This window comes from Natrinema pallidum DSM 3751, from assembly GCF_000337615.1.
Lineage (GTDB): Archaea > Halobacteriota > Halobacteria > Halobacteriales > Natrialbaceae > Natrinema > Natrinema pallidum.
In genome coordinates, this window is the sequence record NZ_AOII01000095.1 from 1 (window position 1) to 55,568 (window position 55,568).

Below are 55,568 nucleotides of genomic sequence, written 5' to 3' on the forward strand. Positions count from 1 at the left end.
AATTAGCCCTTGCTGAGGGTGCATATCTCCCCGATTGGCCGCCTGCTACGAGACAGTGGCGAAATTTACTGGGGCTAAACACGTACAGAAATACCAAATCGATCCGCTGGAAGTGTGATGAATTGGTTTGAGGGATACTGCTTGATGAGGGGAGAACACTCAATTATTCATGGTATCTATTACCATACGGAATGGCGGCATTCTACCGAGGCGGCGAGGAACGGGTCAACGTCTTTGAGGTCGATGAGAGGTATCTGTTCAAGCATTATTTTGACAACGAGGAGGTGTTCGATCGCCTCAAGCACTACTACAACAACCAGCATTATCGCTTCGAAGTCCCTCCGGACGAATTTACCCAGCTCCGATCGTTCCTCAGTGATCAAGGATACGGGCTAGTCATCATCGATACGATCGAAGAATTCGTCGTCGTGGTGCAAAAATACACGACCCATCCCGACAACATTTTTAAACAGTCCGTGATCCAGCGCAGCGTCAGTAACTACAATTGTTTCTTGCTCACAGACCAAGCAGCGGTCGAACAGGCAACCCGTGACCACGCGACTCGGCTCATTGACACCGACCTAGCCAATCCATTCTAAACGAGAAACAACAGAATCACAGCGTTCGAGGATCCGGCTCAACGATACTGGCAAACGCAACGTTCTGTTGCACCTGTTCGATCTCGACAGTCGGTACCTCACCGGGCTGAGCCTCCGGAACAATCACGACGTACCCACGGTCCACCTTCGCGATGCCATCCCCCTGGTCGCCAACCGCCTCAACCGACACGTCTCGAATTTCACCCTCCTCAACGGGTGGCTCAGGAGAACCGTGTTCACCGACAGCTGAGGAAGATCCTGACGGCGAATCTGAAAGCTGGGACTCGGATCGGGCTGTTGTACCCTCGGCTTCGAGAACGGCGATTCGATACGTCTCACCGGGCTGGATAGCGTCGTGACGCACCTCACTCGTGGGAACCTCGAATGTGTAGCTCTCGTCGTCGGACTCAATAGTCGCAGTGAATACCGAGCGAAGGGTGTCAGGGATATCGACCATCAAGAGAAGATTCAGCATCCGACGCAAATAGTCGTTCCTCACGCCGTCAGTCGGGCGCGTAGGCATCCTCAATATAGTCACGAAGGTCCTCGGGCGTCGTCCACGTGTACGCACGGTCCACCCGCTCCATCGAGAGGAGATAGTGTGCGAACATCCCGTCGTAGGCCGCGTACTGTTCCCTCTCGGTCTCGTAGGTTCGATAAAACGCTCGCGTTCGCTCCCGATAGGTCGGCTGATCGATGTAACCCGCTTCCCACGCGTGCCCGCCCTGGGAGTGTTCGTACACCCCCACGATATGATCCGCGTAGCTGACCAGCAGCTTGAATTTCGAAGTGAAGAACTCCGAGATGTCCAGAATATCGTCCATCAGGAACGCGTCGACCCCGTCATCGGAGTTCGAGGCTGCGGCATCACTCGCGAGTTGGTCGCGAACAGCCTCCAATCGTGTCCGCTCCTCCTCACCGTAGGAACCGAGTACGAAGTAGGACGTGTTGTTGATGAACTGTCCGAGATCCTCGTGCATCGCGGTCTGAATCGCCTCGACCCGTTCGGGTGTGAGCGTCTCGCCCGGCTGGTCACCCAATTTGTCGATGATTGCACGGGTAGCGTCGTCGTTGGTCATACTGGGCACCAGTCACCACCGCCACCTAACGGTACGGAAATCCGACTGGACGTGGAATACGCAAGCACTCTGACCACCACTTCGGAATTCACCGAAATGGTTATCCGACCGGGGGACAAATACTGATACACAATGTCCCGGCCTGACGCCACCCCGCTCACGCCAGCCGAGAACGCGGCTGGCCTCGATCCGATCGCAGCGTTGAGTGTCCTCGACGACACGACCCGCGCGAATATCATCGGGACGATTGTCGGTCACCCGAAAGGCGCGCCCTCGAAGAAGGAACTCGAATACTACAATCCGAGTATCGCAGCGTCAACGCTCACCGACCACCTCATCCGGCTGGAGGAAGTGGGACTGATCGAGGCCATCGAACGAGATCGTGAAGGGCTCGAACGGGGCCAGCCGTACCGGTTCTTTCAGCTCACCGACGCCGCACGCGAGCTGTTCGACCGGAACAACCTCTTCGATCCCGACGCATACCGAGAACTGTTCGCTGAAGTCGAGAAAACAGACGAAATCAAGGGCGCCGAGGGCGTCGAGCGGCCGAACGGCCGGAATTGAAACCACCTTCGGAGCGCACGTATTGCCGGACGGAAAGCTCGACATCCGGAATACTTTGAAAGCGTGATTGGAGCAAAGCCGCCAAGAGAAATTAGTCTCGATTTTGATTCAGGACAAATGAATCGTAACAGAAGGCATGCATCAATTCCATCCTCCGAGGCTGTGTTGAGTTGAGTAAAGAGGATCTCCGAACGTTCAGAGTTAATTATTCGCCAGTCGAACTTCTTCTCGCAGGTTCCAAAGAATCTCGGTCAAATCGGTCGCGTCGTCACGCATCGCTTCGAGGTCGTTATCGGAGACTCCAATTCGGACGGAGTGGGCCTGTGAATTCCCTTGCTCCCTGAATTCTTCAATCCGGTTGACGAGGTCATTGTCTAGCTGTCTTGAGTAGTGATTCAGATTGGAAATCTCGCCCCGAAAATTGCTGCAGAGCCTGCCCAACCCGTGAAACCGTCTGTGACTCGTGTTATAGTACAGGTTAATCCTTACACCGCCGAACTCGGTCCGCAGAACGTCGATAATCAAGTTTTCAAACAGCTTCCTAGTCAGGACGAGGGTACCATCGTTGATGGCGTTCCGGTAGGATCTGTTGATGTTGGTGACGAGTAGTTCATAGTCTTCGTTGTCCACTCGGTCGGTGTCGATGAATCGTCCACCACGGACTCCGTATTGCCCCCACTCTCCTGCTATCCGGCCGAACGTTCGGAAACCTGCGCGGCTGAGAAAGTAGAGGGTGTGCAGCGATTCTTGTGAGACTGTTGTGATGAGTCCCTCTTCATGTAATTCTGCGAAATGTGCTGCTACAGTTGTCTCACTCATTGGGAGCTCGTTGATACTGAACAAGTCCTGTATGTCCTGTACCGCTACGGTGTCTTCTTCACAGTAGGAATGCAGATAGTAGATCGCTAGGCCGACGATATCCCTGTTTGAATCGGCGTTTGTACCGTCGAGAAATTGGCTGAATGAGTACATAGTTCGCTAATATGGGTGTTAGTATCTTGAATCTGTGTAAACGCCGAGAATGGCCGTTTTAGCTGGAGCGCCAACTGAATCCTAAAATCCCTTTCGGGAATCTGCTACTAGTCAATCTGTCTATAAGGGAAATTATTTCTCACCTCGATAGTTACCCACAATCAGTTCAGTAATGACGGGAGAAAGTATCCTTGGACGTCTTATTCCCCAGTTCTGGAGCAGTATCGGGTTCCGTAACAGCATCCGGAACGAGTACAAGCAGATGCGATCCTCTCTCCGCCACGACAATACAATCCAAGTTCCATTCGATTTTCCGGACAGAGGCCATAGGTTAGGCGATAAAGCCGAGGACGTGCACTTGGAGGTTATCCGGGCAATTGAGAAAGCGTCGAGCGATAGTGAGGAAATTTTAGGGAGAACGCAGTCAGTAGAGCATACGATTCCAGAGAACAGGACTGAAGATGTTCAGGCCGAGATTGCGCGAGCGATCAGGGCCATCGATCGACAAAATTGGAAGTCTCGCGGATGGTGGGCCCTGTTCGTTCTTATCCTGTTACTGGTGGTGAGCGCGACGATTATACTGCCCCAGCTGCTCGCCTAAATCCGCCAAAGGTTCATTGCTGGTTCGCTAAGTTAACGCAGCCTTCAGACATCAAATAACACATGACGGACGAACCTGCTGAATTGAGCGGCCTCCCTACGAATGAACCTCTTGCTTTCAAGGATTGGCGTTGGATGCTTCCCTCAGACCGTATGGTAATCCGCCGGTACAAGAGCTTCTGTTACTTTAAAAAGGTCATTGAGGACCAGGAGTTCCGATTCGGACCGGCCATTGATTACCAAGATGACGACCCGTTAGAAGGCCAAGCGACAGAGCCAGTGCGTGAAGATGAGAGACGAGGGAGTGAGCGCATGGCGGAGTCCATCTCACTGTCTGATGGTGAAGAAATCGATTATGCAGGCGGGATGGAAAACTTCCGGCAAGGGTCGCAGGAGCAGTACTTCCTGAATTGCTGGCGTATCGGAACAGACGAGGATCCACGATTTTGGGAGAAATTTACACCGAATGGAGATGGCGTTGCAATCGAGACCACCGTAGGACAGCTCAAACACGCCCTTATGACGGACTTGGAGATGTATATGGGTCTGGTCCGGTATGTCGACCAGCAGCGGCATTTTATCCCCTCAACCCCGCCAGCAAGTTATTTCTACAAGAACACGCCCTTCACGATCGAGAACGAGTTCCGTGCTCTTCTCTACGAAGGCCCAAACCAAGTGATGGATCTGCATGGCCGAGATTGGGACACGCCAGACCACAGTCCACATCATTTCGTTGAAGCGGATCTTAATGAAATTATCAACCGGGTTATCGTTTCACCGGACACAGACGAGGAGTTCCGCGAGCAAGTGCGAGAGGTTCTCGAAACGAATGGCTTTGATATTCCTGTAGATATATCTAGGTTAGCGTGGGATCGAGAACCGGGTGCAGGTCACGTGCTTCACGGAAATGACGACTTCGACGGCGACAAGGAGGCAATCGATTCACAACTCACAGAAGAACTCCATGCCACCGATTGGTTCATCTGGGACGTCGTCGACGTCGTGGAAATCTGCCCTCCCAAGGCACCCACGGAAATTCCACTTCCCTTTGCCCATTTCGAGGTCTATCGATACACTGGAACACCGCCAGACCCAGAAACCTATGGCCAAGGTCACCTGAACTATGTGACTGAAGTCCACCGATTTGAGCAGGAAGGGCCAGTCGAACTCGAGTACGACTGATTCATGGGTCAGAGTATTCAGTTGACCGTCGACACATTTAGAACTCTGACAAGAGGCCTGCATCTCTACCGGTGATTCAGCGACCACCTCAGTTCTACATACTTGTTAATCTTAAGAATAAGGTTAAGTTCACCTCTGGCGTCATAAGAGATGACGTTCGCGGCGAATCTTTCCCTTCTTGACAGTGATGGTTTCAACGCTTGGCGCAAGGTCGCTGGTCAGTCGTTCTGTTGCACCACCACAGAACGCGGAGCAGCCATTCAAAGTCTTCTCAGCGTTCGTATGAAGATGGCCGATAGCAAGCCCGTCAATCGAAATCGTGCTCTCTTTGAGTACTTCCTGAAGGTGACAATCAGGGTTCGGGCTCCCCGTAAGCGGTGCGACCGACTGATGCATACAGAGGAGGGTCACAACTCCGTTTGGTGGGCGTTCGAATCCGAGTTGACCACTATCCCATGATTTCTGATGGTCAACGCCGTAGAGTGCCACGGCATCACCGATCACAACGGGCCGGGAGCGGAGGTGCGTGGCTAACCCTGCATCACTGAACTGTTCCAGGAAGACACGTCCTGTCTTCCCTGCATGATTGCCGTAGATGTAATAGAAGGGAATCTCGGCGTTCGCCAGATCGGTGAGTGCATCATGGCACGCCTCTTCAATTTCATCTGAAATTCCGTTCTTCGTATCGTTGTGGAAGACGTCACCGGTATGGATGACGGCATCGACCCGCTGTTCGATTGCAATGTCAATCGCGGCGTTGAATCCAGCGACTGTATCGATCTGCCAGGAATTGTTCTTATATCCGCCTGTCTCCTTCCCCAAGTGGGTATCGGTCAGATAGAGCAGCTTTGCGCGGCGTTCGTTCGGTCGAACGCCTTTGTGTTCGATTTCAAGTTTGCTCGTCCCGTGGAGTTCTCGGCCAGCTGGCCATACCTCCCCATATGCAGAATGAAGTTTGTACCAGTGTCCTTCCTGCCAGTGGTAGTCCCGTCCATTCTTGCTTTTCGTCCAGACAGTAAACGTAAATTGCGTCCCGTCGACGTCTTCCACGGTCATCTCAAACGCACGTCTTGAACCTACTCCCGATCTGGAGGACACCACCTTGACCGTAATGTCGAGATGCTGCTTTTTTCGAATATCAGCATAGACGTTCTCCATAGTGACTGCCTGTTCCTCTGCTATCACTGATTAATAGTTTTATCACGTAGCCTCGAAGGTCGGGATATGTCGTTGACTGATACCGCTGCTGGCGCTCTTCTTGGGCTTGCGTGCGGTGATTCGCTCGGACGGCCGGTCGAATTTCAATCCTCACAACAGATTGCGCAGAAGCATGGAACGGTCACAGAGATGCTGGCCAACGGAACCCACAATCAGCCAGCAGGAACGATCACGGACGATACCGAGATGGCACTCTGTATCGCTCGGAGCCTCGACGAGCATCGAGCGGTCAGGCCCGACGATGTCGCTGAGCGCTTCGTCGCGTGGTACGACAGCGGCCCGTTCGACATCGGCCTGATGACCAGCGATGCGCTCCAGAAAATCAAACACGACGGCTCCTGGCGCGACGCCGGCCAGCAGGTCTGGGAGTCGCGTCCGGAAGGCAGCAACGCCGGGAATGGAAGCGTCATGCGCTGTGCGCCGTACGCGCTCGCGTTTCGAGACGATTGGGACACGCTTGCGCGCGTCAGCAGACTCTCCTCGTCGATTACGCACGCTGATCCGCGCTGCACGTACGGGTGCGCCGTGCTGAACCTCACTCTGGCGGGTGTCCTGGCCGAGCGAGAGACGCCACTCGAAGACGCATTGGCCCACGTCGAGGCGGATGCACCGGCGGAGCTCCTCGCTGCGTTACGACCGATTCCAGACGACACCAGTCTTGACTCCCTCCGCGCAAGTGGCTACGTCATCCATACCCTCCAAGCGGCGCTGTATCATGGACTTACTGCGGACACCGCGGAGGACGCGATTGTTTCTGCAGTCAACATGGGAGACGATACGGATACCGTCGGTGCAGTGACTGGTGCGATTGCAGGCGTGCGGTTCGGAGCCAGCGAACTCCCTGAGCGGTGGCTGGCAGAACTCGCGTGTAAGAATGAACTCGCCACCCTCGGGTCGACACTAGCAACGACGGAGTTCGCGGTCGACGACGATCTCATTCGCTAGCCCTCTCTCGAATGGTCGTCCGCTTGGCAGTCCTCAATTGCTAAGATTAAGATTAAGCTTTAGTTTAACCGGCATTTTGCGGGCGTCTGTTGAAAAGCACCATATGAGTGGATGGACAAAACGCCGTATCGAATGTATCGTCTTGGACATTATGGCGTCGCCCTCCTGGCGTACGCGCCCATCGCGTTCATCCTGCTCGTTCTCGGATTCCGCGAACTGGCGATTGCCGGCGGAGTCGGCGCGGTGGTACTCGCGATGGTCCCGGATTACGATCAGCGAGTGCCCGGAATCACACACCGCGGGCCCACCCATACGGTCTGGTTCGCCGTCCTCGTCGGCATCGTCCTCGGGGTTGGTGGTGGCCTCGTGGGGAGTCCGCAAGGTGTTCTCGCGGCGGCTGGACTCGCTGTCTTTGCGTTTCTCGTCGGCACAGTCGTAACTCTCTCCCACATCGCGGCAGATGCCCTCACGCCAGCTGGCGTTCGGCCATTCACTCCCATCCGGACTCGGCGGTACACCTACAACCTCACGAAGGCAAAGAATCCGATCGCTAACTATGGACTCCTCGGATTGGGAGTGCTCGTGAGCGCTCTGGTGCTCGTGGTCGGCTCCGGTCTCGGCGAGTACCTGAGCCAACTCTAACGTCTTCTAAGCGTTCTGTACGAGATGGCAACCCAGAGACGGGAGAAGAGACGTTACTGTTCTCGATTCACTGACGAACCCAGGATTCGAACTCGCCGCGATGGCACGTCTCCCTATTTTGCTGATGTTGCGATCCGGACCTCGGGAGGCGTCCATCCGGTCGTGGGATACGCCCGGCCTTAATTTCGATGTCGACGCGACGCAGATGTTTACAGCCGCCCTCGGGTTTGCGTTGTTGCCAGTCGAGACACGTACACGATTTGCTAATCACGTCGACATCGTAGATGTTCCCCGATGCAGCGTGGAGCTCGTACACACCGCCTTTCTCCAGTAGCGACACGTCCATCTCCTCCTCGCAGGCTCGTCGCGTCCGCGGGGCTAGCTCGTCGTCTGACGGCTCTGCTGAGACCGTGTCCGGGTTTGATTCGACGAGAGACTGCGTGTCCCTGGGTTCGACCCACCCGCCATCTGGAGAGAGGGCGGCGTCATCAGGTTCGATTTGTCGAGCGAGCAGATCCTCGATGGGATGGTTGTAGGGGAAGAGAAAATGTACTTCGTGCCGACCGCGATGATCGTACGAGCCACAGGGGTCAGCCGGGCCGTCCCAGACTCGCCACGCGCCCAGCGCCGTCATTACCTCCAGGACCTGTCTCGGCATCTCGTCCTGGTCCGTCTGCTCATAGAACACGCGGAACCGGGTACAGTGCTCTTGGGGACCGACGTCGGTCCACCACTCGACCTCATCACTCCACTGATCGAACATCGCCGCGTCATTCCCGTATCCGACTGTGAGCCCTGGAACGCGAGGTTCGCCCGTATGCGTGTCGTCGGCGTTGTTTTCCAGCACCCGGAACACCGCGAATCGAAGGTGTTCGTGAAGGGGCTGGTCGGCACTATAACCAACTTGCGGATGGCTCTCGATCGTCTGTCGCGCCTCGTCGAGGAGTAACTCGAGGGTATGTTCAGTCATGTTTATCCCGTTCTGGCCGACGCACGATCTCGCGCGCCGCCGCCCCTCAGGGGCGCAATAGAAACTCACTGCGACGCGATCAGTTAGTTGTCGACGTGGTTCTCCAGCCTACCCGTCGATCATTTCAATAAGATCTTCCACCGTGCTGCTAATTCGCCCAAGTCGATCTTGAATCACGTCCGGCTCATCACCTTGCCACGCGGCCAAGTAGAACGCGGACCCGCTCGTATCTAACTCGAAATACCGCCCGACGATGTACGCGACTGCCTCGGCCTCAACCTCGCGCTTTGATCGCTCGGTCTCGTCGGTTACGTCTGCGTGGAGTAGGGCGTGAGCGAACTCGTGGATGAGTGTCACGGCGAGGTCGGCCTGATTTTCGCGCGCTTTCGCCTCGACGACGGGTTGGAGATCACGCTTACTCCGGTACTTACAGACGCCCTTTGCGTCGCCATGCTTCCACTCGGCAGCGTCGACGATGCAAACCGTCACGCCGAGTTCATCCGCTGCGTCGGTGAGTGCGGGCACCAGGTCGTCGGCGTCCCCCGTTGCCTCGGTTTCCAGTTCGGGGATCGGCTCACCCTCGGTCTGGGACACGTCGAAGACAGACGTGGGTTTGAAGCCGACTAGCCCTTTCGACCACTCGTCCGGCGACGTTTCGTCGTATTCACAGTCACTTTGCTCGTGGTAGCTAGGCGAGTTCTCGCACTTGGGACACTGCTTGGTAATGATCGGGGCCCAAATCCAGATGGCTGACTCGCCTTCCTGGACGTGCCGGTCGAACTCATTCCGCCAGGTGTTGTAGCCGGCGACCTTCGTCGCCTCGGGACACTGGAGATTGATGAGGAGCGTGTTTCGATGGGAATAGTCGTGGAAGCGACTCTGGACGTCGAGCCACTCCTGGAACTCCTCGCTGGCCTGCGCATCGTCAACGTGGTCGACGAGCTCGTCGATCCACGCTTCGATGGTACTGTGCATCTCGTCGTGTCGGGCGTCGGTCTCCTCGAACGAGACCGACGAGTCACTGGTCGTAGCCATAATGTTCACCGAATCGAGTTCACGGCGATTGCGTCAGTTCAGGACGCGCCGCACCCCTTGGGGGGCGCATAAAAACCCGCGGCGGCGGTCACCGGAGGGTTGCTTTCTCGTCAGCGAAGCCGACCGCCACGAGGTACTCGAGGAATTCGTCGAACTGTTCCACGTCGCTGGGGGTGTCGGTCGCGAGGTGTCGCGCCCACTCGATAGCCCATCGGAACGCAGGGTCGGTCCCGCCCTTCCCGTGGATGTACCACCACCGGGCGGCCTTCAGCACGACGAGCGGATTCGTCGGCGGCTGCTCGCCGGCAAGCCCACGAGTGATTGACCGAATCTCCTCGGGTACCTCGTCGGGGGTAACCTCACCGGATTGCGTGTTCGCGATATTGACCGGAATCGCATCGATCGAGACGTCGTTCGCACTCTGTTGTTGACTCACGAAGGTCACCTGTGTGAAGGCTCTCTATGGAGCCCTCGCCCTCTCCGGGCGCGAAAAAACCGCTCGTGGCGTCACGCTGGCGGGAGGTACACGCTCTGCTCGCCGGCGATCTCCTCGAGATTGTTCCGGTGTCGGTGTGCGAAATAGCAGTCATAACTGCAGTATCCACAGATCTCGCCCGTATCGTACTCCGCAATGTAGGGGCTGCGCCGGGTCATCCAGACGTTTGCGCCACATTCAGTACAGGTGGCGCTGTCGAGATCGGTCGGTGACGGTCCCTCGTACTCGATTTGGATGCCGTTCTCCTGCGGTGTCGACTCAGGCCAGACGCCGTGTGCCTGCCAGAACTCCCGAATACGACCGAGGCTATGCCGGACAGTTTTGCGAACTGTAACGTGGTCAGCGTCGCGACCGCTATCGTCCCAGCCATCAGCTGACCAGAACTCGCCGAACTGTGCCCCGCGATGGAGGCCGTTCCAATCGATTCCGACGATGTCAGCCGGTGGTTCACCCGTGAGGGTCGGTCGGGTCAGTTGCTGGATGACGTCAAGCTGTTTGGGTGGACTCCCACCGAGGATATGAACGCGCTGGCCACGCCAGTCAGTCGGCTCGGAGAACTCGTGGGCCAAACGGTCGGCGTACCCGCGCGAATAGCCGAGGATGAGATCGTCGGGAATCGTGTGAATCACCTCTCGACACTTGGGAACGATAACGAGTTCTGCATCGGGATAGCTCGCCTGGATTTCGCGAGCCGCGGCCACGTACTCGTCGACGTCGTCGGGCTCGTATGCATCCCCAATCACGCCGACTCGGGGCTCGTGTTCGAAAAATCGGGAGACGTACCGATCCAAATCGGGATTCCGAAAATCGTTATCGAGCATCCCGACGGGGATATCCAAGTGCTGAAACTGAGTCTGCTGATAACTACAATCTTCCCGAAAGCCGGGAAGGAAGCCGAGCTTCAAGGCATCCAACGCAAACGGAGCGCGATGCAGGAACGCCACGACGTCGGCTTGTCTGGCAGCTGCAATCTCTCGCGCAGTGCTGCTGCTGGTGCTGATATCAAGCGACATGAGTAGGGCCTGGCGCGACCGTCTCTGGCCGCCCCGCACCCTTTCCGGGGGGAGAAAAAACGACCGGCGGTCAGCTGTTAACCAACGAGCGTGCCAGATCCCCGGTTCCGTTGGTTAATCGTCTGAACGAACCTCGAGGTGGTCCAATACTCCCAAGATTACTCGTCGCTGTGATAGCGTCGGCGTACCTGCTCCGGATTCGGCACCCACGGATGGGCCTCCCAGCAATGGAGCGCGTGGTTCCGTGCCGAATCGAACCGTGACTCACATGACCCGCACTCGTAGGTTGCCTCGGGCCAGTGTTCCGTGACGAACATCGCCGTCACCGTCGACCTGACTGGGTCTGGTGCGGCCGCCCGCCGGACGTACTCGTAGCCGATTACCGTCCGTCGACGGAGTGCCGACTGAGCCAACCGCTCCGGCCTGTCTTCCGGGAGATACACCCAGCGCACGAACGCATCTTCCGACGCTTTCGCCGACGGTTGGAGAATGAACCACCGGTCGTACTCGTCGCGGAAGAGATACCGTTCAGTTCCCCGATTCTGGAGATAGAACGGATCACCACGACCGGGAATCAGCCGAAGGCCGACGGTCGACGAGATGGCGTTGAGAAGTCGTTCTTCGAGCGCAAGCAAGCCGGATTCACGGGACGACCTGCCGGTCACGAAGTCGTCAAGGGTTGCATTCTGAGTCACGGCGACCACCGCTCGAACGTCGCCTGCGTTCGGTCACGACCGGTGGATATCTCACACAGGAACCGCCATTTCGGCTTTTCACGAATTGGTTTGTCTGGTCGATTCCCCGCTTGCCCCGGTTCCGTCTTCCCCGTACAGTGCCATCCCTTGTCCCGGAGCGCTTTCAGCATCGACCCATCGAAATCGGCGCGGACGAACGTCAGGAGGAGTCGAATCCCGCGCCGGCGAGCTTCTCGCCGAATAAACTGCTCCATCGACCGTGCGAGCGCTGCCGACGCGAGGTTGGGGAAGTCGACGCCGATACAGATGCGAGCTGCCTCCACGATCTCGTCGCCCTCGTACCGTGTCTCATCGTGTTCGAGCGAGCGAATGAGTGGATGCCGCCACGTTATCGCGCCCATGAGCTGTCCCTGATAGCAGAGGCCGTGATGAACCAAGTTGGTGAGCGGGACGTCGTCCATGTAGGAGTGGTGCGCTTCGTAGATCGCGCCAGCGACATGCCGGGGGATCGCCTCGATATACACGCGCTCGGCGAACCCGAGGCCGAGCGGCGCCGTGATCGGCTCGCCGTCGCGATGGATCGGACAGTCACACCCGCCTGCTGTCCGCGTAAAGTGAAACCCGGTACGACCAGCCGTCTCACCGTCCTGGACGCTGGTCACGATTCGTCGCGACCCGCCGTGTCTGCGTCTTTCTCTTCTGTTCCTCCCTGCTCGCGCTCATGTCGGTCGTTGTATCGCTTGAGTTCCCGGCCGATCTGCACTAAGGCCTCAACCGCGCGTTCGATGAGCTGGTAAGTGGTTCGTGAAAGTCGAAGATTCTCCATCAGGCATCCCCCTCCTCCGGCTCGACGAGGTCGTTGCTCTCAGCGACGAGTTCCTGAATAGCGGGCGCAGGGTCATTCTCGACCGGGAGCGTTCGCACGTCGAGCGGAGCGGGATACGCTCGGTCACCCTGAGCGCAGAGCAGAATGAGCCACTCCTCGCTCCCGTCGCCGAGAACGACGTAGTGGTCGATGTCCCGGCGTTGGAAGACCGTCTGGTCTGACCGGCTCACGGCGCTCCAATTCGCCGGCAGCGATGGCGACGGTTCCCCACCATCTGGTGTGAGGGGATGGTTGTCCTGGAACTCGGCACGTGCAGCTTCAATGTCGTCGCCGGTGAGATGCCAGCAGTCAGCCGGTCCTTCGCACGCTAGCTGGCTCACCATCGCGTTGCGGAACTGGATGTAGTGCTGGTGGGCGACGCTCTCGTCGTCGTAGTAGTCGAGCAGGATCGCGCAGGCGAGTTGCGCCGGACCGCTCCCGGTGTAGCCCCAGTCGAATCCTGATGGGCTATGTCGTGCGAGCTCGAGGCTTCGGTCGGGGGAGAGGCGCTCGTGCTCTGTAAGCTTCAGCACCACCGGCGTTCCGTCGACGCGCATGCCCACGTACTCGACGTGGTCTGCGTTTGCTTGGCATCGCTCACTATCATCCTGTACTGCCGCTCGTGGGTGGTTGGTCGAATCCGTCTTCATCGGTCGAACGCGGGTCTTCGGATTCCCCGCAACCCTCTTGGGGGTCGAAAAACCCTGCCGGACGAGCACCCTCGAGGAGAATAGTGATTTTCCACGGACCATTCAGTGGATGTAGAAGAAACAGTCGGATTCCGTGAGTGCTAAACTCGTATTCACCTGTCGGCTCCCCATCGTTGTCTGCTCTATCCGTCGGCAATCAGCGCTCGGCGCCGTAGATGATCGCTGAGCGGCTTTCGTAGCCGCACTCTCGACATTCGAACCACCGTTGGACTTTCGCACCGTCAGCACTCTTCTGGCCGACGACGACGTCGTCGTTCGGACACTCTGGACAGGGTAACTCAGGGTGGGGTCGCTTTCGGAGTTCATCGCGAAGCGAGGTAGCTTCCTTCGTCTCGAATCCGCGCGACCACACCGGGTAGCCGTCGACGAGGATCGCGGCACGCCACTTGTGGATATACGAGTCCGGCGCTCGGTGAAACACCGCGTGCGCGTTGGTCTCTGTGTTGCGATACGCTAGCTTCGGGGTACGGCTCTCACGCGTCCAATTTGTAATTCGTGGCATGGGTACTGATGCCCCCGCGTTCGGGAGGCTCGCAGTCGCTTGATTCGGGGATTGACTAGTCTCGCGAGTTGATATCTCGCTTCTCACCATCACTTAACCAACACAGCCAGTCGAACGAACTAGCTGTTGGTTAATCCCCGAAGAGACAGCGATCGGATGCATCGTCGCCGGCGAGCGTCTGCTGATCCTCGGTAGTATCGGCGAAGAGGTTCGACTGATCACTCTCGGACGATTGTTCTACCTCCGGACGGTCGTCGACGCCGAACTCACTCGCCTCGGGCCGATCGAGCCGTGAATCACGGTCGCGGTGGTCCACGTCCGCACCGAAGTCCTCGAGGGAGGTTTCGACGCTCGTCTCAGTCACTTCGAGCTGGCCATCGTCTCCGAACGCGGTCTGCTGTTGAATCTCGATTTCCGGTCGATTGCTCATGTGAATTGAGCCTCCACCCAATGGAGGCTCCGAAAAACTTCCACGAGAGCCGTCTCAGCCCTCTTCTTTGCGGAGTTCGCTGGCTCGGTGTTCGAGACGCCGGAGAATCTGGACCCGATTCTGGTGGGTGTTCTCGTAGGCAACGCAGGCCCGCAGCGTCTCCATGTCGTGAATCGTCACGATGCCGGCGTTGAGAAGTCCCGTATTCGATGGTTCGAGACGCTGTTCCGGTGATAGGTCGCTCGATACCGTGGATTGCTCTGAGGAGTTGCTCAATGAGTGTCGCCTCCGCTCCTGCTGAGGCGACGAAAAAACAGCGCCGGACTGAGAATGTCAGAGAGTAGTTTGTGCATCCTCGTTTCGCGTCGTGTGGCGAATAGGCTGAACGCTCAGTACAGGGAATCTCCGTTACGGTGTACAGAAAGTCTATACCACGACGACACGTTCCTCGTACTATGGACGCGCAATTGGAATGGGCGTTTATGATGGTCATTATAGTCCTTTTCCTTGGATACACGCTCTACACCGGAGTCAACCTCATAACCTTCCTCAGTGACTACCTCCGCTCTTGACGGATGGCTACCTCGAAGTTCGCACACACATTGAACAGATAGTTCAGTTAAAACGAGTCGAAATTTGTGGCCTGCCAAATCGTTCTGTGAGACCCGCTAGACTGCTTACTCGTCTTCTTCCTCGGGTTGGATTTGGCGGGCGTCCTCGGCGAGTTTGTGAACGTACGCTCGAAGGATCTCCATGTCCTCTCGGGCGTCTTCGAGCGTTTTCGCTTTCACCTTGGCTTTGATCTGGTCTTCATCTCGTGTCCCGGTTCCGCGCTTGAGCTTCACGGTCAGCGAGACACCGACGTCGCTGCGTTCGACGTATTCCGTTGGTGACGGCCGCTCACTGTTCTCTATCGATTCGACATCCGCACGAGACGGCTGGGTGTGTTCCGACATATGTTACTCTCAGTGATCGGTGTTCAGATGGACGGTGCGGCCGCTTCGTCGGATGTCTCGCGAAGGACTGCGTCGATGTCACTGCCGGTGAGTCGCCAGCGCCCGCCGGGACCAGTGCAATCCAACTGGCTTACGACCTGGTTTTTGAACTCCGTGTATTGCGCTAGCGCAACCTCCTCGTCGTCGGAGTAATCGAGCAGGAGCGCGAGCGCGAGTTGTGCCGGGCCACTGCCCCCGTATCCCCATTCGAAGCCAGAGGGACTGTGACTCGCCAACTCGAGACTCCGATTTGGAGTGAGCCGTTCCTGACCGGGCTGTTTCTCCACGATGGCGCGGCCTCGCTGTCGATAGCCGACGTAGACGACGTCACGGTCACTTCTCGGGCGTGTCTGTTCGACTGATTGTGAGTCGATAGTTCCACTCATCGTTCTATTCGAGGTGTGCTCGTTCGAGCACCCCCGCACCCCTCAGGGGGCGAAAAAACGCTCTGCGGTCACTGCACCACGGAGCAGCTGGCCGGTTTGTTCCCTCAGAAGTGGATGTCCGCCGGCACAATCCAGAGATCGTCACTCTCGTCGAGAATTCGCTCCAACTGGCCTCGATGCCGGATGCCGCTGCCATGTTCGTCATACAGGCAGACCGAAGGCCCGTCGTACGCACCGACCTGGTGGAATGCGTGCCGGGCGAGATCCGCATCGCGCATGATCTCCTCGTCGCTGTGTTCGTCGAGTGCCTCCTTCACCCGGTCGAGATTCCGCTGAAACTCCTCTTTCGTGGCTTCCCAGCCGCGTTCGAGCAGCTCCTCGCCCTCATCGGATTCCACAGAAGCTGCAACCGGGAGATCACCCCAACGGGCCGTTCCAGCGACCGTCGTGTCCTCCTCGTCAAAGCACACGTAGTAATCGAAGACAGCACCTGCGTGTGGCACGGCGCCGACGAGTCGATCGAACACCGTCTTTCCGGTGGCAAGTGCGTCATCTCGTGTCGATGCCTCAACTAGCGTGTAAATGACCATGTGCATCGGTTGTCACCTCGGTCTGCCGACGCACGCGACTCCGCTCCGCGTCACTGCTTGGTGCGCCGGCACCCATCGCCGGCGCTCGATAAACACCGCCGGAATACGCGCTCGCTAGGCGTCGTCTCGTTCCGACCCAGTGATCTCCTCGACGGTGATCGTCAGGTCACCGGTTTCGTAGTCGGCGTCGAAATCGACCGCGAACGCCGCCGATTCGTACGCTGCGTGGTAGGCGCGGTGGAGTGCGAGTGTTCCAGTCGCTTTGAAGTGGAAGAACGCGGCTGCCGTGTACGGTTTGCTCGCGGTTTCGATCTGCGATTCGACCGATGCTTGCAGCGCGATTTGCGGCGTATCGGTGTCGATCCCGGCGGCAAAGGCCCGAGCTTCGTCGACGCTCGCTTGCGAATGCTCGGGCGTCTCGCCAGTAAGAACATTCACCGGGGTCTCTGTCTCCTCGGTGAACAGGACGTCTTCGAACGTCTGCGTACCGAGGATTGCCTCGGGGCCTAGCTCACAGTCCTCGAACGAGTCGTCAGTAGATTGCTCGGACATGGTATCACGAAGCCCCACGTGGGGGCTCAGTCCGTCAGCCCCCGATAAACGACTCCTCTTCACCTGCCAAGGGATGATCACCAGTTATTCGCCGATCGGGTCGAGTCCGGTCAGATCGGCGTGAAGGACCTCACCATTGCGGATGACGTACCGCTTGGCGAGGACCGGAAATCGACACTTCGTATACCCGGCCGTCTGGATGTCGAGTTCCTGGTCGCCATCGATGTACTCCGCGAGCTGCCGGAGGAACTCGTGGGTCACGATCCCACCGTCATAATCGGGGAGACCGTTCTCACGCGCTTCGTACACCTCGAAATCGTCGTAGCCCCAGATGATGAGTTCGCCCTCCTCGTCTACCTCCCAGTTGAGGGTCCCGAAGCAATAGCTCTCACAGAGCTGACGGACTGCTTGTGCGTCCGATACGATCGCGCCGGTCGACGTCGTCGCTGCATGGAGTGTTGCCATAGGTTGTGCTCGGGGGCGTTCTCCTGCCCCTCACCCTTCAGGGGATTACAAACTCTTCCTCTACGGTGAATCTGGAAGAAGCGCCGCTCGACGGTTTGTGTAGTCAGGACTCTATCTGGATATTGGCCTCTTCCGTGGCAGCTGGTCGGGTGAGGAGACTCACTTGCTCCAGGAGCGTCATCGCTGCGTTGATTCGCTCTTGGTCGGCGGGATCCAACTGGTTGACGTCAATATTGTTGAGAGTGCTGAGTGCGCGATGCAGCCGGTACCCAGGTGTATCTCGTGGGTCCATGTGTGCGCCTCCGCCGATTTACGGTGCAGAAAAACATCGTCGGGGAGTCAGCAGAGCATCTCCGGGCTGGTTTATAATTAACCAACAAATACGGGTATGTACCCTCTTTTCGTTGGTTAATTGGTTAGCGCTCACTACTACGTCGAATCCCCATCGTTTCCCGGCCTATCTCGAAGCAGATCACGCTGTGTCCGGGATATTTGTACTGATGAATGGTATCGACTGCTATGCCAAGTAATGATGAGCCGGTGCAACACTGTACGTTGGCTGAAGCGGCGGATCTTCGAACAGCGCTTGAGGCGGCCGCAATCGAATATCTCGACGTCGACGAATACCGAACGATCGTAATCTATCAGCAAGCGATTTTCATGGTTATTGCCACGGAGGGGCAGGCAATGGCGGCGTGGGAGTTCGACGTCGAACTCTGGAAGGAACCTCCAGACAATACTACTCGTGATCTGGATGATCTCCTTGCTGGATTCATTGACGAACTGGTGGCAACGACTGAGACGACCCGTCGTTGAAAGTCCGAAACGGGTCTGATGTCGGAAGGCTCTCGAGAGTGACGCTGGCCCAACTTTTCTATCGGGAGATACCGTAGAGAGGCCTACCGATGGGACAGGCACCGACCATAACCGAGGCAGCCATCCGGAACCTCGCACGATCGCAGTCATACGATCGGGGCGAGGACTACTACAATCGAGGTGCCGTCCGCGAGATCACGCGCCGTGACAACCGTCTGGAAGCAGCGGTCGAAGGCAGTCAGTACGAGCCCTATCAGGTGCAGATCGAACTCGATGAGACCGGTGTCATCGACACGTTGTGCTCGTGCCCATACGATCATGGTGGCATCTGTAAGCATCGTGTGGCCGTTCTCCTGACGTACATCCGTGATCCCGACGAAATCAGCCAGCGCCCACCCGTCTCCAAACTGGTCGCCGATACAAATCCAGAGGAACTCCGAGACCTACTCGTTGCCCTCGTCGAGCGTCGTCCCGACCTCGCAGAGTGGGTCGAGTCCCGACTCGAGACAGCCCAGTCAGAGGATACAGCCGACGACTCCCACGACCAGAGTCCAGACATCAACCGAGACTCGATTCGACGGCAAGTTCAGTATGTCCTCCAGCCCCCAAACGAGCGTGGCGATCAAACCCACGATCCGTATGCGGCAGTCGAAACCGACGTCAAGGAGCTTGGGGAACTGCTCGATCAAGCGTGGGCTGCCATCGAAGCTGGCGACGGTGAGACGGCACTGGCTGTCCTCGATCCACTCGCAGATGAGCTGATGGACTGCGAGTGGCTCGCGCTCTCGTACGACGATTCACAGGCCATCTTCGAGTTTTTCGACGAGGTCGACACCGCCTTGGCCGAAGCGCTGCTTACAGCCGACCTTGCTGACGAAAAGCGCGATGACTGGGAGGCAAGACTCCGAACCTGGGAGAACGAGATGAGTGGCTATACCGACCGACCACCGTACAGCGTCGCCCTTGCGGTTATCCAGCGTGGCTGGGACTTCGAACCGATCCAGCGGGCGATGAAGCCCGGAAGCAGCGATGCGGACCTCTGGAAGGGTGATCGGCCCTGGTATGCCGAGGATTACATCAGGGCCCACCTCAACGTTCTCGAACGCCAGGACCGCATCGACGAGTACCTGAATCTGGCGGCGGCCGCCGACCTGATCGACGCATACGTCACGATGCTCGTCGCGGAGGACCGTATCGACGAGGCGATCAAGTACGGCCAGCAGTACCTGCACTCGCCCGACAACGCACTCACGCTGGCCAGAGCACTCCGGGAACACGACCAACCGCAGGCAGCACTAGAGATAGCCCAGCACGGCTTGATCCTGGATGGCAGCGGGAAGGCAGAACTGGCCGAGTGGCTCCGCGACCGAGCCAGCAGTATGGACGAACACGACGTCGCGCTGGAGGCAGCCGTCGCCGTGTTCGAAGCCGCACCCACGCTTGCGGCCTACCAGGCGACAGAGGACCTCGCCGGCGAGGACTGGCCGACCGTTCGTGTGGAGATACTGGAGGCACTCGCGGACCGAGACACGACCCAACGGAGTGCACAACGACATGTCGAGATCTTCCTGTACGCGGAGCGGTACGAGAAGGCCATCGCCATCGCAGACCGTTTTTCGGACGACACGGTGGTCGAGCCAGTCGCCGACACCGTCTGGGACGAGTGCCCGCAGTGGACGATCGACGCCTGCAAGGCACAGGCCGAACCCATCATCGAGGAGGGGCAATCACAGCGGTATCGCTACGCCGTGGACTGGCTGGAGACCGCCGGAATGGCGGCCGACGCTGCGGGCGAACTCGACGAATGGCGGACCTACGTACAGGACCTCCGGGATGAACACTATCAAAAGTATAAGCTCCGGCCGATGTTGGATGAGTTGCTCGAGGAACTTGAAGATCAATCGCACAACGAAGACCATGACTGACACAGATACCACAGACCGATTTGTCATCGAAGTCAGCCAAGTGGGTACTGTCGACCACATCGTCGACCTCGAAGCAGACTCAGCGGACAGATCGCCGTACGCACCTCGACGGGACTTACCGGGCGAGAAGCTGTGTGACCGGAGTACGCGCTCACCCGCAAGCGAGTATATCGAACTACGGGACTACGCTGACTGGAAAGGTTTCGACAAGGCAGCGTTCGACGGTGATGCACCCGACGAGGTGTGCTCGTATTGCTGGGCAGATGTCGTAGCGGAAGCTGAACGAGGGGAACAGCACAAACGCGACGACGTCGACGAGCGTATCGGGTCTGTCGGGTATCATCTCCGATGGAAGCAGAAGGGTCGTGCCCGCGGGGAGTGGTACGACATCGTCGTCCGACCCGAGACGACGATAGCGGAACTCGACTCACTTGTCTGTCGGTTCACGACGCTCGATGACCTCCATCTTCGGATGTACGGGCTCGAAGACGAGTACATCGACTCGACACTCACTATCATCCCCGATCAGCAGTTCACCGAGATTGGCGACCCTTCATACACGAAAGCAAGCGAGATGACGATTACTGATGTCGCCGAGCGTGCGACGCTCTGGGACGGCGACAGACTCAGCATGGTCTACGATTTCGGGACGCCCTCACACTACTACTGCATCGTCAAGGAGGTGTACGAACCAGACGAAATCGAGAGGCTACTCGACGAACGTGAACCGATCGCAGCGACCGAGACAGCCGCCATCATCGGCGAAAAACGACCCTAACACGAGCCACGAACGGCCAGTTGCCCCGCTGTTTTTCACCGTGCTCCTCGAACTCGCAGTCAATGGCCGACTGCCCGTACTGTGAGCAATCCTTCGCTGATGAATCCGACATTCGCAAGCATCTCTATGAAGACCATGAGTACGATGATCTCGGTCGGATCGACACCAAGCGGGTTGACCAGTACGTCGACGAACATGACCTCAAAGAGAGTGCCGACGATGAGACCCGCGAGCAGCAGGTCACGGGTGAAGCGGAACGCACGGCCCCAGCCACCGATCGCCATTCGGGTGAGCGATGGGAGTTACAGGACGTACAGGCGCTATCGACGGCGGAAATCACGGACACGCTTGCCGAACACGGTATCGACACGACCGAAGCGTCGTTCCGTGACCGCGCGGCCGGAGTAAACTCCGCGATGACACTCGCCGAGCAGTGGGAGGCCGACTACGATGTCGACGCATCGGGGTACGATCGGGACTTCATTTGGATGGCTTCCGAAGTGCTCTGGAGCCGGTGGGCACCCGACCTCCCCTATCGGGAACGGATCTACGACCTGGTACAGGAAGGTCGGGAACTCCGTGAGAAGGGGAACGACGCCGAGGCCTGCCAGCGGTGGCTGACTGCCTGGGAAACCATCGTCGCCGTGACGCCGGACGACATCACGACGATCGAGACGGCTAACGATCACCTTCCGAACGTGCTCGCGCTCGAAGCGTTCCTGCGGTCGGTCGACAGCGACCTCGCCACCCTGGCAGCGGACGATCCAGCCTATCACGAGCGCCGTCTCGAATTCTGTCGGGAGGTCTGTACCCAGTTTCCGGACGCACCCGACGAGTTACTCCTTGACTTCCGCCACTTCGTCGCTGACTCGCTGACAGAACTGGGACGACTGACCGAGAGCAGGAGCGAACTCGAGGCACTCATTGAGGACTATCCTGAGGATCCCTGGGCGTACAAGAAACTCGCGGATAGCTACTGGCACGATGAATCGAACGAGCCATCGGTCAGGGAGTTGGAGCGTGCTGCCGAACTGTACCAGCAGGCATTGGACGCCGAGAACCCCCTAGAAAAGCCGTCAACTGTCTCCAATCGACTCGACGACATCGAACGCCGACTAGCTGATATGGACACGTCCGAGACGCAAGAGAAATAAGCAGTCTCTATCGACGGGTTTCACACGGTGAGCGACCCATACACGACATCACACAACTCTACCCAACGAATTAACCAACAACGAACAGCTTTATCACGCGTTCGTTGGTTACCCTCGTCCAGCGACGCAGATCCGTTCTGCGGGCGGAATTGAGCGCCTCCTGGATTGGTCGGCAAGTGGTTTCGGCCGCCCCGAGCATCTTGAGGCCGGGATGAGTACTAGTGGGCATGACGCGGGCCGAGAAAGACGAAGAACGGGAAGAGCGCATCAAGATGCGGATCATCGTCGATACCTACAGCCCTGAGGAGCAGGCGTGGGGATGGTCCGCCTATCTGGCCGATACGATGGACTTCCCGTTCGAAGCGCGCTGTGTCACCGAGCGAGAGGAGTCACCCCTAGAGGAAGGCGAAACAATACGCGTGGTCGGAATGTCCCCGACAGATCCGACTCTCAGCCAGATGTTCGTGACGATTGAGTGGATGGATAGGGAGCTTGGCGTGCCGCTAAAGCAACTGGAGCCTGTCGAAGCCAGCGGTAACACAGAACAAGCGATCGCAGACTGGCAGTACTGGCTCGACCGCTGACAACCGTGCTCCGTAATGATAGAATCTCGTTTTAACCGCAGCAGTATAGTCGCCACGCAGACGAAACCGCGTGACTAATCCACTCCTCCCGTGTAGGAGTTGGAAATGAAGGTCCGGTACTACGCAGACCCCGACGTACGAAATTGGCACGAGCATGCAGTTGAACTCTTACGAACGATCTACGACGATCACAACATCGATGTCGAGATCGACTGCGTTGAGCAGCGATACGGCCTCATCACGAATTTCCCCGGAAATGTTCGTCATACGACACCACAGGATGTGTACGAGCGCGATCTCAAGAGCAACCATGAGTTGATCGACGCGATCGACCAGCGGCCGTCAAAGGCCTACAAGCGGAGCGGGAAACTCGACATCGCTGGCAATGTTGCAATTGTCGCTGATGAGGGGACAGTTCGGTGGGCTTCGACGCTTCCGGGCTATACCGATGGCTATGGACCTGACGCTGGATCACAGGCCGCAATGGACTTCCTCGAGGACATCGCCATCTCCCCGAGCAATCGAGTGTGTGTCGAGTGTCTCCATCTACTGGACGGCGACGAACGCTTCTGTCCGAACTGTGGTTGCGAACTTCCGTAGAGCGGTGAGTGTGGTTAGTATTCCTGGGCTGTTCAGTATATCTTCGCGGTTACATCGGTCTTTCTCCCGCACTGTCTAGTTGAGCGAAATCAAGAGATAGCGTAAGGACTTTCGGCCAGAAGTCATTCGATTAGCGGTGATGCGAGAGTTCACATGAACGAGAATCCCGCCGAGAGGCGTTCTACTGGTTGAATCGAATTTCATATCAAAAATATAGTAGAAAAGTCCACTCGCGAGATTACGAGAAGAAACTCTCTACGATGGATTTTCGTCCGTCTGACTCAACTAGACAGTGCCCTTTCTCCGGTACCATATAGATAATTATCATTCTAATCTGATAGTCTGCTCAACAGGGATCGCAGACATACAGAGACACGCCTCAACGGAACCCGAGGAACCCACATATTGAATCCGGTCGAGGACCTCTGTCTCGACACTGAATGCAAGTCGAATTCGACGACGGGACGCTCCTGCTCCGTGATGCCCCCGACGATGTCCCCTGTGCGGAGTGGGACGACCGCGTCGACGAGTACCGAACGCAAGCGTATCGATATCGATCTCTCCTCGAATGGGCGGGCGCTTGGGAGGACGGAAACGACCAGGCAACGCTTCAGGACAGCTTCGCTCACGCGCTCGAAGACGCCGCGCGGGCCTATCCTGCTCTCGACCTCACGCCAGCGCTCCACATCGAACCGCGTGACTACCAGCAGGCCGCCCTCGACGCCTGGGTTGACCACGACCGGCGAGGGAGTGTCGTGCTCCCCACGGGCAGCGGGAAGACGTTTCTCGGGCTGCAGGCGATCGCCGACGCCGGCGTCAGCACGCTCGTCGTGACGCCGACGATCGATCTGATGAACCAGTGGCACGCCACGCTCACCAACGCCTTCGGCGATCAACTCCCTGAGCCGGTCGGCGTCCTCGGTGGGGGCAGCCACGACGTCACCGCGATCACCGTCACTACCTACGACAGCGCGTACCGCTACATCAACGAGTACGGCGACCAGTTCGGCCTGCTCGTCGTCGACGAGGAACACCACCTGCCAGCTCCGACCTACCAGCAAATCCCCGAAATGACGATTGCTCCGTACCGCCTCGGGCTGACTGCTACCTACGAACGTCCTGACGGCAAGCACGAACTCCTAGAGGACCTCATTGGCCCGGTCGTCTACCGCGAGGACGTCGACGAACTCGCCGGCGAGTATCTCAGCGAGTACGAGACGATCCACATGTCGGTCGACCTCACGGCCGAGGAACGCTCGAAATACGACGAAGAGTACCAGATCTATCGCGACTACGTCGACAGCCACGAGTTCGACCTCTGGAAAGAGGAGGGCTACGCAGAGTTCCTCAAGCGCACCTCCTACGACCCACAAGGCCGTCGGGCACTCATCGCCAAGCAACGCGCCGAACGGATCGCTCGTACAGCGGAAAAGAAACTCGACACGCTCGACAACCTCATCAAACGCCATCACGACGACCGTGCCATCATCTTCACCGCGAACAACGACTTCGCCTACGAGATCTCCCAGGAGTTCGTCGTCCCCTGTATCACCCACCAAACCAAAACTGACGAACGCACCGAGATCCTTGAGCGATTTCGAACTGGGGAGTACGCGATGCTCGCTACCTCCCAGGTCCTCGACGAGGGCATCGATGTCCCGGCGGCAAACGTGGGTATCATCCTCTCAGGGAGCGCCTCGAAACGCCAGTACGCGCAGCGACTCGGGCGCATCCTGCGGCCCACCGATGACCGCCAGCCGGCACGGCTCTACGAGATTATCACGGACGACACGATGGAGACGTACGTCTCACAGCGCCGCCGTGAGGGGGTGAGTGCGTAGTGCTGACCGCGAATCTCGCACGGTCACGCACGACCGACAAGGAAATCAGGCCGTTGTTCATCGACCCGACTGATGGGCGCTATCGTGAGACGGCGGGAGAGCTCATCCAGCTGTTCGAGAGCCATCTCGATGAGCCGAAAGGCGACCTCGAAGACGCAATTGACGAGCTGACTGTCGCGGATACCGACTACAAAATCGTCCAGGGACTCGCGAAGCTTCTGAAAGACGAGTGCGAGTTCGAGGTCGTCGCCTCGGTCAACCCCCACGATATCCGCCAACGACTGTTCGAGAAAGCCAACGCGCGGTATCCCATCGTGCGTCAGCCCACCCTCGGCGAGGATACACAGAAATTGGAGGTGTACAGCACAGTGGCCGACGAGTTAGGGATCTCACTCGAAGAGTGCTATCGCGGAATGTACGCCGACCTGGAGGACAACAAGCGGCTTGTTCGGATCGGGACGCGAACCGCCGACCAGTACGCGACTGGTGGCGACTCGTCGACGTCGACGACCGCGTTGACCGGGAGCAGCGACGAGGAGTACGAACACACGGATCTCACCGCGGACTGGCTGTTGACGCGGTACAATCTGGCGCTTGCCCAGGCGGTCTTCTACGACGCCATCGAGATGTGGATTCGCGTCTGGGATCACTTCGGGACGGTGTTCAGCTACGTGAAGCTGTTCGGGTTGATGCATCGGATCTATCCGATCGACGCCAACGGTGAACGCGTCGCGAGTACCGACCAGGCTGCCGGCTATGAGGCTGTCCTGGACGGCCCGGCGTCGCTGTTCTCGAAATCACAGAAGTATGGAATCCGGATGGCGAATTTCCTGCCAGCGTTGCCGCTCTGTGACCGCTGGGAGATGACTGCCGAGATTCTCGTCGACGAGACGACCGACGAGACGCGAGCGTTCACGCTCGACCACACCGAGAACCTCGATTCGCACTACAGCGCCGGGAATAAGTTCGATAGCGATGTCGAGCGGACGCTCGCCCAGAAGTGGGAGCGCTCGAATACGGAATGGGAACTCGTCCGTGAGGATGACATCTTCGATCTCGGTGCCGAAGTGATGATTCCTGACTTCGCGATTGAACATCCTGACGGGCGACGGGTAATCCTCGAGATCGTCGGATTCTGGACGCCCGAATATCTCGAATCGAAGCTAGCGAAGATTCGAAAAGTGGAGGCCGACAATTTCGTGTTGGCTGTGTCGGAGCGACTGGATTGTGCGAGTGAGGAGTTCGGACGGACAGCCGATCGAGTCCTCTGGTTCAAAACCGGGATTCACGTCTATGACGTCGTCGACCTGGCCGAGACAGTTGCTGTCTCGTCTGAGCCACCGTCTGGTTCCGAGTAGGGCGGTTCGGTGACTGGGCGACCGATGCCTTGCACCGTGCCGCTGGATTTGATTGCGAACTCACTCGTAACGAGGGGTGTTCACTGGCAATGTGGTGTATTATTAACCAACAGAATGGAGGTGCAGGCGGTTATGTTGGTTAAGCAGGCTCGCTGAACGGAACGGCTAGCGACTCAGGGTAGTCCGGAAGGTAGCGCCAGTGATCGAACGAGACAATCGAGAGGGATACCAGCCCTCCCGGTCTAACGGCCGACAATATCGATGAGCTGTTGGCGCATTCGGGAATCAATAGGAATCTTTGCGCACCGATCATCAAGGCCGATCGATTGAAGCAAGAGACTCGCCTCGTCCAACAGAGAGAGCTGGAGGTACGTTCCCTCTCGATATCCGTCACTCGTTCGAGTCATATCGATGATTTTCAGCGTCTCGTACTCCCGAAGCTGGTCGGTAATTCGCTTCTGGCCGAGGACATTCGTGTCGATCGCTTCGGCGAATTCGCGATAGACTTGATACATTTCGGTTGCTTTGAAATGAGACTGGTTCGTGTATTCATCCATCGCGGCGAGTGCGGCAATTGCAACCTTCGCCTGCGTCGGACATCCTCGGATAAGATCCTGAATCCGTGTCACTTCGGCATCATCGTTGGCAGCACGGACGTGTTCTTCGCGGACGTGGTCGGCATCGTCGTCGCGAGCGATTTCGCCGGCGAGTCGAAAGAGGTCGATCGCACGCCGTGCATCGCCGTGTTCCTGTGCAGAAAACGCCGAACACAGCGGGATGACATCGTCCGAGAGGACACCTTCATGATAAGCGTCGCGACGTCGGTCCAGAATGTCGCCGAGTTGGTTTGCATCGTACGCTGGGAACACGATCTCGTCCGGAGCGAACGAACTCTCAACACGAGTATCCAACCTGTCACCGTATTTGAGATCGTTGCTGATACCCATGACTGTAATGCTGGCCTCAACATCATTCTCCTCACCGGCCCGGGACAACTGCATCAGGAGTTTGCTATCATCCGCCTCCTCTGGAGGGACATTTTGGGCATCGTCGGGGGGTGCGAGACGGTCGATTTCGTCAAGAACGACAATAACGGCGTCGTAGAGTTCGTCAATAACCGTCCACAAACGATCGTAGTAGGCCCCCGTCGCGATGCCCGACAGTGGAATCTCCACACCCGTTTTGTCGGAGTCGTTCAAGCTCTTCGAGAGATGAATGATGGTCTGGACCTCCGAACGGCGTTGGGCACAGTCGATGATTGCACGTCCAATGCGAACGTCATTGCTCGCGCCTCGTTCTTCGACTTCGCGACTGACATACCGAGTGACGAGTGTTTTTCCGGATCCAGACTTCCCCAAGAGAAGGGTGCCCTTCCCTGATCCCCCAGAAATCGTTGGCTTGAGTCGACGAGCAACGGTTTCGATCTGGTCATTCCGACCGACGATTTTGTCGTGGTCCGGAATATGGTCGATACGGAGCAGATCTTCGTTGGCAAAAATCGGGTCTTCCTCATCGAGGACAGAAAGCGGATCATCGCGAGATTTGGAGCGAGAGTACGCAACGGCCCCGTGTTCGGCAGCATACTCACCGAGTGTATTCGTCTGCTCTTCACGTGAAGCCATACACCGGATTTCAAATGAATTCAACTTAGTTCTTTCCCTCGATCCCGTCGTTCAGTCGGATTTAGCCGAATAGCGGCTTCTTTCCTCCCGTTCGTTCTTGAACCAAGTTCGTCGAATAGCAATGAGGCACGTTTGCGTAACACCGCATTTCGAATGATCTTCTCGTGTGAACAGACCGTTTGGAGAGACTATCCATCCCCACACCGGATTTCAGATGAAATCTCGGTATAGTTTGGCTTGGATGGATTGGTGCCTGCACCCCCACCCCGGATTTCAAATGAATTCACCCAAGAGTAGAAGCTCCGTATAGCCAGTACGTTAGAGAGGACTGCACCAAGAAAGTCGGAGAATTACGGGATAGAGGCTCTGCTAATGGATGATCATTCAAAATGTGGTGTTGCTCTAGTGGGCATTCGAGAAGAATCGCGAATAGCTCTCTATGGAGAACGAGAGCAAGTGTTCTAGTGGAGAGTATATAAACACACATCTAGGAATAATCGGACTATGATCAATATCTGTTCTAACTCTCGAAACTCCGTCTTTCACAGCTTTACTACTACTACTACTTTACCGTTATAGTAAAATATATAATAACGCGAAAAGTAAGCTGGCCTCCACACGAAATTGAAAACCTAACTTTCGTGAGATACAAACTCTCTACCGCACGATTGACCTTCTTAGGCAGCCAACCGAGTTCCCTTCCGAGCTACCCCACCCCTTCCCTTGGAACGGATTTCATTTGAAATCCGGGGTGGGGGTGTCGTCCGGCAAGCGAGAATCGTTATTGTCGCTATCTCATCTCGCAAAGCCCGTCGCTATGAACTTACGCTGACTCCTAATCGACTCAAATTCAGCTAGCACTACTATAGTGCTCGGGATTCCTGCCGTGTCTGAACTGGACGCATCTATCCTCACCGGCCGCCAGCTGATCCGGAAGTCCCTGTCGCCGTGTTTTCTTGATCTCTCGTTGACGCCAGCTTCTCCACTAAACTACTGGTCTGCTGTACTATTCCAGATCGAGATCCTCCCACCCTTCGAAATGCTTGAGTCGGATGCGCAACTCGAACTCCGACCATCCACACGTATCCGCGAGGTACTGTGCAAGCTGGCCGAATTCAGAATGATTCAGCATGATGCCACGCTGACCCTGATCCGTAATGAATGGCAAGTCTCGCAATGCCGCAAATACCTGTTTCGCCTCACCGCCGCGGTGACTCTCGTATGATGCAATTCGAAGTAACTCGTCTTGCGGCATTGGTTGCCCGAATCGATGTGTTGCAACGAGCGCCTCGAGAAGGGCACAGGCGAGATCAGTCTGCATACGCTATCGATTTCAGCCACTTCATAATAAAAACGGTAAATTGAATCACCAATACTGGAAACTCAAATCTACAATTCTATGCACAAGTTTATACGCGAGAAGGGAATAGATGTACCATAGTATGAGCACGCCTGATCACGTTGAAGGAGAGGACTCAGAGCAGAGTACGAAAGAACTCCGCTACGAGCATCCGAGTGGCTGGCTGTATCTCATGAAGGATAGTTCCGAGGGCCTTCACCTCATCATCGATACCTTACTGTCGGCCTCGGATCGTGAATTCACGAAGAGCGAACTGGCTGAAGCGGCGGGCGTGAGTCGCCACACGGTTCGTGCTCACCTCGATACCCTCCTCGAACATGGGATCGTCCAGGCTGTCGCCGATGGGAAGCGGTATCAACTCAACCTCGACAGTCCTGTCACACAGGAGATTTTCGAGTTGAACAGCGCGATCAACGCGGTCGGGGCTGGTCATGTGACGATCGAGAGCGATACGGGCAACGTCGTCGACGAATAGCCAAATGCTCTCATGGACCGACGACAAATTCGCCCGTAGACAGCTCTGTTTTCATTCGGCACGAGGGGTGTTTACTGGAAACGGTGGAGTGCTTAACCAATAAAAGGGAGAGTAGGTGCGGATGTTGGTTAAGCCTGAGATAGCGCTCAGTTCGGTCACCGTCGCTACGACCGCGACCTCACTTCCGTGCCGGGTTTGAACTCGGTCAACTCCTCGATGCGCTGTTCGAGCTCGTCGACTTCCTGGCGAAGTTCCTCGGCGTCGGGATCGTCACTCAGCGCCAATTGATCCTTCAGTCCCTGCAGTCGCGTTTCCTTGCGCTCCTCGTCGACGTCGGCTTTCCGCACGTATTCGCTCTCCTCGACCTCGTAGACGTCCGTCTCGGAAAGATCGGTTACATCGAGCGCGTCGTCGACCTTCTCGCGGTCGACGGCCAGAATCCGCTCGCGAGGAATCCCCGCGTCCTCGAGGACGCCCATGACCTCGTCGTCGTCCTTCAGCGAGCGAGTGCGGCGGCTCGTCCGCTGGACTGACCCATACTGGCCGTGGACCGGCTGGTCGTGGTGGAGCCGCCCGAGGAGCACCTCACGCACGTTCTGCCGGAGATCGCCAGCGTTGCGCTGGACATCCGACAGCAGCGTATAGAGGTTGATGAGCGTTGGCGTCTCACAGTCCTCAAGCGCCGTCGGATCGTGGCGCTCGAGGGCGTCGATCAAGAGGAGCATGTCGGCATAGACGTCGAGATCGGGTTCCGTGCGATCTGCGGCGTCGTCCTGGTCGGCGACGGACTGGGTGGACGTCCCTTTGATCAGCTGAGACGTCGTTGGCTCGTCGGTTTCAGTAAGCGTCCCCGCCTGATCGCTGATCTCGTATCGGGGATGAAGGCTCAACACTGCCGCGTACGGGTCCGCATCCGGGGGCAGGCGCTGGAGGTCGAAGGTGTCGCCAGCATCAGTAATACGCTCAGCAAGGGTTTCGAACTGCTCGCGTTGCAGCGGCTGGGAGTCACCCGAATCGACGAACTCGATGACGATGCGGTGTTCCTGGACGTCGGTGAGGCGGAATCGCGTCTCCGACAGCGGCGTAATGAGTGTTGCATCCGCGGCGAGCTCTTCACACTCGTCGAGGAGCGTCCGCCAACTCACGGTAAAGGGCATAGTAGCCCTTGGTCATATCGCGGTAAAACTTCTCGGCCCAGTCCGTGCTCGACATCGGTCTCTTGCAACACTTCGGCTAGCTGGCGGCAGTTAACCAACAATAGTTCCGATGCATAGGCTGCGTTGGGTACTATCGATACCGCGTCTACTGACCTGCTTCAGGCTCCGGCCCGTATCGAGGAGTTTTGCACACCTGACACTCCCACATCGGCTGCCCGGTCCACTCGTCGTCAGGCACGTCTTCGAGTTCGTTGAATCGATGCTGGGTCTCCTGGTCGCACTCCCGACACTCGAGGTGCTTCCTGTTCGGACTCTCGCGTCGGGGGCTCCCAGTACTGGCGTCGGTGACGGATCGCTGAAGTGCAATCGCCGGCACCAGCCAGACATCGTCGTCTGCATCCTCACGAAGGGTCACGAGACGTTCCTCGTCGCGAATTCCACTTCCAGTTTCGTCGTAGAGAAACGTCGCGTATTCGCCGTCGTGACGCGACTGCGTCGTGCCTCGCCACGTAGTCCGCTCACGAGTCACCGCGAGCAGCTGTTCGCCGCGCTCTGACGTGACCTGTACCGCCGATGGGAGCGAGGGCCACTGGTCGGCAAACTGTGCGGCAGGTTTCTCATCGAGGTCGTCGATGAGCTGGCAGTCGTTGACCGCGGGGTTAGAACCCGGTTTCGAGAGGAGAGAGGCCGCAGCGGATCCCTTTGCGACGGCGCCGTAGAACGTCCGCGACTCGACGAGCGCGTGGACGATATGGAGGATATTACATTCCGAATCAGGGGTGTCCTGGTCATCGGGGGCTGCATCGAGATGATTCGTGAGACAGAACCGGCACTTCGTCTGGCCAGCGGGAATCGACGTCCCACAGGAGGTACACCCGGTCGCAGTTGCTGTCGTGGGGTCTGGATAGCCTGTGTGGGCTTTACCTGTTCGTTGACGTCGGGGCTCTCCGTCACTACTGGTGGAGAGATTGTCGTCGGGGATATGCGTCGCTTCGCCAAGCGGCCGGAGCTCTTCGCAGTCAGAGTAACGTCCGGTCATAGAGTAGTCTGGTCGCAACATGCTTCGTCTTCATTTTTAAATGATTGCTCTTACGCCAATTCCACTACAGACACGCAAATCAACAAAAGGAGCGTCGTTAGACAGCTAGTCCGTCCAGCGCGTCTCGGTGAGTTCGGACGGTTACGGTTGAAACGTTCGCGACCTCTGCGACGTCCGACTGTGAGAGCAACTGGCCCTGTTCGCACCCCGCTTTGTACAGGCAGGCCGCGGCGAACCCTGACGGGCAGACACCCGTAGTGACTCCCGTTGATTCAGAATCCTCCGCCAACCTCCGTGCTCGTTGCCGAATCTGATCTGGGACATCGAGTTCCGAGGCCAAACGCGGGACGAACGCACTGGGCGTCACAGGCTTGGCCGGGAGGCCGAGTTCCGTATTCAGCGTCTTGTACGCGTTCGTCACGCGCGACTGCTCAACGCGCGCCGGATCGGTAACGTCATCGAGGGTTCGTGAGAGCCCGTCGCACCGACAGGCGCCGTAGACGCTCGCGGTGGCCATCGCTTCGATCGACCGGCCCAGCAGGAGATTTTCGTTCTGAGCGCTCCGGAAGAGCTGGCACGCCTGATCACGAATCGTCTCGGACAGCTCGAGCGCGCTCACGATCCGGCGGACCTCACCCAGACCGTGTGCGAGATTGCGCTCGGCTTTCGACTGAAACCGCCCACGAGTCTGCTCCCGGCGCATCCGTGCGACCTGCCGGCGCTTCCGTCCGGAGAGCGTATTTCCGTTTGCGTCCGTTCCATGCCCGATTTCGGTCGATAGGCCTCGGTCGTGTCGCGCCGCAGTCAGCGGCGCACCCGTCCGTTCACGTTCGTCCTCGTCGAATGCTCGCCATTCAGGCCCGTGGTCGATGCGCTGCTCGTCGACAACTAGGCCACAGTCTTCACAGACGGTTTCGACCGCATTGGTGGTGACCCGGCCGTCACATTCGGGGCACTGTTTTGCACTTGAGTCAGTCTGGACATCTTCGTCGAACGTCGTCTCGTAGATCTCTTTGGTTGCCATGATTCTCACGAGGGACAGTACAATGAATCGCGCCTCTTAGAGCGCCCCTCACCCGTTAGGGGCAGATAAACACCTAGCGGTACGGAGCCGGCGCAGTGGGATGCTGTGGCGAAAGCCCGGCGGCTCTGTGAGCCGCCCGGAACGTGGAGGTTGGGTGGGGCGGCGGGAAGCGGGTGAACGGGCATTAGCAAAAAAGAGAGCTGCGTTAGCCGACTACTCCCACCACTGACCGCGCTCGGGGAATAGCACGGTGCTCCACCCGGTCAGGGCCACTGAGACGCGCCCCTGATACCAGTTCCGCGCCGCCCCGTGAATCCGCACACGTTCTCCTTCTTCCATCCACGGTGCGTCCGACGCTTTCCAACTCGTGAATTTCGTGCGTCCGCTCTCATCCTCGATGAGTCCCACTTGGGCAATGGCTGGACTCGACGGCTCCCACAGTTGTGTAATCGTTCCTTCGATGCTCACCTCCTTTCGGTTCACGCCCTCGACCTTCCCGATTGGAATCACCTGGCCCGGCGCCGTCTGTAGCTCCTCGAACACCCCGACGACCGCACTCATCATGTCTTTCCCCGTGACGACCGCCTCGGCCAGCCGCCGACTGATCGCCGCCCGCGACCACCCATTCAGCTTCTCGGCCAACCGCATCGACTGTTCGTTCACAGCCGCCAACTGCTCCTGCTCGAGCTCTGCACGGGGATCTTGACGCTCCGGGTCCGCCATCGGATCCACGCTCGCTCGCCGCTTCTGGAACTCCGTCCGCCGCTTCGCGCTTCGTTTTGCCGCGATATCTCGCGTCCGCTTCTCCCGACCCTCCTGCGTCCCGAGTTCGGCCTGGGCACTGATACGCTCCAGCTCAGCCTCTCGCGCCTTGATGCGCTCTTCCTGTTCGAGGGTCTTCCCGAACATGTGATCCGGCCCTTCCTCGACTCGCGAGTCCGGATGGTTTGAATCGACTTTCGCCTGCACTTCCATCTGCACCGTCGCCTGGAACTCCGGGGTCTCATCGACGACTTCGAAGCCATCCTCGTCGACTGCTCGTTCGTCCGCTTTCTCGAATGCCTGTTCATCGACCGAAACTACTTCACTGGTGACGTTCTTACTCGACATAGGTTCTAAGACCTGAAGGCGCTCACTCGGCGTCTTCTTCCGACACCACGACTCTCCAGCCGTGGCTGTCCACAACGACCAACTCATCCATCGCGCGCTCTCGCTCGCGCCTTCGCGAGCGCCCCTGGGCGCGAGCGAGAGCGCACCCAAGGAGGCTACCCATCCAGCACCGCGCGCCGACCCGCCCGGAGCAAGCGTCCAGCGGGATATGCCCGCTCGTGTCCGGCCCGATGCGCGGGATCGTGTCCAGGGCGACTGTCGGGAGCACGGCGAGCCTGCGGGGTGGCTCGCCGCGCGCAGCGGCACAAAGCGCTGGAACGCGAAAGCCCGCGAGGGGCGCAACCGACGGGGATACCCGCTGGCGTCGAGGGCACATGCATTTTAGCCCGGAACGGGCGCTCGCGGTGCGGGGAGCGCCCGCAGCCCGGAATGGTCGGTCGCGAGCGACGCGGAGGGCGGAACGCGGCGAGCGGGGCGTGCCGTAAACAAACACTGTTCAACCGGATTCGACGCTCGGTGACCCATCCAATCGCCTGGTGGACTCAGAAAGGGCGAGGCCGTCTCGGTCGTCCCCCGACCTCGTAAGCACCGCAGGCACGAGGCGCGCAGCGGCGGTCGCGGGATGCCGAGCGGTCGAGGGCTTTCAGGGGGAGCGTCTCAGCTATCCTGCTCTGCGTTTAACTCCCGGAGGAACCAGCCGGCCGTCGTTCCGATCCAAACGCCGTCAACGGGACGCATATCTAGGTCTGTGGCGGCCCTTCGATGGGAGAGTTGGTCCACAAGAATGCGCCTGATCACCTGTTGGACCGCCTCTTCCCCATACTGGTCAACGACCGCCGCCATGGCCGAATCAAAATAGGCGTCTTGGTGGCCCGCACGCGGATCTTCCGCTCGAGACAGCAGGAGGTCACAGACGTCATCGACCGGCGCGTGAACCGGGTTCCCTGTCCGTTCTCGGACGTCATAGAGTGCATCGGCGTCTGTCATTCTGTCTGGCCGTATCTGGCAGTCCGACGGTGGCATCGATTCCTCCGGGTTGAGACGTATTCACAGGGATTACTGGGAACAGACACACTCGTGCTGTAGTGACGCATAATCCAGAATATATCGGTGGACTGCGTCGGCAAGCGACAACATCGCGTCGGCTTGCTCGGCGCTGGCGACCGTCTCACGATAATACACCTCGGCCCGGTTCTGTTTCCAGAGCTGGGTGAGCCGATCGGCGAACTCCTCGCTGAATAGATTCACCTCCGCACCTTGCTGGTACACCGCCGTATGTTCGTAGCGTAAGTCCTCTCCAGAGGCGTGTCCCCGGTGCAGGAGATAGAACTGAATACTGCGCTCGACAGCCACGAACGACGTCTACGGCAATCTCTGATTGCCGTGATGCCAAAAACGCGGCGCGTTTTTGAGCACCTCGATGACGACTGTGTAGTACCCGTTCTGCTCACGGAGCGTTCGCGCTGCTTCGAGGAGTCGACAGGCCTTCCGCAGCTGGACGAGGGCGGCGTCAGAGACATCCAGATCGGATTCACCTGTTTGCCCGCGGGTCTGCTGAAACGCTGCCTCGGCGTCGGTGAGTGCCTCGTCGACGTAACTATCGTCCATTCGTCAGCACCTCCTCTTTGAGCTGTGTGAGGGTCTCGGATGCTTTGAGCGTCAGGCCGGTGGCGAAGATCTCGCGCAACCGGTCCCCGTAGCGGCGTGCGCTCTCGACGGATTCGGCGAGGACGTGGAATTTGTAGCGGTCACCAGCGAAGGCTTCCTCGTTCAATTCGGACGTCAGTTCGTCGGCGGTTTGCTGGGCCGTCGCTTGTGTTCCATCGACGAGGACGAAACAATCGATATCGCTTCGGCGATCGGCGTTCCCACGGGCAACACTGCCAAAGAGGACGATTCCGTGGATGTCGTCGACGCTGTCGGTCAGCCTCTCGACGAGTTCCCGGACTGGGGCGTGAAACTCGTCCTGTGGAATCTGAATGATCGGATCGTCGGGCTTGCTGAGCCGGGCACGTTTGATGCGAACGAGCTTTTTCCGCCCGGCGTGCTCGATGTCGACGAAGTCGACCGCCCCGAGGTCGTCGATGGCCGACGAAATACTTCGGTGGGGATGGTCCGTCGCTCGGCTCAGATCTCGAATTCCGAACGCTGTATATGGATTGTCGACGAGCAATGCAAGAACCTCCCCAGTACAGGCGTGACTGAAGAGGTCCGTGGACGGGACGGGAACTGGCAGCTCGAGTGATGCGCCCTTTTGGATACTTTTACTGCCCATGGATAGGATTTCTCCCCGATGCTTAAATAGACTGTGGGGATAGTCCTTGCGAAGGTCTCTGACGGTGCGCTGTCTAGGTAATCTTCGAGGATCTATCTTGTTCACATATCCGCGACCGACACATGAGTGAGGTTCCCCGTCCAATTTTGGATCTCGTAGAGCGCGTCGCCAGGTATTGAAGATTCCCCTACTGAGTGTCGGCCGGCGGATCGAGATACGTCTGCATCGTCTCGATGACGGTCTGGACGAAGTCCTCTTGCAACCGGCCCTGTCGGCGGACGATCGCGGTGTGTTTCGGTGAGGCGACCGCCCAGGGAGACGCGTAACTCTGCTTGGGCATCCCGCCTTCAACCCAGTCAGCAGACTCGATCGGGACGGTTGCATCGTGTGGCGTCGTGGTCAGTGTGACCGTCATGTACTCTTCCGCACCGAACGGATGCGCGTCGTTATTGAGGATTAGCCATGGGCGCGGGTTCTCGGTGGACTTGAACGGATCAGGCCCCCAGACGACATCGCCGCGCTGATAGGTCATTCCTGGTCCTCATCGTCGACGGCGTGCTCCACCCATTCGTCCATATCTTCCTCGCCGAAGCGGTCGTTCGCAGCGCGTGTGCTCTCGAGCATGCTGCTGTACGCTGCGATGTCTTCGTCTTCGCCGAGTGTCCAGTAGTTGCCCTTGTGCCGAACGAGGTTCCGCTCCTCGAGGCGGGAGAGTACGACGCTGATACTCCCGGCTTTCACGTCGGTTGCATCGCGGATCTCGCTCTGCATGAACGCCTGGTCGGGATGCGCAGTGAGGAAGCGCATAACTCGCTCAGCGTTCGTCTCGCCGCCGTTCTGTAGTCGATCCTCGGAGGATGATTCAAATGTCTCGACGTCGATTGGCATATGTATTCATTGTCGCCGAGCGTATTAGATGTATCGGCGTATTCCTAATCCAGAACGGCTGCCGGCACGCCCTTGCAGTTTTCACTGGGATACTCATCCTGACTCGACAACGTGGTCGTCGAGATCTCGTGTCCAATAAGCCGCTGGCCCGCCGGGATTACACCGTGTGCATAGCTGCAGCGGCCCTTCGAGGTGGCCGAGCTCCACGCGGAACCGCGTGAGCGCTGCGAGCGTGTCAACGACGAGCCCACACCCGTCGCAGGCGTGGTGATCGTGCTCATCGGGGTCAGGTCGCGCCTGAATTGCGCAGTCGACGCAGATTGGGTGGGTGACTCGCTCTTCTTTCCCCCAGGTATGGGCTTCACCGGCCTCGGCGCCGGGCAGCGCCTCACAGAAGACACATCCAGCGAGAGTCTGCTGCATCAGGCCGTTTCCTCGTCGGCGTCTCTGGCGGCCGTCCAGCCTTGATGGAAGACAGCCAGTTGTCTGATCGAATCGAACGCAGCGTCACTGGGCTCATGGACGAGTATTCGCTCCTCCGCAATCGGAATGACCGCCCCGTCATCGATGCAATCTGCGACGAGCCGTCGGGCAGTTGTCTCGTCGACGTCGTCGGTCTGGATACGTGCAGCATCCCGGTCTTGCGCTACCAATTCCGCCTCAAGCCGTCTATGATCGTAAGCCGTGTCGTCGATTGGGTCTTGATCTGTCATTGGAAATCACGCGAGGGCACGGTTTTGAGCGCGCCGCGCGCCTCACGGCGCTGACAAACCCTACTGCGGCGGTCGTCACTCGGTGAACTCACCGTACAGCACCCGATCCGTCCGTCTCTCTTCTCGGGTGGCAGCTCTGCGATGCTGTTTGCTCCGGGTCAGAGGATATGATATATACTGCCGCATTCTGAAGGGGTATATATCGATGGAGATCCAGTTCCAGCACGCAAACCCGTACTCCGGGCGCGAGTCCGTACTCCTCCGGGTTGATGGGTTGCTTGCCGACCAAACAGTCTGCGTACTCGTCGATGCTGGGGCGAACGTGTCGGCTGCCGATCTCCTTGACGAGGACGCCAATGAGTATCTCTCAGCTGTCTGCTTGACGCACGCTCATCTCGATCACTACCAGTCGCTCGGAGCGACCCTCGACCACGCCGCACCAGTGTACGCCGCCGCTGATACCGCCCAGATGCTCGAGGACGTCTTCGCAGCTGGCGCGGACCACTACGAGCTATCGAATACAGCCCGCGTTCTCGAGCAACTAGAACCGATAGCAGAGTGGACGCAGGTCGTTCCAGGGCTCCGTGTACAGCCCGTTCCGGCGGGACACACGCCGGGCGCAGCGGGCTTCCTGTTCGACGTCACTGACGGCGACGAGCAACGAACGATTCTCGTCACCGGTGATTTCACGAACCGTCGCGCTGCCGGCTATCCGGGATTCGATCCCGATCTGCCCGTGGACGTCGATATCCTCGTGCTCACGGCCGCAACTAGCGAGGCGTATGAACCGACGCTCACTGACGCTGTCGCCACGATTTGTGAACGCGTCCGGGCTGGCTCGACGGTTCTCGCGACGGCCAGTGGCTTGACCGGGCTACAGATGGGTTACCTTCTCGGGCATCTCGCCGACCACCGCGACGAGACGCTGCCGATCACGCTTGTGGGCCACGTCGCAAAACTCTACGACCGCCTCGACTATACCGTGCCGAACGTCCAGGCGGCCCCCGAGTTTGTTGACCCGACAGATGTACTGGCGGCGGATGGCGTGACGATTGCCGGACCAGAGGTCCCAGTTGACGGGAGTGCCGAACGGCTCTTCGAGACAATTTCGGATGACCCCGGTGCTACACTCGTCCAGCTCATCAACGGCGGGAGTTCCCCGGTGACGAGCGCGGCGTGTACGACCCACCAGTTTTCGCTCAGTAATCACCCCACTCCGGAAACCCTGGACGGTGTGGTCGAGGGCCTCTCGCCAGTTCATGTCGTCATCACCCATCAACAGGGGGCGGCCGCGAACCAGTACAAGGACAAGTACGATAGTTTCGTCTGGGCGACCGACGACACGACTTGCTATACGTTACTGGACGAGTCGGGCTGGACACCGCCGCCGTGGGTGACGGAATCGACAACCCGCCGCGTGCAGGCCGGAACGAACACGAGCGGGCGGCTGCTCGGCGACGCGGTGGATGACGTGGAGATACCACTCCCGAACGTCACGCGCGTCGATGACGTTGATCTCGGTGCGGAAGGGCTCGACCTAGAGCGGCTTCGTGATCGGCTCCCCACCGGACGTGTGGGACAGACGCCGGATGGCGCCAGTGACGACCAGCAGGGTGACGACGGTAGTACAGCAGCGACAGACAGTGTGCGGGCCGACGGGATGGCTGGTGAGTGGCCGGGTACGACCGATGAGCCGGATATCGAGACGGCACTCACGAGTCTTGACGCGCGGCTCGAGCGAATCGAAACGGCAGTGACCGAGCGAGGGATCGATGCTCGTGTTGTCGATGCTGGCGATGACACTCTCTTGCTTCGACTTGACAATCCGCCAGAACACCTCGAACATGGCCAACGGCTTCGCGTGCTGCTTCAAGACGGGGTGGTCTCGGAGAACGCTGCCGGACACGCTGACCGTGAGAGCTAGTCGAATCCACGAGTCGATTCATGCACGGGGAGGATGGCCGCACCGTCACCGAGATGGGTGAGCACCGTCGTGCGGCGTACGCTGTTCGGCGAAACCGAATGGTCGCGATTACCGGGCCACCTACTCGTCCCATAACTGGGTGATTCGCTCTTCGACCTCGTCGAGAACGAGCCTCAGCACGTCACGATGGTCGGTTGGCCAGGAGGCGTCGTCGCCGGGTGTCGGGGCGGTGGGTGGGAGATGGAAGTGGTCTCGCGTATTGTGGGGGTTCGGATGCCGGTCCCACCGGCATTCCCAGGTACTCTCCGGATGTATCTCCCGATAGTGGATTTTGAAATCGTCGTTCGTGTACCAGCGGACAGTCAGGGTCGCCTCGTCGACAGTCGCTGGATAGTACGGCGACGCGAACCGGACGTATAGCTCGAGATGACCGCTGTCGTCCGTGATGGTCGCTTGTTCAACTTGCTGTGTCGCTCGGAGACGCGTCTGTAGAAATTCGAGGATCGGACGGTCGATCGGGGCGGGGCTGCCCCCATCGCCAGCTGGCGGTGCCATCGCTGGGATTACCCGGAGGCCTGTTCGCCGTCGGTGCCAGCGCGTTGCTGCCGGGCGCGTTCGTAGCGCTCGCGCTCTTCCCGAGCGGTTGCCCAGTCGCCGAGGTCACTGTACACGTCGTCGATCGTCCACTCGTCGCTCCCCTCCGCGACGGCGACGGCGTCGACCGCGGCAGGTGTCGCGGCGTCGTACACCGCTTCGTAGTCGGTGATGCGCGTCGTCAGCTCGCGAACGCGCTCTTGGAGGTCCTCGACAGGGTGGTCTGCGGCGAGCTGGTTGATGCGTCGCCACTCGAAGTAGGCGTCGTTGCGCTCGTAGGTGGCCGGATGCCCGTCGTGGCGCGTGACGATACCCAGGTCCGCGAACCAGTCGAGGTACTTCCGGGCGGTCTTCGGGTCACAGTCGACACGCTCTGTAATCGCGCTCGCGGTGGCGGGCTCCCGGGTCTGGAGGATGGTTCCGTAGATGCGCTGTTCGACATCCTCGCCGCTGAAGGCGTCCTCAAACGGCGGAGGTCCATTCGTGGATTCTGAATCGGCCATACGTGTTCTTGCGACTCGATGGATATAGTTCTTGCTTCAGGGAATAGTTTCCCGATTGACGCAGCGCATGGGCTACCCGCTGGGTAACGTTGAGCGGGACACCGTATTAACCAACAACTCCAGAAGGCCGGCGCGAATGTTGGTTAACCTGACGGCCTCAATCCCGTCGGAGCGCTTGAGCAGGTTTGACGCTAAACGTATCCGCGCCGTCGACTGGGACGTCGTGACTACGATCCGATGCCAGCGATGATGACCGCGTGAGTCGGGTGATAAGATCCTCGCGAACAGCCTGCCGGCTGACCGTCGACTCGTGCCACCCGAGGCGCTCGTCGTAGTGGCGTTTCTGGAACGTTTCCCCGACGTCGTCGATGGCGATGAACTGCGTTCGCTTCGCTCCCCACACGTTCGCGGAGACGTACTCCGCACCGACCTCTTCGTGGGTAAGTTCGACAAGGACGCACTCGACGAGAGAGACGATGGAAATCTGACTTCTGTCGTTGGGAACCGCCAGTTCCAGATCTGCCCACGGCGCTTCGCTTGGTTGCTCTGTCTGTTCGTCACGTAGTCGTGATTGCTGTCGCTCGTACTCGGAAGACATGGTCGTTCAGTGGGCGCTCACTGCGCCCCCTCACCCCTCTTGGGGGTGATAAACTCCACCGCGAATCGCTTCGCGATTGAGTACAAGGGTCGATACCACGGTCTCGCTGGTGCTGTCGCTCAGAATGCATACGTTGCTTTGGGGCAGTTCGAAATTCCGTCACCCCTCACGGGGAGGATAAACGCTACGTCGCGGTCTCGCCGTTACTCGGAGCCATTCCCGAACAACCGTTTCGTCCGCCCCCAAACAGACGCTGTCTCGGACTCATCATCGTCCGCACCAGCATCCACGGCGTGCTCTTCGTGGGTCGGGTCTGTCTCTCGGTCACAATCTGCGAGTTCTTCCGTGAGCCGCTCGATCTCTGCTTCGAGTGTCTCGATACGCTCGTTTTTCTGTTCGAGCGTTGCCTCGAGTTCGTCGACACGATCGGTTAACAGCCGATTTTTCTCGGTCAGATACGCGTGACTACGATCTGATTCGTCACGTCCGGCATCGGTAGTCGACGTACTCGAACTGGCGTGGGATTGCGTGGATTCGTCGCCCGAGTCGGGATCATAGAACTCCGAGGTATTCGCAATCGCCCGCTCGATGGTCTTCTCCCCGTACGTCGATCCATCGGCGTAGTGGACATCGTCCCACTTCTCCCGGAGAAGCCCTGACTGGCGGAAGAGCTGATCTACCCGGGTGTGGTCGCCGCCGGTCCAGAACGCCAGCAGATAGCACAGGGCCATGTCAGCCTCCGACTGGCTATCGTATCCGACCGTGTTCCCGTTCCAGAGCCGCTCGAACTTCGTCCCGTTCGATGCGTTCGTTGCCTTCTCGAGAAGCTCCTCGTCCTCGAGGTCAACGTCAATCCCGCCTCCACCGTTCGTTGCTGACTGATCGTCAGTAGCGCCACGATGCCCGGATTCGGACTTCACATCGCTATCAGTGTCATGGACGTACTCGCGGTGAATCGCTACGAGCGCGTCCTGTCGGCGTGCAACGTGAGCGGGAGTCTCCTCGACGTGGTTGCCAGTAACGGTGAAAAAGCGCGCGGTGTCGTACAGTTCGAAACTCCCGCGGCGGTTTCGGCCCTCCGGTAGCTCTCCGGTGATGAGCACGTGGTAGCCGGTGCCGGATGGCGAAATCTCCGTATAGGAGTCGAGTCGCTCGATGATGTCCAGCGCCGCGTCGTCGACGTCCCCGGTCTCGGGATCGCGGCAGTCATCGAGATCCACGCCAACGATCGGATCATCGTCAGTAAAGACGAAGCCAACGCCATCAGCATTCCCTGTTTCGACGTACTCGAGTGCTGTCTCAAAGCTGTCCCACGTATCTGGATCCGTCGACGAGGCGAATGCTCCTATCCCTGGCGTCACCGGTATCTTCGTCTGTTTGCCATCGCGCTCTTCTTCTTTCCAGCATACCCACTGCTCGCGTTCTCGCAAGCTAGCTGGCAGCGCTGCTGTGTCAATAGAGGTGTCAGAACTCATCGTTGATCTCTCCGAGGACCACCGACTGAATCCTCCGAACAAACTATATCATAACCCCGATACGACTGCCGATAATTGATATGCTGTCCGACCTGCCTGTCCCCGCACCGTTCTGCGGATGGAACCCAGTGTATACTAGTTGGTTTTGGCCGGGGATGTTGCGTGGACAGCACCCCCGTCATGCGATTTTGCGTGGACAGCTGTGTCCGTGGAGATTCCTTGGATGGACAGTCTGCGTGGACAGGTGAAGCAAATGCTGGATTCTGGCTGTGTGAGGGGCTATTTCGGAGAGAATCGCAGACGAGATGCCATCGAACAGGGATACTCTCAGAAGCACTAACACAGTATATCATATATCTGGTTCATCTCCTTGATCGAGTAGTGTATACCCCTCCTGTGTCAAGGTGAGTCCGAGGTAGAACTGAACCCGGTCACCATCTACTCTAGACCGGTCGGTGTCGAGGTCGACTACGTTCCGCAACTTCCGAGTGAACCAACCCTTGGTTGTCCCGTCGATATCGTGCTGGTCAGTCCATGTGGCGTACGCCTGAAACAGATCATCCTGTGGAACTTTGGCTCCATCGGCCTGCCTGACGTACATCGCTGTAAACGCTTCAACACCGTCGCCGTCCGGGTCGATGTCCATCGACTCGTCTTTCGATGACGAATCAGATGCATCGGCATCTAGTGGAGCATCCCTGCCAAGGCCGGTCGTCGAAACCTCGACCTGGCCTGAATCACCGGTGGAATCGTCCGGCCACAGCCCCTCGGGATCGGGATTCTTGGACAGCGCATACGTCTCTCCTTGCTGGAAAATCATTGGACTACCGTCAGCTGGCAAAATCAGTAAGATGTAGCTGTCGCGCGAAACGTCTGCATCTGGTAGATCGACGTCGGGGATGAATGGCCGTTTGATCGGGGTCCAATCCGCCTCGAAACCGTCTTTCGAGTCATAGACGCAGGTATCTCCAGGTTTGTGGACGGTGTACTGGCCGGTTTCTCGATCGTGGCTATAGTAGGCCGGAACGCCGTTTTTGGAAAGCGTTCCCTCGTCTGGAACGCGAGCGAACTCCATCTCGCCGTCTGAAAGCACGCGCTCGTCAGCGTCTCGCGTCCAGACAGTCCGATTTGTGTCTGCGGTGCGTGGCCGAACAGCGGTTACCCCACCGTGAGCGGTCGCGCCACCGCCGAACATCACGATCTCGTCGCGATTATAGAACTGCTCGGTGCCGTCGGCCCGCTCTTTCAGCGGCGGCGAGAGGATGTTCTCGATTCGCTTGGCCCACTTCGTGTCGGAATCACCAGGACGGACGACGAAGAATGGTATCCGGTCGGCCTCGTGGGCTCGTTTGAGGTTCTGCAAGACTTTCGCGGGTCGGTCAGGTGTCGTCGTCTCGGCCTCGATATTGAACACGCCGTCGTGGTCTGGGTGGGTCGCAGTGGCGTCGGGTTGCTCGCTCCCGTCCTGTTCGAGGATATCGACGCTGAACCCGCGCTCGGTGAGCGCCGTCTCGGTATCCATGAGTACTGCATCGTGGCTTGTTCCGCCCGCCGATCCGACAGCCCCAGTCTCAGGCTGTACCGTCGTTTCCCCCTCGTCGGAGAGACGGGCGACGATGTCGTCGTTCTTCAGTTCGACTTCGAGCAACCGTGACGTTTCACGCACGTCCGGCAAGTCATCATACTCAAAGTCAATGTCGGGATGGCTGTTCCCAAGGCGTACGGAGAGTTCTTCGTCGACGGCGGTGACGTCTACCCAACCGTTCTCCGTCCGTACGTCCTCCCGTATTTGCACTGCGCGAATCGCCTCCGCCATCGTCTCATCCAGGATTTTCGTCGGGTTTGCTGCTTCGTTGGCGTCGCTGTAGATGAGGTTCTGCATAATCTCAGCGTCGGTCAGCGGGTCGGTCCCGTACCGGTCTAAACTCTGCTCGATGATATCGTCGACCGCATCAGCCGACCGAAGCGGTGGATACGGCGGGAACGAGCGGAGAAGGACGGGCTCGGAGTACCGACCGCCGTCAAGAGGCAGTTTCGTCCAGGCCTGGTATTGGTCGGTCGAGATGAGGTCCTCTGCCGTGTAGTTTCGGAACCTCTTCATCAAGAGCTGGGCGTCGTCGACATCGTTCACCGAGAAGGCGATGAGGTTGTCGCAGTTGTTCTGCATCGCCTTGAGCGTATCCTCGTCGAACTGCGACGGGTACTGGGAGGAAAGCGTCACGGAGAGACGCATCGACCGGGCACGGGCGAGCATCGATTCGATATCGAGGTTGTCACTCGCGATGTCGTCAAACTCGTCACAGAGGACAAAGTAGGGGTCTGGATCGGTGTCTCGCTCGTATGACCGTTGTTGAATTGCGCTCCAGAGGTTCCGCATCACGCCGAGCGTGACCATCTTCTTGATGTCCGTGTTCTCGACGGGTGTGCGGACGATGACGATTCGGTCGTTGTCGATGATGTCGCGGAAGTCGATCGTGCTCTCGCGGTGGGAGATGATTCGCCGGATGACCGAGTTTTCGACCCACGATTTGATTCGCTTGAGCAGCGGTCGGACCGTCTCGTCGTCCATCCGTGCGATTTCGAGACAGAATTCGCGCACATACGGGTCGTCGACGTCGAGGGCGAACTCTTCGCGCCGTTCGGCGTTCAACAGCGTGAAGTACATATCGATCACCGAGAACGGTTTCTCGGACTGCATCATCGCCCGACCCATCGACTCGGTAATCGACTTCATGTTGATCCCCCAGTACTCGTCCGTATCGAAGATTGCTTTGAGGTTCTCGATGCGATTCTCGATTTCGTTTTCACGTTCCTCCTCGGTGTTGCAGTCGGGAACCTCGAGGAAATTCAGTCCGACCGTCTTGTCGTGCTCTGACGATCCGGGCTCGATCCAGACGACGTCGTCCAGACGGTCTTCGGGGAGTTTCCGCAGGAGTTCACGGGAGTCGCGACCTTTCGGGTCGAAGTATACGAAGCCATACCCTGAATACGCCCACTGGATCATCATATTCAGCAACTCCGTGGTTTTCCCGTAGCCGGTGGTGCCCGTGATCCAGATGTGCCGGAACAGCGACTCGAAGCGGAGCGGTGCTTCACGGAATCCACGTTGGGCGTCCTCGTCGTAGCCGATCCAGAGCGGGGCGGGCGAGGTGTCGACACCCGATTCGAACATCTCTCGGACGTGTGACCCTGCGACAGTGCCCTCACCTGCTGTTTCGGTGATGACGGACTTCCCACCAACGTAGGCCGTGTCTCGCTCACTGATATCGTACGTTTCGCCGAGTCGGGTCTGGGAAGCCGATAGTGAATTGGACGTTGAACGCTCGTCTCCGTTGGTCTGCGAATTGGGATCTACTTCCTCGTCTTCTGTGGACTTCTCGGACGCTGGAGGCGACTCCTCGGAGTCGTCACGATCGAAAAATCGGTCAAACACCATTGTGTCCTCTGTTGTCAGCATTGCGTTCGTTGGCATCTCCGCTGTCGGTGGGCGGTTCGTATTGGCCTGCGTCGGCGGGGACGCGGTCACCGCGTTGCGTGTAGCGCCAGTCGATATTCGGCGTCTCGATCTCGTTGTTCGGGATGTGTGCGACGCCAGCGAGCTCGTCGACAGTCATAATCATACGCCGGTCGGTCCACTCGCGGTCGGCCATCCGGGTGACGTGCTGTTTGAGCTGACTCGCACGCTTGGCTTCCTTCCGATGCCACACCGGCGTATCGTCGAGACCCTGCTCGGTGATCGCGTTGTAGTACTTTCTGAACATCCCGGCCACCCCACGGGCACGGGCCTCGGCCTCGTCCTTATCTGCTGAAATTGCGACCACACGGATGTTGACGTGGAATGCCTGCTGGCCGCGCTGCTGCTCGATGGTTTTGGCGGCCTGCTTGTCCTTCTCGCTCGCTGGTCGCGTTCGGGGATTGAGCCATCCCACCGACGTTCCCTGGCGGAGCGCGTGGGCGAGGTCGTCGACGCTGTTGTGCTTGAACCGGTCGCCCCCCGTCCAGGACTGCTTGGCCGGTCGAAAGACGACTTGCGTGATGACCTTGCTGTCGTCGAGCGAGAGCATCTCGCTCGTGATCTCGCCATATGGATCCGTCTCCCACTCCTCGCTGTTGTGATGGCGAATCGGGTAATAGGGGAGCTTCTCCATCTCCAGCCACGCGCCAGCGACGTACTCGTCGGGCTCAATGACGGGGAAGGCAGCCCCACCTTCGACGGGGAACACCTCGCTGTTTGCGTAGTTGTTCCCGACACGGCGGCGGAACTTGTCGGCGGCCGCCTCAGTCGCAGCGTGCATATAGAACTTGATCTTCCCCTCGTCGAACCAAACCTCGAAGGAGTGGTGGTCGCTCGTGTTCTTCCCCCGGAAGTTCGTCGTCACGTCGTGGACCGACTGGAGCAGTCCGGCGCCGTCGACGACTCCCTGATTCTCTTTGAACGGACGAATTCTGAGCAGGATACCCGGCGCACTCTCCGGGTGCTGGACGAACGGCTCTTCGAACTCCAGCTGTGTTGCGTCGTACTGCGGGTTGCCACTCAGGAGCTGACTAAACATCGTCGGTACCCTCCTCATTGGACTGGACAGCGTCGTCTCCACCGTCAGCGAGGGCGGACGTCTCTACCGTACCGTTCCGCCGTGCGTTCGCGACGACCGCTTCAATGAGCTCGTCCTCGGTGAACCCATCATCGAGAATGCGAGCCGCCTCGTCCTCGCAGAGGTCGTAGCGGTTGGTAAGCGCGTTCAGCCGCGCCTCGTTCTCCACGAATTCCTCGAAGTCGACGAGATCCTCGGGTTCGGCACTTATCGTCTGCTGGATGAACTCGCGATCGTCGGGTTCGTAGTCAATGACGCGCTTCTCGAACTCGTCAGCGACGACGTGCAGCGGGTACGTCCCGTGTTCTTCGACGCGGACGAGCGCCTGACTGTATCCGAGGTCCTCCTTGCCTGCGTCGGCCCCACGGACGTACTGGCGCTGCTCACGCGTGAGCCCGATCTTGTCGGCCGTCTCGTCATCCAAGTCGGGCAGTTTGTGGAAGACTTTGATGGGGCACATACCGAGAATCTTCTCGGCCTGGTCGGTCTCGTAGAACTCCTGGGCAGTCTGGGACAGCAGTACCATCCGCAGGCCGGCGTGGCGCTGGTGGCGGAACGCCGTTTCGAGGAAATCGAGATTCGCCTGATCCTCGAACAGGTAGTGGGCCTCGTCGATGGCGAGTTCGACGTTTCGATCGGTCTTTTTCGCCTGCTGGTAGACCGTCGACAAGAGCAGCTGCATCAGGAACGTCTGGCGGTCGATTCCCGACGCACTCCCCTCGATCTGCCCGAGATCGATGTAAACGACCTTGTTGTCGCCTTCGAGGATGTCGATCTCCGACCGCTCAGAGAGGTTGGCGTACGCACCACCGTCACGGAACGGCTGGAATGCGATTGCGAGTTCGTCGGCATACTTGGCGGCGCGTTCGCGAGCAGATTCGGACGCTGCGATGTTGTGCTCGTCGGGATGGTCGGCAATATCCGCGAGGATACGATGGACGTCCGTCATCGTCGGCGAGTTCTCCGGGGTGTGAGTGCTGACGTCGTCCTCGACGACACCGGCCTGTCGGTACGCCTCGTCGATGACGTACGAGAGAACGCCCGTTTCGGTTCCGAGGTTGATATCGCGAGCGGTCAGGAAGTTCTCGAGGATGGCGTAGACCTCGTCTTTCTTCGCGGACAACGGTGAGATACCGTCCTCGGATTCGAGCACCTCCTGGGGCGTCTCACGGATTTCCAGGGGATTCAGCTGTGTGTCGCCCCCGACAGAGATCGTCTTCGCGTTCAGCGCGTCGGCGATGCCTTTGAACCCACCAACCGGGTCGATCATCACGAGCATCGTCTCCTGCTGGCGCTTCATCATCCGCAGGTGGCGCATGATATCCCCGAACGTCTTCCCCGCACCGGGCATTCCGACGACGAGTTCGCTATGGCCGGTTTCGAGCTCCCAGGGATTGATCTGGACGGGTGACCCGTTGTGGCCGTGGTAGCCGTACTCGACGCCCTCGTCCATCATCATGTAGTTCGATGAGAAGGGGAACATCGCGCCGACCGCCTGATTCGTGAGTGTCGACATCCGATCACGACCAAGCTCATTCCGACCGAGGGGTGAGACAGTCGCAAGGCCCTTCTCTTGCCAGCGGTTCGCCACCTTGAGCGTACAGTTCGCTGGCGCGTCCTTGACAATCGAGCGCAGGCGCGTCGACTGGTTGTCTAGTTCCTGCTTGCTCTCGGCGGAGAGTCGGATGAAGACGCCACCACGGTAGAACGACGCTTTGTTCGCCCGGACGAGTGACCGCATGAACTTCCCCCGGTCGATGTCGTCCTGGAGGTCTTCGGCTTTGAGGCTATTCGAGTCGTGCTGGTTGACCTTCAGATCCGAAATCCAGTCGGCCATCATGTCCTCGGCCGACTGATTGTCGAACGGATCGAGATGGATGCTGATGTCCGTCTGCAGTTCTGTCTCCAGCAGCAATCGCTCAAGCATCCCGTCGGCAGGTTCCTCCGGGAACTGCTCAATCCAGAACGTCCGAATGTACGTTTCGTCGTTGATGACGGCGTAGGTCGTCTCCCAGTCGACTGTCGACGGCGCAATGACCGACTGGTGGATCGTCGACGTGTCGTCAAGTCGGTTCTCGTAGGTGATATCCGTCTCGTCGTCCGTTTCTGACGCCTTGCTGCCCTCGTCGTCAAGGTCATCGACGGAGACGTCCCACTCGTCGCTCTCTTGGTCGTGACCGTTGGTCGAAGCGCCACGCCTGCTGTACTGGTCGTCGTCCATCGCGTCGACGACGTCGTCTGGGTCAGGGGTCGACGGCACGTCGTCGCTGATGCCGTGTGCAACGACCGGGAACGTGCCGATCGCGTCAGTGATGTCGCCGTACTCCTCAGTACGTCCCGTCCAGTATTCTTTGGTCACACGAGTGAGGTCGTAGGCGTCGACGGGACTGACCGAGCAGCGGTAGAGCGAGGACCCACCGCGGCGGATCTGTCCGAGTCGGGACTTCAACTTATCTTCTTTGAGGCGGTCGCGTTCGGCCTCGGAGAGACCATCAGACTGAAACCGGCCAAACACGCGCCCCAGGACAGGTATGTCGGCGAGGTAGGCGAGTACGCTGTCACCGGTTTCGTCGAGCTGTTCGACGTCGGCGTCGCGAACGGCGGTGATGATGTAGTATTCGCGGATGGTCGTGCTTTCGGAGTCGATATCGCCGTTCTGATCGGTGTTGGTGGTGATGTACTCTTCGAGCAGCCGTTTGAGGACGGGCCGTGAGCGGACATCGGCGTCACCGAGGCGGCGCTGGTGGCCGCGGACGACGTCGTCCTGGTCGACTTCCCGGCTAGTGAGATAGAACTTCACGGGGAAGTCGATGGTCGCATTGACGAACTCGGAGAGCGATTGGACGGCTTTCGCCCACGCTTCGTCGTCTTCGAGCGCCATATTCGCCGGCTCGACTTTCATTGCGCCGACGAGCGCGCCGTCTGACCGCTCGATGGCGTGCGGGAAGACCTGCCCTACGCGGGTCAAGTAGCGGACCTCGCTGTTATTCTCACCGTGTGTGTACTCCTTGTTCTTGACCGCCCAGCCGAGCCGGGCGGCCAGCCACTCGGTTAGCCACAGGTAGGAGGGCTTCACCTTGTGGAGTAATCCCAGAAGGAGTCCGAGCATGATGCCGAACCCGAGGATTGGGATCGTGAAGGTAGCCGGGACGAGTGCTGCGCCGATGAGCGTGACAAACGCCACGCCGACGAACAGCATGATTTCGCCGATGGTGTACCCCTGGAAGAACGCGGTCGTCCCGCCGAGTGATTGATGAATTCGTCGTGCACTATACTCGTGATCGTCAGTGTTCGTACTCATGAATCGTCACCACCGCGAAACCTTGTTTTTCGTATTCCTGAACGCCTGCTTCGACCGGGCCTTCGCCGCCTGTGTGGCCTGATTCACGTCTTCTTTCGTCTTATCGCGCATCCGCCCCGTCCTCGATTTCCGGAGGTTGTTGTAGCGGCCTGCGTGGTCTTTCGTTGACTGCGCAGACGAGCCGAGTTTGTAGGCTTTTGAGTCACCGCTCCCGAGCTGGGTCTGCCCGCTCTTTGTCACCGGCCCGCGCCCGTTCTGAGCGTACCCTCGATGGACGTTGCGGGCACCGCGAACCGATTTTCCGGTGCCTTTCTTCGCGGCATTCTTTGCTTTTGGCGCACCTTTCGCGGTTGCTCCCGCACCGGAGTGGGCAATACGCTGGAGCGTCGGCGCACTCCAATAGACCGTTAGAATACTCGCAATGCAGGCTGCTGGAATGAGCGAAAGACCGAGAAGCAACGCAAATAACGCACTTAATCCACTGGCTGGGTCAGTCTGCCACCCGAGTCGGAACAGTACCGCGGCCGGAATCCCTGCGATAATGAGGCCCGGATAGATACTTGCTCCTCGGCGTGCGATATTCGACATGGAATTAACCGGCCATACGTCTACCGCCCACAGAACGCCGAGTAACGGCATCAGTGGCGTCAGTACGATCACACCGAGCCATCGAAGACCATAGACGAATGCGGCCAAGAGAAGGAGAATATTCTCTACAAAGACCATCACTAACACGGCAATCAGGCCTCCGAGTCCTGCTTTCGCCATCCCTCCAAACCCAGATGACATCTGCTCAATGGGTGCGAGTGTCATTCCAATCGAGTTCACGAACTGGAGTGGAATCGAGATGAGCGGGAACCAGACGAACGATCCCATGAACACGATGCCAATCCGGCGAAGGAGTCGCTTGCGGCGGTACTCGCTAATAGAGCCCGCTCGGAGTCCGATAAAGGCGAGAGCGACGACTAACAGCATAATCGTCAGTGGCAGGATATACGGGAGATAGAAATCCTGGTATATTGACTGCCACGGGTCATTCGATGGTGCGCCGACGACGATGTACCGGGAATTGGATTCTGGCGCAGGAACACCGACGATCGGCTGTAAGAGCGCTTGAAAGACGTCTTGTGCAAGTCCAAGCAGCCCGTCCTTTATCCGAGTAAGGACATCAATGATGGCATTCTTCACCTCTTCTTCGAGCCATCCCATATCAGGTATCACTCCCGTTCGATGTTGTCGAGGTTTGGTCAGTTGTCTCGCTACCGACAATCGTGAGTTCACAGGCTCCTTCTTCCCCACCGTACTCAATCGTCTGCGAATACGATGGGTTAGATCCCGGTTCGACAATGGCGGTCAGGTGCAGCGTTTTTGTGTCGATGTTTTCGCACTCGACGGCAGACGCACCGACGAGACCGCCACTGGTTTCGTAGACTGGCGGGATCGCGTAGACCGCCGTTGTTTCACCTGGTGGGAGCGACTTCGTATGTTCGAATGTCTGTTCGTCTTCATCGGTGCGAAGGACGAACGGTGCATTCCGCCAGCGAGTTCGAGCGAGCATTGCTGGTCCACTCCCCGTGTTTTTCAGGAGAAATGCGGCGTGGGTCTCCCAATTATTTGCTGACTTGTCCCACTCCATGTCAGGATGATTTTTCGCCCACTGGAACTCGGTAAGCGTCACCTCTGGTTCGAGGTCGAGCGTTATCTCGCCGAGCGTTTCATCATTCTTGACGGCAACGAGCCGGTGCGTTCCCGGTGTGTAGCCGTCGGTGCTCTGTCCGACGAGATCAAACGAAGTTTCCCTTCCGCCCGGTGCGACCTTCGCCTTCTCTGAGAGATTCCCGTCTGGACCAAAGCGACGCACCCAATCAGCGGACGTATCATTAGCGAGTGTAACGACGAGTTGACTGCCGGCGACTCTAACCCCCGCAAACACGCCTGACTGTGATGCAGGTGACTCAGTCATCGGATTGGTATTGTTTGCGGGTGTGTCGCTGCCAGTACCGGGGTTGTCTGTGCATCCAGCGAGCGCGACAAGGGCACCGCTGAGTCCACTGAGGACTGTTCGGCGGTCGATACACCTGCTGTGACTGGGTGAGTTGGTGTTGTCGTTCATGTTCGGTTTGAGATTCCAAGCAGCGCGCCATCGGACATGTAGTCGAAGCCGAAGACCAGGACAGCGACGGGGATAAACCAGAGAATCGTCACGACGGCGAGCTGGATGAGCGTCTGGAAATCGGGGAAGTTCGCGGGGGTTTTCGTGATGTCTTCCGACGCCGCGTAGGGCTGGTCAGTGCGCCACCATGCGGCCGACTGGTACTGGCCGTGAACGAGCAGGGATGGCTTCGAGATGGTAACGACGGCCATTCCGCTACTGTTGAGTGTCGCGGTCTGATTCCGGATTGTCACGCGGCCAGTCGTGACAGCGTCATCGCTCGCGTTCTCGGTGACCATCGCCCGGACGACCGCGTGGGTAGCGTTGGCTTCGGTGACGGTCAAGTCGAGATTCGTTTCGCGGACGGTCTGTTGCTCCGAGAGGGAGACTGTTCGTGATTGCCCGCGGACGATGCCTTGCACTGTGACCTTGCGGAAGGCGCTCTCGTCGAGGGTTGTGGAACTCACAGCTATCGAATCTGCATTCACGTACGGGTCAGCAGACTCGAGATCGATGTTCACCGGCAGCGACGGCCCTGTCAGCTCTGTTCCCCACGTTTCTTCGATGGCCAATGGTCGCTTCCCGTCGTCGGTCGGTTCAGTCGGTACGTACGGCGCTTGCTGACTCGGGAATGCATGAACTTGGACGGGACGCACCGACGACTCAGCACGCGACGTGTTGGTCGCAGTGGTCGTGACCATCGTCTGCCAGCCGGATCGGCCGGCCGTGTAGAACCACCAGTTGCTCCGGGCTCGAACGTCGCCGTCGACGGTAATCGTCGACCACTCAGTGCTTGGATGGATGACTGCGCCGACCCGGTTCTTGTGTGTCTCGAACTGGACGCGGTTCCCAGAAATGCCGGAGAGTCGATTGACAACGACCTTCTGTGACGTCGACACCGTTTTCGACGCTTCGAGGGTTTCGACGTCGCGAGTCCAGTCGCCGTCACAACCGGATATCGAGGAGTTCCAGTCTGGGCAATCCAGCGTGACATGACGAAGCGTTACCGTGATATTGGCCTCGACGGTCAGCTGTGGCGAACCCGAGAGGCCGGTATACTGGAGCGTTGCCTGATGGCCGTTCCCAGTGTCGATGGTTCGTCCATCAGCGGAGAGCTCAACAGACTCGATACTCGTTTGGTCGATCGACCAGCGTTCACGCTGTGACCCGTTCTGATCACCCTGGGGAACGGCAACGCGATAGTCACTGAGTGCGCGAACCTGGCCGTCTGGGGCAACGTATTGCGTCGTCTCGTTCCCTTGGTGGAGGATCGTCGACGGTTGAGTGGCGAAGATGCTGACATACGCATCCTTAATGTACACACCATCTTCGAGGGATGCACTTTCAGGATGGATAGACGAATCTCGGCCACCAGGACTAAAATCACCGAAATCTCCATTGTTCCAGTCCTCAGCAGCCTGTGGTGGCTGATCGAATGGGATGTCCGTCGACCGAGCAAGTCGGTGTGCGAACTCGGCGCGCGATGAAACATTTGCATCGTCGAAATCGTCTGCTGAGAGGTTGCCGTTGTCGGCATCCTCGGACCAGAGCCGCTGAAACGTACTGTTATTCACGCCGTAGTCCGGTCCATCGTCAGGAACAGCGGACCCGGAATCGGGTGTTGTGGCGGGAGCCATGCCTCCCGCAACGACAACTACAGCGCTGCTGCTCACGAGAAAGAGGGCAAGCACGGCAGCCTTCGTGCGGAGGGAGTACATGATGTACGGGGCAAGGGACGCGGGGATAGTTCGCTGTCGATCTCAGATGGGCCTAAAATGGTTTGACGCAGTCTGAGAAGCCGAATCCCATCTGGCTACCGACCTTGTCGATGAGTTCTGGCGAGACGAGTGCGAGGGTGACGATGCCGAAGCCGATGCCGGACATGACGAGCTTTTCCTTGGCATCGTTTTTCTTCTCGGGGTTACCGCCGGCCCGCATGTACGAAAGGCCAGCCTTCCCGGTGTAGAAACCGGTTGCGGGAAGGCCGAGACCAGCGACCGCGCCGAACACGAGGTCAATCCCTGTCGCGACGCCAGTGTTACAGTACACGTCGCCGACCTGACTCTGTGCGGCAGCCGGGCCAACAGCGACGACGAGGAACGCGAGCCCCATCGTGAGGGAGACAAACCGCGGGGGCGCTCGGGCGAGGACTGTTTTGAGACGGTGGCTGATCGTCGACTCGGCGGTCTGGTCGTCAGTAGGGGC

Annotated in this window: 62 protein-coding genes (1 of these 62 running past the window's edge); 16 read left to right on the forward strand and 46 right to left on the reverse strand. The window is 58.5% G+C overall.

The annotated features are described in order from the left end of the window. Nucleotides 1-191 precede the first annotated feature (191 nt). Nucleotides 192-599 (forward strand): hypothetical protein, encoded by a 408-nt coding sequence (locus C487_RS16400; RefSeq protein ID WP_006186944.1) that lies wholly within the window; start codon nt 192-194, stop codon nt 597-599. A gap of 16 nt (nt 600-615) precedes the next feature. Here C487_RS16400 and C487_RS16405 read toward each other — a convergent pair whose 3' ends face one another. Both C487_RS16405 and C487_RS16410 read right to left on the reverse strand, forming a co-directional pair. Next, the gene (locus tag C487_RS16405; RefSeq protein WP_006186945.1) at nt 616-1,056 is read right to left on the reverse strand and encodes a TRAM domain-containing protein; all 441 of its coding nucleotides are present in this window, start codon (nt 1,054-1,056) and stop codon (nt 616-618) included. 46 nt (nt 1,057-1,102) lie between these two features. After that, the gene (locus C487_RS16410) at nt 1,103-1,678 is read right to left on the reverse strand and encodes a hypothetical protein (RefSeq protein WP_006186946.1); all 576 of its coding nucleotides are present in this window, start codon (nt 1,676-1,678) and stop codon (nt 1,103-1,105) included. A gap of 132 nt (nt 1,679-1,810) precedes the next feature. Between C487_RS16410 and C487_RS16415 the strand changes: the two genes are divergently transcribed. Next, on the forward strand, nt 1,811-2,242 hold the full coding sequence (locus C487_RS16415) for a helix-turn-helix domain-containing protein (protein ID WP_006186947.1): 432 nt from the start codon (nt 1,811-1,813) through the stop codon (nt 2,240-2,242). Between the two features lie 201 nt (nt 2,243-2,443). Here the strand turns inward: C487_RS16415 and C487_RS16420 are convergent, their stop codons facing one another. Continuing rightward, the gene (locus tag C487_RS16420; protein ID WP_006186948.1) at nt 2,444-3,214 is read right to left on the reverse strand and encodes a hypothetical protein; all 771 of its coding nucleotides are present in this window, start codon (nt 3,212-3,214) and stop codon (nt 2,444-2,446) included. Nucleotides 3,215-3,877: 663 nt separating this feature from the next. On the opposite strand from C487_RS16420, the gene C487_RS16430 reads away from it, so the two are divergent. Next, nucleotides 3,878-4,996, forward strand: a complete 1,119-nt coding sequence (locus C487_RS16430; RefSeq protein ID WP_006186950.1) for a hypothetical protein — start codon at nt 3,878-3,880, stop codon at nt 4,994-4,996. A 141-nt stretch (nt 4,997-5,137) separates the two neighbouring features. Here C487_RS16430 and C487_RS16435 read toward each other — a convergent pair whose 3' ends face one another. Next, nucleotides 5,138-6,154 (reverse strand): metallophosphoesterase, encoded by a 1,017-nt coding sequence (locus tag C487_RS16435; protein WP_206538386.1) that lies wholly within the window; start codon nt 6,152-6,154, stop codon nt 5,138-5,140. Nucleotides 6,155-6,220: 66 nt separating this feature from the next. Here C487_RS16435 and C487_RS16440 point away from each other — a divergent pair, with 66 nt between their 5' ends. Next, complete coding sequence (locus tag C487_RS16440) at nt 6,221-7,159, forward strand: ADP-ribosylglycohydrolase family protein (RefSeq protein ID WP_049908220.1); 939 nt, start codon at nt 6,221-6,223, stop codon at nt 7,157-7,159. Nucleotides 7,160-7,291: 132 nt separating this feature from the next. Next, complete coding sequence (locus tag C487_RS16445; protein WP_006186953.1) at nt 7,292-7,801, forward strand: metal-dependent hydrolase; 510 nt, start codon at nt 7,292-7,294, stop codon at nt 7,799-7,801. Between the two features lie 67 nt (nt 7,802-7,868). Here the strand turns inward: C487_RS16445 and C487_RS16450 are convergent, their stop codons facing one another. From C487_RS16450 to C487_RS21600, 17 genes are all read right to left on the reverse strand, one after another. Beyond that, nucleotides 7,869-8,771 (reverse strand): hypothetical protein, encoded by a 903-nt coding sequence (locus tag C487_RS16450; RefSeq protein ID WP_006186954.1) that lies wholly within the window; start codon nt 8,769-8,771, stop codon nt 7,869-7,871. Between the two features lie 108 nt (nt 8,772-8,879). Continuing rightward, the gene (locus tag C487_RS16455; RefSeq protein WP_006186955.1) at nt 8,880-9,806 is read right to left on the reverse strand and encodes an ImmA/IrrE family metallo-endopeptidase; all 927 of its coding nucleotides are present in this window, start codon (nt 9,804-9,806) and stop codon (nt 8,880-8,882) included. Between the two features lie 88 nt (nt 9,807-9,894). Continuing rightward, nucleotides 9,895-10,242 carry a hypothetical protein gene (locus tag C487_RS16460; RefSeq protein ID WP_006186956.1) on the reverse strand — a complete coding sequence of 116 codons (348 nt, stop codon included), beginning with the start codon at nt 10,240-10,242 and terminating at the stop codon, nt 9,895-9,897. A gap of 71 nt (nt 10,243-10,313) precedes the next feature. Continuing rightward, nucleotides 10,314-11,315: a DUF6610 family protein gene (locus C487_RS16465; RefSeq protein WP_006186957.1), complete on the reverse strand. Its 1,002-nt coding sequence runs from the start codon at nt 11,313-11,315 to the stop codon at nt 10,314-10,316. A gap of 158 nt (nt 11,316-11,473) precedes the next feature. Continuing rightward, nucleotides 11,474-12,010: a hypothetical protein gene (locus C487_RS16470; protein WP_049908228.1), complete on the reverse strand. Its 537-nt coding sequence runs from the start codon at nt 12,008-12,010 to the stop codon at nt 11,474-11,476. Beyond that, a complete protein-coding gene (locus C487_RS16475) occupies nt 12,007-12,672 on the reverse strand; it encodes a hypothetical protein (RefSeq protein WP_006186959.1) in 666 nt (221 codons plus the stop codon). The genes C487_RS16470 and C487_RS16475 overlap by 4 nt, the downstream gene beginning before the upstream one ends. Beyond that, on the reverse strand, nt 12,669-12,836 hold the full coding sequence (locus C487_RS21125) for a hypothetical protein (RefSeq protein WP_006186960.1): 168 nt from the start codon (nt 12,834-12,836) through the stop codon (nt 12,669-12,671). Before C487_RS21125 ends, C487_RS16475 begins: the two co-directional genes overlap by 4 nt. Continuing rightward, nucleotides 12,836-13,525: a DUF6166 domain-containing protein gene (locus C487_RS16480; RefSeq protein WP_049908221.1), complete on the reverse strand. Its 690-nt coding sequence runs from the start codon at nt 13,523-13,525 to the stop codon at nt 12,836-12,838. Before C487_RS16480 ends, C487_RS21125 begins: the two co-directional genes overlap by 1 nt. Before the next feature lie 196 nt (nt 13,526-13,721). Beyond that, nucleotides 13,722-14,087, reverse strand: coding sequence for a DUF7568 family protein (locus C487_RS21595; protein WP_006186962.1), 366 nt, complete (start codon nt 14,085-14,087; stop codon nt 13,722-13,724). A gap of 130 nt (nt 14,088-14,217) precedes the next feature. Further along, nucleotides 14,218-14,517 carry a hypothetical protein gene (locus C487_RS16490; RefSeq protein ID WP_006186963.1) on the reverse strand — a complete coding sequence of 100 codons (300 nt, stop codon included), beginning with the start codon at nt 14,515-14,517 and terminating at the stop codon, nt 14,218-14,220. Nucleotides 14,518-14,571: 54 nt separating this feature from the next. Then, nucleotides 14,572-14,793: a hypothetical protein gene (locus C487_RS16495; protein WP_006186964.1), complete on the reverse strand. Its 222-nt coding sequence runs from the start codon at nt 14,791-14,793 to the stop codon at nt 14,572-14,574. 401 nt (nt 14,794-15,194) lie between these two features. Further along, nucleotides 15,195-15,473, reverse strand: coding sequence for a DUF7389 domain-containing protein (locus C487_RS16500; protein ID WP_006186965.1), 279 nt, complete (start codon nt 15,471-15,473; stop codon nt 15,195-15,197). A gap of 23 nt (nt 15,474-15,496) precedes the next feature. Further along, the gene (locus C487_RS16505; protein ID WP_006186966.1) at nt 15,497-15,898 is read right to left on the reverse strand and encodes a DUF6166 domain-containing protein; all 402 of its coding nucleotides are present in this window, start codon (nt 15,896-15,898) and stop codon (nt 15,497-15,499) included. A 104-nt stretch (nt 15,899-16,002) separates the two neighbouring features. Continuing rightward, complete coding sequence (locus C487_RS16510; RefSeq protein WP_006186967.1) at nt 16,003-16,494, reverse strand: hypothetical protein; 492 nt, start codon at nt 16,492-16,494, stop codon at nt 16,003-16,005. A 108-nt stretch (nt 16,495-16,602) separates the two neighbouring features. Then, the gene (locus tag C487_RS16515) at nt 16,603-17,040 is read right to left on the reverse strand and encodes a hypothetical protein (RefSeq protein ID WP_006186968.1); all 438 of its coding nucleotides are present in this window, start codon (nt 17,038-17,040) and stop codon (nt 16,603-16,605) included. A gap of 84 nt (nt 17,041-17,124) precedes the next feature. Then, entirely contained in the window at nt 17,125-17,505 is a 381-nt protein-coding gene (locus C487_RS16520; RefSeq protein ID WP_006186969.1) for a hypothetical protein, read from the reverse strand. 103 nt (nt 17,506-17,608) lie between these two features. Continuing rightward, nucleotides 17,609-17,797 carry a hypothetical protein gene (locus tag C487_RS21600; protein WP_006186970.1) on the reverse strand — a complete coding sequence of 63 codons (189 nt, stop codon included), beginning with the start codon at nt 17,795-17,797 and terminating at the stop codon, nt 17,609-17,611. A gap of 227 nt (nt 17,798-18,024) precedes the next feature. Between C487_RS21600 and C487_RS16530 the strand changes: the two genes are divergently transcribed. The 8 genes from C487_RS16530 (at nt 18,025) to C487_RS16565 (ending at nt 26,561) form a co-directional block, all read left to right on the forward strand. Continuing rightward, nucleotides 18,025-18,321 (forward strand): hypothetical protein, encoded by a 297-nt coding sequence (locus C487_RS16530; RefSeq protein ID WP_006186971.1) that lies wholly within the window; start codon nt 18,025-18,027, stop codon nt 18,319-18,321. Nucleotides 18,322-18,410: 89 nt separating this feature from the next. Beyond that, on the forward strand, nt 18,411-20,246 hold the full coding sequence (locus C487_RS16535) for an SWIM zinc finger family protein (RefSeq protein WP_006186972.1): 1,836 nt from the start codon (nt 18,411-18,413) through the stop codon (nt 20,244-20,246). Next, the gene (locus C487_RS16540) at nt 20,239-21,024 is read left to right on the forward strand and encodes a hypothetical protein (RefSeq protein WP_049908222.1); all 786 of its coding nucleotides are present in this window, start codon (nt 20,239-20,241) and stop codon (nt 21,022-21,024) included. Before C487_RS16535 ends, C487_RS16540 begins: the two co-directional genes overlap by 8 nt. 62 nt (nt 21,025-21,086) lie before the next feature. Then, nucleotides 21,087-22,178, forward strand: a complete 1,092-nt coding sequence (locus tag C487_RS16545; RefSeq protein WP_006186974.1) for a tetratricopeptide repeat protein — start codon at nt 21,087-21,089, stop codon at nt 22,176-22,178. Nucleotides 22,179-22,405: 227 nt separating this feature from the next. Then, nucleotides 22,406-22,762 (forward strand): calcium-binding protein, encoded by a 357-nt coding sequence (locus tag C487_RS16550; protein WP_006186975.1) that lies wholly within the window; start codon nt 22,406-22,408, stop codon nt 22,760-22,762. 105 nt (nt 22,763-22,867) lie between these two features. Beyond that, nucleotides 22,868-23,362, forward strand: coding sequence for a hypothetical protein (locus C487_RS16555; RefSeq protein ID WP_006186976.1), 495 nt, complete (start codon nt 22,868-22,870; stop codon nt 23,360-23,362). Between the two features lie 440 nt (nt 23,363-23,802). Further along, complete coding sequence (locus C487_RS16560) at nt 23,803-25,203, forward strand: DEAD/DEAH box helicase family protein (protein ID WP_006186977.1); 1,401 nt, start codon at nt 23,803-23,805, stop codon at nt 25,201-25,203. Next, complete coding sequence (locus C487_RS16565) at nt 25,203-26,561, forward strand: DUF790 family protein (RefSeq protein WP_006186978.1); 1,359 nt, start codon at nt 25,203-25,205, stop codon at nt 26,559-26,561. Before C487_RS16560 ends, C487_RS16565 begins: the two co-directional genes overlap by 1 nt. Nucleotides 26,562-26,803: 242 nt before the next feature. On the opposite strand, the gene C487_RS16570 is transcribed toward C487_RS16565, so the two are convergent. Together C487_RS16570 and C487_RS16575 are read right to left on the reverse strand one after the other, a co-directional pair. Then, nucleotides 26,804-28,183, reverse strand: a complete 1,380-nt coding sequence (locus C487_RS16570; protein ID WP_006186979.1) for a Cdc6/Cdc18 family protein — start codon at nt 28,181-28,183, stop codon at nt 26,804-26,806. 1,006 nt (nt 28,184-29,189) lie between these two features. Next, entirely contained in the window at nt 29,190-29,504 is a 315-nt protein-coding gene (locus C487_RS16575) for a hypothetical protein (RefSeq protein WP_006186980.1), read from the reverse strand. A 121-nt stretch (nt 29,505-29,625) separates the two neighbouring features. Between C487_RS16575 and C487_RS16580 the strand changes: the two genes are divergently transcribed. Beyond that, entirely contained in the window at nt 29,626-30,018 is a 393-nt protein-coding gene (locus C487_RS16580) for a helix-turn-helix domain-containing protein (protein ID WP_083864646.1), read from the forward strand. Between the two features lie 164 nt (nt 30,019-30,182). On the opposite strand, the gene C487_RS16585 is transcribed toward C487_RS16580, so the two are convergent. The 4 genes from C487_RS16585 to C487_RS16600 form a co-directional block, all read right to left on the reverse strand. Beyond that, complete coding sequence (locus C487_RS16585) at nt 30,183-31,175, reverse strand: hypothetical protein (protein ID WP_006186982.1); 993 nt, start codon at nt 31,173-31,175, stop codon at nt 30,183-30,185. A 145-nt stretch (nt 31,176-31,320) separates the two neighbouring features. Then, entirely contained in the window at nt 31,321-32,214 is an 894-nt protein-coding gene (locus C487_RS16590) for a biosurfactant protein 1 (RefSeq protein WP_006186983.1), read from the reverse strand. Between the two features lie 97 nt (nt 32,215-32,311). Beyond that, on the reverse strand, nt 32,312-33,238 hold the full coding sequence (locus C487_RS16595; RefSeq protein WP_006186984.1) for a transcription initiation factor IIB: 927 nt from the start codon (nt 33,236-33,238) through the stop codon (nt 32,312-32,314). 213 nt (nt 33,239-33,451) lie between these two features. Beyond that, a complete protein-coding gene (locus C487_RS16600; RefSeq protein WP_006186985.1) occupies nt 33,452-34,348 on the reverse strand; it encodes a hypothetical protein in 897 nt (298 codons plus the stop codon). Nucleotides 34,349-34,409: 61 nt separating this feature from the next. Here C487_RS16600 and C487_RS20700 point away from each other — a divergent pair, with 61 nt between their 5' ends. Further along, nucleotides 34,410-34,733, forward strand: a complete 324-nt coding sequence (locus tag C487_RS20700) for a hypothetical protein (RefSeq protein ID WP_161605722.1) — start codon at nt 34,410-34,412, stop codon at nt 34,731-34,733. A 272-nt stretch (nt 34,734-35,005) separates the two neighbouring features. Here C487_RS20700 and C487_RS16610 read toward each other — a convergent pair whose 3' ends face one another. The 8 genes from C487_RS16610 to C487_RS16640 form a co-directional block, all read right to left on the reverse strand. Beyond that, nucleotides 35,006-35,335, reverse strand: a complete 330-nt coding sequence (locus tag C487_RS16610) for a hypothetical protein (protein ID WP_006186987.1) — start codon at nt 35,333-35,335, stop codon at nt 35,006-35,008. Between the two features lie 69 nt (nt 35,336-35,404). Beyond that, on the reverse strand, nt 35,405-35,701 hold the full coding sequence (locus C487_RS21335) for a hypothetical protein (protein ID WP_206538387.1): 297 nt from the start codon (nt 35,699-35,701) through the stop codon (nt 35,405-35,407). Between the two features lie 9 nt (nt 35,702-35,710). Further along, nucleotides 35,711-35,956, reverse strand: a complete 246-nt coding sequence (locus tag C487_RS21340) for a hypothetical protein (RefSeq protein ID WP_206538388.1) — start codon at nt 35,954-35,956, stop codon at nt 35,711-35,713. Further along, complete coding sequence (locus tag C487_RS16620; RefSeq protein ID WP_006186988.1) at nt 35,946-36,623, reverse strand: nucleotidyltransferase domain-containing protein; 678 nt, start codon at nt 36,621-36,623, stop codon at nt 35,946-35,948. The genes C487_RS21340 and C487_RS16620 overlap by 11 nt, the downstream gene beginning before the upstream one ends. Nucleotides 36,624-36,810: 187 nt before the next feature. Continuing rightward, nucleotides 36,811-37,155, reverse strand: coding sequence for a type II toxin-antitoxin system PemK/MazF family toxin (locus C487_RS16625; protein WP_006186989.1), 345 nt, complete (start codon nt 37,153-37,155; stop codon nt 36,811-36,813). Continuing rightward, the gene (locus tag C487_RS16630; protein ID WP_006186990.1) at nt 37,152-37,511 is read right to left on the reverse strand and encodes a MarR family transcriptional regulator; all 360 of its coding nucleotides are present in this window, start codon (nt 37,509-37,511) and stop codon (nt 37,152-37,154) included. Before C487_RS16630 ends, C487_RS16625 begins: the two co-directional genes overlap by 4 nt. A gap of 93 nt (nt 37,512-37,604) precedes the next feature. Further along, nucleotides 37,605-37,934, reverse strand: coding sequence for a DUF7558 family protein (locus C487_RS21605; protein ID WP_006186991.1), 330 nt, complete (start codon nt 37,932-37,934; stop codon nt 37,605-37,607). Then, nucleotides 37,934-38,224, reverse strand: coding sequence for a hypothetical protein (locus C487_RS16640; protein WP_006186992.1), 291 nt, complete (start codon nt 38,222-38,224; stop codon nt 37,934-37,936). The genes C487_RS21605 and C487_RS16640 overlap by 1 nt, the downstream gene beginning before the upstream one ends. A 205-nt stretch (nt 38,225-38,429) precedes the next feature. Between C487_RS16640 and C487_RS16645 the strand changes: the two genes are divergently transcribed. Continuing rightward, nucleotides 38,430-40,148, forward strand: a complete 1,719-nt coding sequence (locus C487_RS16645) for an MBL fold metallo-hydrolase (protein ID WP_006186993.1) — start codon at nt 38,430-38,432, stop codon at nt 40,146-40,148. Between the two features lie 120 nt (nt 40,149-40,268). Here the strand turns inward: C487_RS16645 and C487_RS16650 are convergent, their stop codons facing one another. From C487_RS16650 to C487_RS16700, 11 genes are all read right to left on the reverse strand, one after another. Further along, nucleotides 40,269-40,703 carry a hypothetical protein gene (locus C487_RS16650; RefSeq protein WP_006186994.1) on the reverse strand — a complete coding sequence of 145 codons (435 nt, stop codon included), beginning with the start codon at nt 40,701-40,703 and terminating at the stop codon, nt 40,269-40,271. 8 nt (nt 40,704-40,711) lie between these two features. Then, nucleotides 40,712-41,245 carry a DUF7342 family protein gene (locus tag C487_RS16655; protein WP_006186995.1) on the reverse strand — a complete coding sequence of 178 codons (534 nt, stop codon included), beginning with the start codon at nt 41,243-41,245 and terminating at the stop codon, nt 40,712-40,714. A gap of 157 nt (nt 41,246-41,402) precedes the next feature. Next, nucleotides 41,403-41,843: a hypothetical protein gene (locus C487_RS16660; RefSeq protein ID WP_006186996.1), complete on the reverse strand. Its 441-nt coding sequence runs from the start codon at nt 41,841-41,843 to the stop codon at nt 41,403-41,405. 203 nt (nt 41,844-42,046) lie between these two features. Further along, complete coding sequence (locus C487_RS16665; protein ID WP_049908223.1) at nt 42,047-43,318, reverse strand: phage NrS-1 polymerase family protein; 1,272 nt, start codon at nt 43,316-43,318, stop codon at nt 42,047-42,049. A gap of 349 nt (nt 43,319-43,667) precedes the next feature. Further along, nucleotides 43,668-46,754, reverse strand: a complete 3,087-nt coding sequence (locus C487_RS16670; protein WP_006186998.1) for a type IV secretory system conjugative DNA transfer family protein — start codon at nt 46,752-46,754, stop codon at nt 43,668-43,670. Next, nucleotides 46,744-47,871, reverse strand: coding sequence for a hypothetical protein (locus C487_RS16675; protein ID WP_006186999.1), 1,128 nt, complete (start codon nt 47,869-47,871; stop codon nt 46,744-46,746). Before C487_RS16675 ends, C487_RS16670 begins: the two co-directional genes overlap by 11 nt. Next, complete coding sequence (locus tag C487_RS16680; protein WP_006187000.1) at nt 47,864-51,211, reverse strand: VirB4 family type IV secretion system protein; 3,348 nt, start codon at nt 51,209-51,211, stop codon at nt 47,864-47,866. Before C487_RS16680 ends, C487_RS16675 begins: the two co-directional genes overlap by 8 nt. Before the next feature lie 6 nt (nt 51,212-51,217). Beyond that, nucleotides 51,218-52,420, reverse strand: a complete 1,203-nt coding sequence (locus tag C487_RS16685; RefSeq protein WP_006187001.1) for a hypothetical protein — start codon at nt 52,418-52,420, stop codon at nt 51,218-51,220. A 1-nt stretch (nt 52,421) separates the two neighbouring features. Continuing rightward, a complete protein-coding gene (locus tag C487_RS16690) occupies nt 52,422-53,324 on the reverse strand; it encodes a hypothetical protein (protein WP_010890506.1) in 903 nt (300 codons plus the stop codon). Beyond that, nucleotides 53,321-55,081, reverse strand: a complete 1,761-nt coding sequence (locus C487_RS16695; RefSeq protein ID WP_049908225.1) for a hypothetical protein — start codon at nt 55,079-55,081, stop codon at nt 53,321-53,323. The genes C487_RS16690 and C487_RS16695 overlap by 4 nt, the downstream gene beginning before the upstream one ends. Before the next feature lie 52 nt (nt 55,082-55,133). After that, nucleotides 55,134-55,568, reverse strand: the 3' portion of a protein-coding gene (locus C487_RS16700) for a pilin (protein ID WP_049908226.1). It continues 51 nt past the right edge of the window; only the last 435 of its 486 coding nucleotides appear in the window; its start codon lies off the right edge, out of view; it ends in the stop codon at nt 55,134-55,136.

Excerpts from the sequence above, each read along its gene's own strand:
- C487_RS16450 (WP_006186954.1), bottom strand. The coding sequence starts at position 8,771 with ATGACTGAACATACCCTCGAGTTACTCCTCGACGAGGCGCGACAGACG.
- C487_RS16585 (WP_006186982.1), bottom strand. The coding sequence starts at position 31,175 with ATGCCCTTTACCGTGAGTTGGCGGACGCTCCTCGACGAGTGTGAAGAG.
- C487_RS16540 (WP_049908222.1), top strand. The coding sequence starts at position 20,239 with ATGACTGACACAGATACCACAGACCGATTTGTCATCGAAGTCAGCCAA.
- C487_RS16590 (WP_006186983.1), bottom strand. The coding sequence starts at position 32,214 with ATGACCGGACGTTACTCTGACTGCGAAGAGCTCCGGCCGCTTGGCGAA.
- C487_RS16620 (WP_006186988.1), bottom strand. The coding sequence starts at position 36,623 with ATGGGCAGTAAAAGTATCCAAAAGGGCGCATCACTCGAGCTGCCAGTT.
- C487_RS16560 (WP_006186977.1), top strand. The coding sequence starts at position 23,803 with ATGCAAGTCGAATTCGACGACGGGACGCTCCTGCTCCGTGATGCCCCC.
- C487_RS16435 (WP_206538386.1), bottom strand. The coding sequence starts at position 6,154 with ATGGAGAACGTCTATGCTGATATTCGAAAAAAGCAGCATCTCGACATT.
- C487_RS16695 (WP_049908225.1), bottom strand. The coding sequence starts at position 55,081 with ATGTACTCCCTCCGCACGAAGGCTGCCGTGCTTGCCCTCTTTCTCGTG.
- C487_RS16520 (WP_006186969.1), bottom strand. The coding sequence starts at position 17,505 with ATGGCAACACTCCATGCAGCGACGACGTCGACCGGCGCGATCGTATCG.
- C487_RS16610 (WP_006186987.1), bottom strand. The coding sequence starts at position 35,335 with ATGACAGACGCCGATGCACTCTATGACGTCCGAGAACGGACAGGGAAC.
- C487_RS16530 (WP_006186971.1), top strand. The coding sequence starts at position 18,025 with ATGCCAAGTAATGATGAGCCGGTGCAACACTGTACGTTGGCTGAAGCG.
- C487_RS16575 (WP_006186980.1), bottom strand. The coding sequence starts at position 29,504 with ATGCAGACTGATCTCGCCTGTGCCCTTCTCGAGGCGCTCGTTGCAACA.
- C487_RS16410 (WP_006186946.1), bottom strand. The coding sequence starts at position 1,678 with ATGACCAACGACGACGCTACCCGTGCAATCATCGACAAATTGGGTGAC.
- C487_RS16515 (WP_006186968.1), bottom strand. The coding sequence starts at position 17,040 with ATGTCCGAGCAATCTACTGACGACTCGTTCGAGGACTGTGAGCTAGGC.
- C487_RS16655 (WP_006186995.1), bottom strand. The coding sequence starts at position 41,245 with ATGGCCGATTCAGAATCCACGAATGGACCTCCGCCGTTTGAGGACGCC.
- C487_RS16505 (WP_006186966.1), bottom strand. The coding sequence starts at position 15,898 with ATGAGTGGAACTATCGACTCACAATCAGTCGAACAGACACGCCCGAGA.
- C487_RS16500 (WP_006186965.1), bottom strand. The coding sequence starts at position 15,473 with ATGTCGGAACACACCCAGCCGTCTCGTGCGGATGTCGAATCGATAGAG.
- C487_RS16405 (WP_006186945.1), bottom strand. The coding sequence starts at position 1,056 with ATGGTCGATATCCCTGACACCCTTCGCTCGGTATTCACTGCGACTATT.
- C487_RS16445 (WP_006186953.1), top strand. The coding sequence starts at position 7,292 with ATGTATCGTCTTGGACATTATGGCGTCGCCCTCCTGGCGTACGCGCCC.
- C487_RS16480 (WP_049908221.1), bottom strand. The coding sequence starts at position 13,525 with ATGAAGACGGATTCGACCAACCACCCACGAGCGGCAGTACAGGATGAT.
- C487_RS16665 (WP_049908223.1), bottom strand. The coding sequence starts at position 43,318 with ATGAGTTCTGACACCTCTATTGACACAGCAGCGCTGCCAGCTAGCTTG.
- C487_RS16550 (WP_006186975.1), top strand. The coding sequence starts at position 22,406 with ATGACGCGGGCCGAGAAAGACGAAGAACGGGAAGAGCGCATCAAGATG.
- C487_RS21125 (WP_006186960.1), bottom strand. The coding sequence starts at position 12,836 with ATGGAGAATCTTCGACTTTCACGAACCACTTACCAGCTCATCGAACGC.
- C487_RS21600 (WP_006186970.1), bottom strand. The coding sequence starts at position 17,797 with ATGGACCCACGAGATACACCTGGGTACCGGCTGCATCGCGCACTCAGC.
- C487_RS16440 (WP_049908220.1), top strand. The coding sequence starts at position 6,221 with ATGTCGTTGACTGATACCGCTGCTGGCGCTCTTCTTGGGCTTGCGTGC.
- C487_RS16535 (WP_006186972.1), top strand. The coding sequence starts at position 18,411 with ATGGGACAGGCACCGACCATAACCGAGGCAGCCATCCGGAACCTCGCA.
- C487_RS16510 (WP_006186967.1), bottom strand. The coding sequence starts at position 16,494 with ATGCACATGGTCATTTACACGCTAGTTGAGGCATCGACACGAGATGAC.
- C487_RS16400 (WP_006186944.1), top strand. The coding sequence starts at position 192 with ATGGCGGCATTCTACCGAGGCGGCGAGGAACGGGTCAACGTCTTTGAG.
- C487_RS16685 (WP_006187001.1), bottom strand. The coding sequence starts at position 52,420 with ATGGGATGGCTCGAAGAAGAGGTGAAGAATGCCATCATTGATGTCCTT.
- C487_RS21595 (WP_006186962.1), bottom strand. The coding sequence starts at position 14,087 with ATGCCACGAATTACAAATTGGACGCGTGAGAGCCGTACCCCGAAGCTA.
- C487_RS16625 (WP_006186989.1), bottom strand. The coding sequence starts at position 37,155 with ATGACCTATCAGCGCGGCGATGTCGTCTGGGGGCCTGATCCGTTCAAG.
- C487_RS16490 (WP_006186963.1), bottom strand. The coding sequence starts at position 14,517 with ATGAGCAATCGACCGGAAATCGAGATTCAACAGCAGACCGCGTTCGGA.
- C487_RS16660 (WP_006186996.1), bottom strand. The coding sequence starts at position 41,843 with ATGTCTTCCGAGTACGAGCGACAGCAATCACGACTACGTGACGAACAG.
- C487_RS16545 (WP_006186974.1), top strand. The coding sequence starts at position 21,087 with ATGGCCGACTGCCCGTACTGTGAGCAATCCTTCGCTGATGAATCCGAC.
- C487_RS16555 (WP_006186976.1), top strand. The coding sequence starts at position 22,868 with ATGAAGGTCCGGTACTACGCAGACCCCGACGTACGAAATTGGCACGAG.
- C487_RS16455 (WP_006186955.1), bottom strand. The coding sequence starts at position 9,806 with ATGGCTACGACCAGTGACTCGTCGGTCTCGTTCGAGGAGACCGACGCC.
- C487_RS16680 (WP_006187000.1), bottom strand. The coding sequence starts at position 51,211 with ATGAGTACGAACACTGACGATCACGAGTATAGTGCACGACGAATTCAT.
- C487_RS16580 (WP_083864646.1), top strand. The coding sequence starts at position 29,626 with ATGAGCACGCCTGATCACGTTGAAGGAGAGGACTCAGAGCAGAGTACG.
- C487_RS16675 (WP_006186999.1), bottom strand. The coding sequence starts at position 47,871 with ATGTTTAGTCAGCTCCTGAGTGGCAACCCGCAGTACGACGCAACACAG.
- C487_RS16650 (WP_006186994.1), bottom strand. The coding sequence starts at position 40,703 with ATGGCACCGCCAGCTGGCGATGGGGGCAGCCCCGCCCCGATCGACCGT.
- C487_RS16600 (WP_006186985.1), bottom strand. The coding sequence starts at position 34,348 with ATGTCGAGTAAGAACGTCACCAGTGAAGTAGTTTCGGTCGATGAACAG.
- C487_RS16570 (WP_006186979.1), bottom strand. The coding sequence starts at position 28,183 with ATGGCTTCACGTGAAGAGCAGACGAATACACTCGGTGAGTATGCTGCC.
- C487_RS16630 (WP_006186990.1), bottom strand. The coding sequence starts at position 37,511 with ATGCCAATCGACGTCGAGACATTTGAATCATCCTCCGAGGATCGACTA.
- C487_RS16420 (WP_006186948.1), bottom strand. The coding sequence starts at position 3,214 with ATGTACTCATTCAGCCAATTTCTCGACGGTACAAACGCCGATTCAAAC.
- C487_RS16670 (WP_006186998.1), bottom strand. The coding sequence starts at position 46,754 with ATGGTGTTTGACCGATTTTTCGATCGTGACGACTCCGAGGAGTCGCCT.
- C487_RS16640 (WP_006186992.1), bottom strand. The coding sequence starts at position 38,224 with ATGACAGATCAAGACCCAATCGACGACACGGCTTACGATCATAGACGG.
- C487_RS21605 (WP_006186991.1), bottom strand. The coding sequence starts at position 37,934 with ATGCAGCAGACTCTCGCTGGATGTGTCTTCTGTGAGGCGCTGCCCGGC.
- C487_RS16430 (WP_006186950.1), top strand. The coding sequence starts at position 3,878 with ATGACGGACGAACCTGCTGAATTGAGCGGCCTCCCTACGAATGAACCT.
- C487_RS16595 (WP_006186984.1), bottom strand. The coding sequence starts at position 33,238 with ATGGCAACCAAAGAGATCTACGAGACGACGTTCGACGAAGATGTCCAG.
- C487_RS16465 (WP_006186957.1), bottom strand. The coding sequence starts at position 11,315 with ATGTCGCTTGATATCAGCACCAGCAGCAGCACTGCGCGAGAGATTGCA.
- C487_RS16645 (WP_006186993.1), top strand. The coding sequence starts at position 38,430 with ATGGAGATCCAGTTCCAGCACGCAAACCCGTACTCCGGGCGCGAGTCC.
- C487_RS16415 (WP_006186947.1), top strand. The coding sequence starts at position 1,811 with ATGTCCCGGCCTGACGCCACCCCGCTCACGCCAGCCGAGAACGCGGCT.
- C487_RS21340 (WP_206538388.1), bottom strand. The coding sequence starts at position 35,956 with ATGGACGATAGTTACGTCGACGAGGCACTCACCGACGCCGAGGCAGCG.
- C487_RS16690 (WP_010890506.1), bottom strand. The coding sequence starts at position 53,324 with ATGAACGACAACACCAACTCACCCAGTCACAGCAGGTGTATCGACCGC.